49 protein-coding genes and 1 tRNA gene (2 of these 50 cut by a window edge) are annotated in these 57,671 nt (G+C 45.4%); 27 read left to right on the forward strand and 23 right to left on the reverse strand.

Going from position 1 to position 57,671, the window contains the following annotated elements:
- The 7 genes in view from QK890_RS14330 to folK are tightly spaced (at most 47 nt apart) and all read left to right on the forward strand, a layout consistent with a single transcriptional unit that may run on beyond the window.
- Nucleotides 1-76: the 3' portion of a class I SAM-dependent methyltransferase gene (locus QK890_RS14330; RefSeq protein WP_367627431.1), read on the forward strand. 824 nt of this gene lie to the left of the window's left edge; the window shows 76 of its 900 coding nt (coding positions 825-900); its start codon lies beyond the left edge, outside the window; it ends in the stop codon at nt 74-76.
- Nucleotides 76-957 carry an ABC transporter permease gene (locus QK890_RS14335; protein ID WP_005812419.1) on the forward strand — a complete coding sequence of 294 codons (882 nt, stop codon included), beginning with the start codon at nt 76-78 and terminating at the stop codon, nt 955-957. The genes QK890_RS14330 and QK890_RS14335 overlap by 1 nt, the downstream gene beginning before the upstream one ends.
- A 41-nt stretch (nt 958-998) precedes the next feature.
- Nucleotides 999-1,232 carry a DUF3098 domain-containing protein gene (locus QK890_RS14340; RefSeq protein ID WP_005812418.1) on the forward strand — a complete coding sequence of 78 codons (234 nt, stop codon included), beginning with the start codon at nt 999-1,001 and terminating at the stop codon, nt 1,230-1,232.
- 6 nt (nt 1,233-1,238) lie between these two features.
- Nucleotides 1,239-2,039, forward strand: a complete 801-nt coding sequence (locus QK890_RS14345; protein WP_367627432.1) for an undecaprenyl-diphosphate phosphatase — start codon at nt 1,239-1,241, stop codon at nt 2,037-2,039.
- A gap of 7 nt (nt 2,040-2,046) precedes the next feature.
- Nucleotides 2,047-2,748 carry a tRNA pseudouridine(55) synthase TruB gene (gene truB, locus QK890_RS14350; protein ID WP_005812404.1) on the forward strand — a complete coding sequence of 234 codons (702 nt, stop codon included), beginning with the start codon at nt 2,047-2,049 and terminating at the stop codon, nt 2,746-2,748.
- A gap of 47 nt (nt 2,749-2,795) precedes the next feature.
- Nucleotides 2,796-3,854: a tRNA preQ1(34) S-adenosylmethionine ribosyltransferase-isomerase QueA gene (queA, locus tag QK890_RS14355; RefSeq protein WP_005779710.1), complete on the forward strand. Its 1,059-nt coding sequence runs from the start codon at nt 2,796-2,798 to the stop codon at nt 3,852-3,854.
- Nucleotides 3,854-4,315 carry a 2-amino-4-hydroxy-6-hydroxymethyldihydropteridine diphosphokinase gene (gene folK, locus QK890_RS14360; protein ID WP_022012688.1) on the forward strand — a complete coding sequence of 154 codons (462 nt, stop codon included), beginning with the start codon at nt 3,854-3,856 and terminating at the stop codon, nt 4,313-4,315. Before queA ends, folK begins: the two co-directional genes overlap by 1 nt.
- Here folK and QK890_RS14365 read toward each other — a convergent pair.
- Nucleotides 4,295-4,489, reverse strand: a complete 195-nt coding sequence (locus tag QK890_RS14365; RefSeq protein ID WP_005812400.1) for a hypothetical protein — start codon at nt 4,487-4,489, stop codon at nt 4,295-4,297. The two genes, folK and QK890_RS14365, sit on opposite strands and share 21 nt — an antisense overlap.
- A gap of 206 nt (nt 4,490-4,695) precedes the next feature.
- Here QK890_RS14365 and metK point away from each other — a divergent pair, with 206 nt between their 5' ends.
- From metK to tyrS, 8 genes are all read left to right on the forward strand, one after another.
- Nucleotides 4,696-5,988: a methionine adenosyltransferase gene (gene metK / locus QK890_RS14370; RefSeq protein WP_022012690.1), complete on the forward strand. Its 1,293-nt coding sequence runs from the start codon at nt 4,696-4,698 to the stop codon at nt 5,986-5,988.
- Between the two features lie 139 nt (nt 5,989-6,127).
- Nucleotides 6,128-6,715, forward strand: a complete 588-nt coding sequence (locus QK890_RS14375; protein ID WP_032541101.1) for a TIGR00730 family Rossman fold protein — start codon at nt 6,128-6,130, stop codon at nt 6,713-6,715.
- Nucleotides 6,712-7,539 (forward strand): DUF4271 domain-containing protein, encoded by an 828-nt coding sequence (locus QK890_RS14380; RefSeq protein WP_032541083.1) that lies wholly within the window; start codon nt 6,712-6,714, stop codon nt 7,537-7,539. Before QK890_RS14375 ends, QK890_RS14380 begins: the two co-directional genes overlap by 4 nt.
- 4 nt (nt 7,540-7,543) lie before the next feature.
- A complete protein-coding gene (locus QK890_RS14385) occupies nt 7,544-8,296 on the forward strand; it encodes a uroporphyrinogen-III synthase (protein WP_005779700.1) in 753 nt (250 codons plus the stop codon).
- Nucleotides 8,297-8,387: 91 nt separating this feature from the next.
- Nucleotides 8,388-8,768, forward strand: coding sequence for a ribonuclease P protein component (gene rnpA / locus QK890_RS14390; protein WP_005779698.1), 381 nt, complete (start codon nt 8,388-8,390; stop codon nt 8,766-8,768).
- Nucleotides 8,765-8,986 carry a membrane protein insertion efficiency factor YidD gene (yidD, locus tag QK890_RS14395; protein WP_005779696.1) on the forward strand — a complete coding sequence of 74 codons (222 nt, stop codon included), beginning with the start codon at nt 8,765-8,767 and terminating at the stop codon, nt 8,984-8,986. The genes rnpA and yidD overlap by 4 nt, the downstream gene beginning before the upstream one ends.
- A gap of 6 nt (nt 8,987-8,992) precedes the next feature.
- Nucleotides 8,993-9,628, forward strand: a complete 636-nt coding sequence (locus tag QK890_RS14400; protein ID WP_005779689.1) for a TatD family hydrolase — start codon at nt 8,993-8,995, stop codon at nt 9,626-9,628.
- A gap of 67 nt (nt 9,629-9,695) precedes the next feature.
- Entirely contained in the window at nt 9,696-10,988 is a 1,293-nt protein-coding gene (gene tyrS, locus QK890_RS14405) for a tyrosine--tRNA ligase (RefSeq protein WP_005779687.1), read from the forward strand.
- 140 nt (nt 10,989-11,128) lie between these two features.
- Here tyrS and QK890_RS14410 read toward each other — a convergent pair whose 3' ends face one another.
- Complete coding sequence (locus QK890_RS14410) at nt 11,129-14,401, reverse strand: S41 family peptidase (RefSeq protein WP_220576243.1); 3,273 nt, start codon at nt 14,399-14,401, stop codon at nt 11,129-11,131.
- A gap of 163 nt (nt 14,402-14,564) precedes the next feature.
- Between QK890_RS14410 and QK890_RS14415 the strand changes: the two genes are divergently transcribed.
- From QK890_RS14415 to QK890_RS14435, 5 genes are all read left to right on the forward strand, one after another.
- Nucleotides 14,565-14,635, forward strand: a tRNA-Gln gene (locus tag QK890_RS14415).
- Between the two features lie 592 nt (nt 14,636-15,227).
- Complete coding sequence (locus QK890_RS14420; protein WP_005822549.1) at nt 15,228-16,808, forward strand: arylsulfatase; 1,581 nt, start codon at nt 15,228-15,230, stop codon at nt 16,806-16,808.
- Nucleotides 16,809-16,939: 131 nt separating this feature from the next.
- On the forward strand, nt 16,940-17,782 hold the full coding sequence (gene kduI / locus QK890_RS14425; protein ID WP_005779680.1) for a 5-dehydro-4-deoxy-D-glucuronate isomerase: 843 nt from the start codon (nt 16,940-16,942) through the stop codon (nt 17,780-17,782).
- A gap of 68 nt (nt 17,783-17,850) precedes the next feature.
- Complete coding sequence (locus QK890_RS14430; RefSeq protein WP_005779678.1) at nt 17,851-18,645, forward strand: gluconate 5-dehydrogenase; 795 nt, start codon at nt 17,851-17,853, stop codon at nt 18,643-18,645.
- Between the two features lie 23 nt (nt 18,646-18,668).
- Nucleotides 18,669-19,913: a DUF4861 domain-containing protein gene (locus tag QK890_RS14435; RefSeq protein ID WP_122297060.1), complete on the forward strand. Its 1,245-nt coding sequence runs from the start codon at nt 18,669-18,671 to the stop codon at nt 19,911-19,913.
- Between the two features lie 188 nt (nt 19,914-20,101).
- Here the strand turns inward: QK890_RS14435 and queG are convergent, their stop codons facing one another.
- The 3 genes from queG to QK890_RS14450 are packed head-to-tail and all read right to left on the reverse strand — an operon-like array spanning nt 20,102 to nt 25,024.
- A complete protein-coding gene (gene queG / locus QK890_RS14440) occupies nt 20,102-21,031 on the reverse strand; it encodes a tRNA epoxyqueuosine(34) reductase QueG (RefSeq protein WP_065739800.1) in 930 nt (309 codons plus the stop codon).
- Nucleotides 21,031-21,645 (reverse strand): polysaccharide deacetylase family protein, encoded by a 615-nt coding sequence (locus QK890_RS14445; RefSeq protein WP_005779672.1) that lies wholly within the window; start codon nt 21,643-21,645, stop codon nt 21,031-21,033. Before QK890_RS14445 ends, queG begins: the two co-directional genes overlap by 1 nt.
- A 16-nt stretch (nt 21,646-21,661) precedes the next feature.
- Nucleotides 21,662-25,024, reverse strand: a complete 3,363-nt coding sequence (locus QK890_RS14450) for a DUF2723 domain-containing protein (protein WP_005812378.1) — start codon at nt 25,022-25,024, stop codon at nt 21,662-21,664.
- Between the two features lie 500 nt (nt 25,025-25,524).
- Between QK890_RS14450 and QK890_RS14455 the strand changes: the two genes are divergently transcribed.
- The 3 genes from QK890_RS14455 (at nt 25,525) to QK890_RS14465 (ending at nt 30,153) form a co-directional block, all read left to right on the forward strand.
- Nucleotides 25,525-27,132 carry a fimbrillin family protein gene (locus tag QK890_RS14455; RefSeq protein WP_203463137.1) on the forward strand — a complete coding sequence of 536 codons (1,608 nt, stop codon included), beginning with the start codon at nt 25,525-25,527 and terminating at the stop codon, nt 27,130-27,132.
- Nucleotides 27,133-27,766: 634 nt separating this feature from the next.
- Nucleotides 27,767-29,362: an FISUMP domain-containing protein gene (locus tag QK890_RS14460; RefSeq protein ID WP_250716787.1), complete on the forward strand. Its 1,596-nt coding sequence runs from the start codon at nt 27,767-27,769 to the stop codon at nt 29,360-29,362.
- A 32-nt stretch (nt 29,363-29,394) separates the two neighbouring features.
- Nucleotides 29,395-30,153, forward strand: coding sequence for a DNA-binding domain-containing protein (locus tag QK890_RS14465; RefSeq protein ID WP_032541136.1), 759 nt, complete (start codon nt 29,395-29,397; stop codon nt 30,151-30,153).
- 172 nt (nt 30,154-30,325) lie between these two features.
- On the opposite strand, the gene QK890_RS14470 is transcribed toward QK890_RS14465, so the two are convergent.
- The 9 genes from QK890_RS14470 to QK890_RS14510 all read right to left on the reverse strand — a co-directional run bounded on the left by QK890_RS14470 (nt 30,326) and on the right by QK890_RS14510 (nt 40,428).
- Complete coding sequence (locus QK890_RS14470; protein WP_032541126.1) at nt 30,326-31,135, reverse strand: metal ABC transporter ATP-binding protein; 810 nt, start codon at nt 31,133-31,135, stop codon at nt 30,326-30,328.
- Between the two features lie 134 nt (nt 31,136-31,269).
- On the reverse strand, nt 31,270-32,205 hold the full coding sequence (locus QK890_RS14475; protein WP_032542688.1) for a metal ABC transporter solute-binding protein, Zn/Mn family: 936 nt from the start codon (nt 32,203-32,205) through the stop codon (nt 31,270-31,272).
- Between the two features lie 72 nt (nt 32,206-32,277).
- Complete coding sequence (gene mnmD / locus QK890_RS14480) at nt 32,278-33,042, reverse strand: tRNA (5-methylaminomethyl-2-thiouridine)(34)-methyltransferase MnmD (protein ID WP_250704499.1); 765 nt, start codon at nt 33,040-33,042, stop codon at nt 32,278-32,280.
- Between the two features lie 11 nt (nt 33,043-33,053).
- Nucleotides 33,054-33,530, reverse strand: coding sequence for a YqaA family protein (locus tag QK890_RS14485; protein ID WP_005779653.1), 477 nt, complete (start codon nt 33,528-33,530; stop codon nt 33,054-33,056).
- Nucleotides 33,515-34,507 carry a hypothetical protein gene (locus tag QK890_RS14490; RefSeq protein ID WP_234072754.1) on the reverse strand — a complete coding sequence of 331 codons (993 nt, stop codon included), beginning with the start codon at nt 34,505-34,507 and terminating at the stop codon, nt 33,515-33,517. The genes QK890_RS14485 and QK890_RS14490 overlap by 16 nt, the downstream gene beginning before the upstream one ends.
- Nucleotides 34,507-35,781: a phosphoribosylamine--glycine ligase gene (purD, locus tag QK890_RS14495; RefSeq protein WP_367627433.1), complete on the reverse strand. Its 1,275-nt coding sequence runs from the start codon at nt 35,779-35,781 to the stop codon at nt 34,507-34,509. Before purD ends, QK890_RS14490 begins: the two co-directional genes overlap by 1 nt.
- A gap of 22 nt (nt 35,782-35,803) precedes the next feature.
- Nucleotides 35,804-37,948 (reverse strand): S9 family peptidase, encoded by a 2,145-nt coding sequence (locus tag QK890_RS14500; protein WP_032541135.1) that lies wholly within the window; start codon nt 37,946-37,948, stop codon nt 35,804-35,806.
- Nucleotides 37,949-38,111: 163 nt separating this feature from the next.
- On the reverse strand, nt 38,112-39,452 hold the full coding sequence (locus tag QK890_RS14505; protein ID WP_005779647.1) for a class I SAM-dependent RNA methyltransferase: 1,341 nt from the start codon (nt 39,450-39,452) through the stop codon (nt 38,112-38,114).
- A 76-nt stretch (nt 39,453-39,528) separates the two neighbouring features.
- Nucleotides 39,529-40,428, reverse strand: a complete 900-nt coding sequence (locus QK890_RS14510; protein ID WP_005779645.1) for a serine O-acetyltransferase — start codon at nt 40,426-40,428, stop codon at nt 39,529-39,531.
- Between the two features lie 126 nt (nt 40,429-40,554).
- On the opposite strand from QK890_RS14510, the gene QK890_RS14515 reads away from it, so the two are divergent.
- Nucleotides 40,555-42,585 (forward strand): histidine kinase, encoded by a 2,031-nt coding sequence (locus QK890_RS14515; protein WP_349509222.1) that lies wholly within the window; start codon nt 40,555-40,557, stop codon nt 42,583-42,585.
- Nucleotides 42,586-42,596: 11 nt separating this feature from the next.
- The gene (locus QK890_RS14520; protein ID WP_005779643.1) at nt 42,597-43,352 is read left to right on the forward strand and encodes a LytTR family DNA-binding domain-containing protein; all 756 of its coding nucleotides are present in this window, start codon (nt 42,597-42,599) and stop codon (nt 43,350-43,352) included.
- Between the two features lie 364 nt (nt 43,353-43,716).
- Here the strand turns inward: QK890_RS14520 and QK890_RS14525 are convergent, their stop codons facing one another.
- Together QK890_RS14525 and polA are read right to left on the reverse strand one after the other, a co-directional pair.
- On the reverse strand, nt 43,717-44,112 hold the full coding sequence (locus tag QK890_RS14525) for a DUF3836 domain-containing protein (RefSeq protein WP_005779642.1): 396 nt from the start codon (nt 44,110-44,112) through the stop codon (nt 43,717-43,719).
- 270 nt (nt 44,113-44,382) lie between these two features.
- Nucleotides 44,383-47,190: a DNA polymerase I gene (gene polA, locus QK890_RS14530; protein ID WP_349509223.1), complete on the reverse strand. Its 2,808-nt coding sequence runs from the start codon at nt 47,188-47,190 to the stop codon at nt 44,383-44,385.
- A gap of 85 nt (nt 47,191-47,275) precedes the next feature.
- Here polA and QK890_RS14535 point away from each other — a divergent pair, with 85 nt between their 5' ends.
- Entirely contained in the window at nt 47,276-48,250 is a 975-nt protein-coding gene (locus QK890_RS14535) for a polyprenyl synthetase family protein (RefSeq protein WP_022011643.1), read from the forward strand.
- Nucleotides 48,251-48,255: 5 nt separating this feature from the next.
- Here QK890_RS14535 and QK890_RS14540 read toward each other — a convergent pair whose 3' ends face one another.
- The 7 genes from QK890_RS14540 to mnmG all read right to left on the reverse strand — a co-directional run bounded on the left by QK890_RS14540 (nt 48,256) and on the right by mnmG (nt 55,432).
- Nucleotides 48,256-48,963: a DUF1266 domain-containing protein gene (locus QK890_RS14540; RefSeq protein WP_367627434.1), complete on the reverse strand. Its 708-nt coding sequence runs from the start codon at nt 48,961-48,963 to the stop codon at nt 48,256-48,258.
- A gap of 400 nt (nt 48,964-49,363) precedes the next feature.
- Entirely contained in the window at nt 49,364-50,266 is a 903-nt protein-coding gene (deoC, locus tag QK890_RS14545) for a deoxyribose-phosphate aldolase (protein WP_005812349.1), read from the reverse strand.
- Nucleotides 50,253-50,591, reverse strand: coding sequence for a nucleotide pyrophosphohydrolase (locus QK890_RS14550; RefSeq protein ID WP_005779634.1), 339 nt, complete (start codon nt 50,589-50,591; stop codon nt 50,253-50,255). Before QK890_RS14550 ends, deoC begins: the two co-directional genes overlap by 14 nt.
- The gene (dtd, locus tag QK890_RS14555) at nt 50,591-51,043 is read right to left on the reverse strand and encodes a D-aminoacyl-tRNA deacylase (RefSeq protein WP_005779633.1); all 453 of its coding nucleotides are present in this window, start codon (nt 51,041-51,043) and stop codon (nt 50,591-50,593) included. The genes QK890_RS14550 and dtd overlap by 1 nt, the downstream gene beginning before the upstream one ends.
- A gap of 45 nt (nt 51,044-51,088) precedes the next feature.
- Nucleotides 51,089-52,915 carry an excinuclease ABC subunit UvrC gene (gene uvrC, locus QK890_RS14560; RefSeq protein ID WP_032536493.1) on the reverse strand — a complete coding sequence of 609 codons (1,827 nt, stop codon included), beginning with the start codon at nt 52,913-52,915 and terminating at the stop codon, nt 51,089-51,091.
- A gap of 51 nt (nt 52,916-52,966) precedes the next feature.
- A complete protein-coding gene (locus tag QK890_RS14565) occupies nt 52,967-53,503 on the reverse strand; it encodes an adenine phosphoribosyltransferase (RefSeq protein WP_022011645.1) in 537 nt (178 codons plus the stop codon).
- 51 nt (nt 53,504-53,554) lie between these two features.
- Nucleotides 53,555-55,432, reverse strand: a complete 1,878-nt coding sequence (gene mnmG, locus QK890_RS14570; protein WP_005812343.1) for a tRNA uridine-5-carboxymethylaminomethyl(34) synthesis enzyme MnmG — start codon at nt 55,430-55,432, stop codon at nt 53,555-53,557.
- A gap of 736 nt (nt 55,433-56,168) precedes the next feature.
- Here mnmG and QK890_RS14575 point away from each other — a divergent pair.
- Nucleotides 56,169-57,671 carry the 5' portion of a hypothetical protein gene (locus tag QK890_RS14575; protein WP_005812341.1) on the forward strand. It continues 189 nt past the right edge of the window, so 1,503 of the gene's 1,692 nt are visible here — the first part of the coding sequence; the start codon lies at nt 56,169-56,171; the stop codon falls past the right edge of the window.

Consider the following 57,671-nt stretch of genomic DNA (forward strand, 5'->3'; position numbering starts at 1 on the left):
GGCGGCTTGGTTGAGTGCTCAGGCCAAAAAGGAACGAAGCAGTTCAATGATTTATGTATTCAGAAAGAAACGCTGATGAAGAGTAAAAGCAGAAATAACGCTGTGTCATATTTTGATATGCAGTTCATAACTTCCAGCATCAGTACCACGTTGGTATTGCTGTTACTGGGGCTTGTGGTGTTCTTTGTGTTGGCAGCCAATAACTTGTCTGTTTATGTACGCGAAAATATAAATTTCTCTGTATTGATCAGCGATGATATGAAAGAAACGGATATTCTGAAGCTTCAGAAACGGCTGAATAATGAACCTTTCGTGAAAGAGACGGAATATATTTCAAAGAAACAAGCATTGAAAGAGCAGACCGAGGCTATGGGCACCGATCCGCAAGAGTTTTTAGGGTATAATCCGTTTACGGCCTCAATAGAGATTAAATTGCATTCTGATTATGCGAACTCTGACAGTATCGCGAAGATTGAGAAATTGATTAAAAGGAATACCAACATACAAGATGTGTTATATCAGAAAGATCTGATTGACGCGGTCAATGAAAACATACGTAACATCAGCTTGGTGCTGCTGGGATTGGCCATTATGCTGACATTTATCTCTTTCGCGCTGATTAATAATACGATCCGGCTGGCTATTTATTCAAAACGCTTCCTGATTCATACTATGAAACTGGTGGGAGCAAGCTGGGGATTTATCCGTCGGCCATTTTTGAAAAGAAATATATGGAGTGGGGTTTTAGCTGCTTTTATTGCAGATACAATCCTGATGGGAGCCGCTTATTGGCTTGTGTCGTACGAGCCGGAATTAATTCGGGTGATTACACCTGAAGTCATGTTGTTGGTATCGGGTGCAGTACTGGTATTCGGAGTGGTCATCACTTTCTTATGTGCTTATCTTTCTATTAATAAATATCTGAGAATGAAAGCAAGCACGCTGTACTACGTGTAGTTCCGGATTTATAGATGTAAATAAATTAATTGTAAATAACAATGGGTGATAAACAGAAATTTGCCTTCGATAAAACGAACTTCATTTTGCTTGCCATCGGCATGGCAGTGGTTATCTTGGGTTTTATCCTGATGACAGGACCTTCATCGTCGGAAGCGGTGTTTCAGGCGGATATTTTCAGTGTGAGAAGAATTAAAGTGGCTCCGGTGGTTTGCTTCCTGGGTTTTATCTTTATGATATATGGCGTAATGCGCAAACCTAAAACAAAAGAATAAAACAGGATGGAATGGTTTGAAGCACTGATCCTTGGATTGATTCAGGGACTGACTGAATATTTACCGGTGAGCAGTAGCGGGCATTTGGCTATTGGCTCGGCTTTGTTTCGTATAGAGGGAGAAGAGAATCTGGCATTTACCATTGTAGTACATGTTGCAACCGTGTTCAGTACATTGGTCATTCTCTGGAAAGAAATAGATTGGATATTCCGTGGCCTGTTTAAGTTTAAGATGAACAGCGAAACACGTTATGTGATCAATATTTTAATTTCGATGATTCCTATTGGTATCGTCGGTGTGTTTTTCAAGGATGAAGTTGAGGCTGTTTTCGGTTCGGGATTGCTGATTGTTGGCTGCATGCTGTTGCTTACGGCTGCTTTGCTGTCGTTCTCTTATTATGCAAAACCACGTCAGAAAGAGAACATCTCGATGAAAGACGCGTTTATCATTGGGCTGGCGCAGGCTTGTGCCGTATTGCCGGGACTGTCTCGTTCGGGCAGTACAATTGCTACAGGTTTATTATTAGGTGATAATAAAGCAAAACTGGCGCAATTCTCCTTCCTGATGGTGATACCGCCTATATTGGGAGAAGCTTTGCTGGATGCTATGAAGATGATAAAAGGTGAGGCTATTGCGGGAGATATTCCGGCTTTGTCACTGATAGTGGGTTTTATTGCCGCTTTTGTCTCAGGGTGCCTGGCTTGCAAGTGGATGATTAATATCGTCAAAAAAGGAAAACTGATTTATTTCGCTATTTATTGTGCAATAGCAGGAGTGGTCACCATCGTTGTTTCACAATTGCAATAAGTAACGGATGAATTTTAAAGAAGGAGAAGTACTTTATTTTGATAAACCGTTGGGGTGGACGTCTTTTAAGGTCGTAGGGCATGCCCGGTACCATATTTGCCGACGGATGAAAGTGAAGAAATTGAAGGTGGGGCATGCAGGTACACTCGATCCGCTGGCAACAGGGGTAATGATTGTTTGTACAGGTAAAGCTACCAAGAGAATAGAGGAATTTCAGTATCATACAAAGGAATATATTGCTACCATTCAGTTGGGTGCCACTACTCCATCGTACGATCTGGAACATGAGATTGATGCTACCTATCCTACGGAGCATATCACCCGGGAGTTGGTGGAAGAGACGTTGAAAACATTTGTTGGTGAAATACAGCAAGTGCCTCCGGCATTCTCGGCTTGCAAAGTAGATGGTGCGCGTGCTTATGATTTGGCCCGTAAAGGTCAGGAAGTGGAGTTGAAGCCCAAATTGCTGGTGATTGACGAGATAGAACTGCTGGAATGTAACTTACCGGAAATTAAGATCAGGGTGGTATGCAGCAAGGGAACTTATATCCGTGCATTGGCACGCGACATCGGGGAAGCCTTGCAAAGCGGTGCACATCTGACCGGATTGATACGTACCCGTGTGGGGGAGATAAAGTTGGAGCAATGCCTGGATCCTGCAAAATTTGCAGAATGGATAGATCAGCAGGAAGTTGAGATATCTGATTGAAATAGAAAAGTAAGAAATAAAATAATTAATAAACGCACATTATTATCATGAAACTGTCGCAATTTAAATTTAAGTTACCCGAAGAAAAGATTGCTTTGCACCCTACAAAGTATAGGGATGAATCGCGCTTGATGGTACTCCACAAGCGTACGGGAGAGATTGAGCACAAGATGTTTAAGGACATCCTGAACTATTTTGATGATAAAGACGTGTTTGTATTCAACGATACCAAGGTATTCCCTGCCCGTTTGTACGGAAATAAGGAAAAAACCGGTGCACGTATCGAAGTGTTCTTACTGCGTGAGCTGAATGAAGAGCTGCGTTTGTGGGACGTATTGGTGGATCCGGCACGTAAAATCCGTATAGGCAATAAGCTTTATTTCGGTGATGACGATTCAATGGTGGCTGAGGTAATTGATAATACTACTTCACGCGGACGTACGCTCCGTTTTCTATATGACGGTCCTCATGACGAATTTAAAAAAGCATTGTATGCGTTAGGTGAAACTCCGCTGCCGCATACGATTCTTAACCGTCCGGTGGAAGAAGAAGATGCAGAACGTTTCCAGTCTATTTTCGCTAAAAACGAAGGAGCCGTGACAGCACCTACTGCGAGTCTGCACTTCAGCCGCGAATTGATGAAGCGTATGGAAATAAAAGGCATAGACTTTGCGTATATCACATTGCATGCAGGGCTCGGTAACTTCCGTGACATCGACGTAGAGGATCTGACAAAGCATAAGATGGACTCTGAGCAGATGTTCGTAACCGGAGAAGCTGTTAAGATTGTGAACCGTGCCAAGGATCTTGGTAGGAATGTATGTGCTGTGGGAACAACTGTGATGCGCGCCATTGAAAGCACGGTGAGCACAGACGGGCATTTGAAAGAATATGAAGGATGGACGAATAAGTTTATTTTCCCGCCGTATGATTTTACAGTGGCTAATGCTATGGTATCCAACTTCCACATGCCACTTTCTACTCTGTTGATGATTGTGGCTGCCTTTGGTGGTTACGAGCAGGTAATGGATGCATATCACATAGCATTGAAAGAAGGCTACCGTTTTGGTACTTATGGAGATGCGATGCTGATTTTGGATAAGTGATGAGAATATATCTGGGATTAGGTACTAATTTGGGTGATAAGGAGTTGAATCTTCGTGTCGCTGTACAGAAAATAGAAGAGCGGATAGGGAAAGTGATTTCCCTGTCCGCTTTTTATGCTACTGCCCCCTGGGGATTTCAATCTGATAATAACTTTCTGAATGCTGCGGCGGGAGTGGAGACGTCTCTGTCTCCTTTCGATATACTTGAAAGGACCCAACAGATAGAGCAGGAAATAGGGCGTTTACATAAATCACATGATGGGGTATATAGCGACCGTCTGATTGATATTGACCTCTTGCTTTATGGTGATAAGATATTACAGGACGAAAGGCTTTCATTGCCTCATCCATTGATGGACGAACGAAAATTTGTTTTAGAGCCGCTTGCCGAAATCGCACCGGACGTTGTCCATCCGGTACTTCATAAAACAATTAGAGAGCTATTTCTGGTTCTTTCGTAATTTACGGATCATCAAATGCCGTGGAAGGTAAGCCACACAGCCGATCAATACGGCATACAATATGCGCAGGTCGTCAAACGGTTGATGGTTCAGATAACAAATAAAGGCATAAATACCCACTGTGACAGCAATATACACCAATAGTATAATAGCGGTTTTTAGTTTATTTTTCATAAGATAGTCTGTTAATACGAAGCAAAAGTAGCAATAAATCCAAAATATTATCTACCTTTGCCAATGAAATGAAGTGTGGAAAGATTTGAGTAGCTTGCAACCACAGAAAAAAATGCTAAAACAACATTCCCTTCTGTATGCGTTTTCTACTCTTTTTGATTTCTGTCCGCATTCATAATTTATAATTCATAATTCATAATTTTATTATGGGATATTTATTCACATCCGAATCGGTGTCTGAAGGACACCCCGATAAAGTGGCCGATCAAATATCGGACGCTGTGCTTGACAAACTGTTGGCTTACGATCCCAGTTCGAAAGTAGCTTGCGAAACCTTAGTGACTACCGGACAGGTGGTACTTGCGGGAGAAGTGAAAACAGGTGCTTATGTTGATTTACAACTGATAGCACGTGAAGTGATCCAAAAGATTGGTTACACGAAAGGCGAATACATGTTCGAAAGTAATTCGTGCGGTGTATTTTCTGCCATTCATGAACAGAGTGCCGACATCAACCGTGGTGTAGAACGTGAGGACCCTATGAATCAGGGGGCAGGCGACCAGGGAATGATGTTTGGTTATGCAACCAACGAAACTGAGAACTATATGCCGTTGTCGCTTGACCTGGCACATAGAATACTTCTTGTATTGGCCGATATCCGCCGGGAAGGTAAAGAAATGACTTATCTCCGTCCGGATGCAAAGAGCCAGGTAACTATTGAATATGACGATAACGGTACTCCCGTGCGTATTGATACAATTGTTGTTTCAACACAGCATGATGAATTTATATTGCCGGCTGATGGTTCTGCTGCTGCCCAACTGAAGGCGGATGAAGAGATGCTGGCGGTAATCCGGAAAGATGTGATTGAGGTATTGATGCCTCGTGTCATTGCGTCTATCAATCACCCGAAGGTTCTTGCCTTGTTCAATGATAATATTGTTTATCACGTAAATCCGACCGGTAAATTCGTTATTGGCGGTCCGCACGGAGATACAGGGTTAACCGGACGTAAGATTATTGTTGATACCTATGGTGGTAAAGGGGCTCACGGTGGTGGTGCTTTTTCTGGTAAAGATCCCAGTAAAGTAGACCGCAGTGCTGCTTATGCTGCTCGTCATATTGCTAAAAACCTTGTAGCTGCCGGTGTTGCCGACGAAATGTTGGTACAGGTTTCTTACGCTATCGGGGTGGCGCGTCCGATTAATATTTATGTAAATACATACGGCCGCAGTAATGTGAAAATGAGTGATGGTGAAATCGCCGAAAAGATTGATGAGTTGTTTGACCTCCGGCCAAAGGCTATTGAAGATCGCTTGAAACTCCGTTATCCGATTTACAGTGAAACGGCCGCTTACGGACACATGGGGCGTGAACCTCAGGTAGTGACTAAGCATTTCCACTCTCGTTATGAAGGTGACCGGACTATGGAGGTAGAGTTGTTTACATGGGAAAAACTTGACTATGTGGACAAAGTAAAAGAAGCTTTCGGTTTGTAATCAGCGTAGCTTTACAGCTATTTATTATAGGGGGCCGTACTTGTTTTTATCCCATATGGGGAGAAAACAAGGCGGCCTTCTTCTTTTCTCCTTGAAATTTGGTACTTTTGCATCGTGTTTAACCAAACCCATGCAAGAAATGAACCAAATAGCTTCCGTATGTGTATATTGTGCTTCAAGTACGAAAATAGATCAGATTTATTTTGATGCAGCTGTGCGATTAGGACAGTTGTTGGCAACCCGGCATATCCGTTTGATAAATGGAGCGGGAAATATAGGGTTGATGCGGTCGGTGGCTGATGCCGTATTACAGAACGGAGGCGAAGTGACCGGAGTGATCCCTCACTTTATGGTAGAGCAAGGATGGCATCATACCGGCTTGACGGAGCTTATCGAGGTGGACAGTATGCACGAACGTAAACGACTGATGGCTGAAAAGAGTGATGCTGTGATTGCATTGCCCGGAGGATGCGGGACCCTGGAAGAGTTACTTGAAATTATCACCTGGAAACAGTTGGGGCTTTATCTTCAACCGATCGTGATATTGAATACCAATGGCTTTTTCGATCCTTTGTTGACAATGCTCGACAAAGCCATAGACGGTAATTTCATGAGGAAACAGCATGGAGATATCTGGCATGTAGCCCATACTCCGGAAGAGGCTGTGGATCTGGTTTATTCAATACCCGTATGGGACAGTTCCATCCGTAAGTTTGCTGCTATATGATTTCTCCTCAGGACTCTGTCGGTGTGCAGGTGGCAGATACTTTGCCGCAGACCTTCCATGAAGCTTGTGTTCCGAAAGATACATTGGCGGCGGTTGATTTACAGGCGGTGAGCGAGACGGTTACGGGAGTGGATGGCATATCGATCCCTTACTCTCCAAGGACGGATGACGGGTTGGCAATGATACTGCTGGGATGTTTCTTTATTTCTTCGTATGTATTGGCGCGCAGTAAGAAATTCCTGTTGCAACAAGTTAAAGATTTTATGTTGCATCGTGAAAGAACAAGTATTTTTGCTTCCTCTACAGCAGCTGATATGCGTTATCTGTTATTGTTGACTGTGCAGACTTGTGTTCTTGGAGGTGTATGTATCTTTAACTATTTTAATGATGTCCGGCCCTCACTGATGGAGCGCGTTTCGCCTCATGTGCTCTTGGGAGTTTATGTTGCTGTGTGCATATTCTATTTTTTATTCAAGTGGATTATATATTCGTTTTTGGGATGGGTGTTTTTTGACAAAAGTAAAACAGATATATGGCTGGAGTCTTATTCTACGCTGATTTACTACCTTGGATTTGCTTTATTTCCGTTTGTTTTGTTTCTGGTTTATTTTGATCTGAATGTTACCTTTTTAGTTTCAATTGGTTGCATTTTGGTAATTTTTACTAAAATATTGATGTTTTACAAGTGGCTAAAGCTTTTTTCCTGTAATATTTATGGGGTTTTCCTTTTAATTTTATACTTTTGTGCCCTTGAAATCATACCTTGTTTAATAGTCTATCAGGGTCTGATTCAGCTAAATAATGTTTTGATAATAAATTTTTAGGACGTTGAAAATTAAGAAAGTATTAGTGTCGCAGCCTAAGCCTGCTTCAGAGAAATCTCCTTATTACGACATTGCTGAAAAGTATGGTGTAAAAATAGATTTCCGCCCCTTCATCAAGGTTGAGAGCGTCTCTGCGAAAGAATTCAGACAACAGAAAGTATCGATTCTTGATCATACGGCTGTTATATTTACCTCACGCCATGCGATTGATCATTTCTTCCATTTATGTACGGAGTTACGTGTGACGATCCCTGAGACGATGAAGTATTTTTGTGTAACAGAAGCTGTTGCTCTTTACATTCAGAAATATGTGCAGTATCGTAAGCGTAAGATTTTCTTCGGAGCTACGGGTAAGATTGAAGATTTGATTCCTTCGATTGTGAAGCATAAAACAGAGAAATATCTCGTTCCGATGTCGGATGTACATAACGATGACGTGAAGAATCTGTTGGATAAGAATAATATTCAGCATACCGAATGCGTAATGTATCGTACTGTTAGTAACGACTTTATGGAAGGAGAGGAGTTTGATTATGACATGCTGGTATTCTTTAGCCCTGCGGGAGTTTCTTCATTAAAAAAGAACTTCCCTGATTTCGATCAGAAGGATATCAAGATCGGAACATTTGGATCGACAACAGCACAGGCTGTTCGTGATGCAGGACTTCGTCTGGATTTGGAAGCACCTAATGTGAAGTCTCCTTCAATGACGGCTGCTCTCGATTTGTTTATTAAGGAAAACAATAAAGGAAAATAAATGAAACGGTGAACAGCAAACGGTAAACAATGAACAGGCATATTTATCTGTAGCATTGTTTACTGTTTGTTGTTTGCCGTTTATAATTATTATGGCAAATACCCTGTGCAAGGCCGAAAGGCTGAATAGTAAGATTCTGATTGAGAAGATGTTTGCAGGCGGCTCTAAGTCGTTTTCCATCTTTCCGTTGCGTGTGGTGTATATGCCTGTGGAAAATCAGGATGCTCAGGCATCTGTTTTATTGAGCGTTTCGAAGAAACGATTTAAACGCGCGGTAAAGCGGAACAGGGTGAAACGCCAATTGCGTGAGGCGTACCGGTTGCATAAGCATCTACTATTGCAGACTTTAACCGATAAACAGCAACAGTTGGCTATTGCTTTCATCTATCTTTCGGACGAATTAACGTCCTCGGCCGAAATAGAGGAGAAAATGAAGACTCTGCTGGCCCGTATCAGCGAGAGATTGGTATGAAACGTCTGCTTTCATATATATTATTGCTTCCCATATACTTTTACAGGGCTTGTATTTCGCCCATGACCCCTCCTTCATGTCGTTTTACGCCTACTTGTTCGCAGTACGCTATTGAAGCGATTAAGAAACATGGTCCTTTTAAGGGGCTTTATCTTGCCGTCAGGCGGATACTTCGTTGTCATCCGTGGGGTGGATCTGGGTATGATCCCGTTCCTTAGTGATTTATGAATATTCTGGATATACATACACATCGGCTGCCTGCAGAACCGGGGCAGGCAATACAAAATTGTCAGCCGGCAGAATTTATTCCGCTGGCCGGTGCTTACTATTCTGTGGGGATTCATCCCTGGTACCTGACCCGTGAGAGTTTCGTCCGCCAGTGGGAACTGTTGTTGTCAGCTATCCATTCTCCTCAGGTTCTTGCAATTGGCGAAGCAGGTCTCGACAAGTTGGCACAGACGGACTATGTGTTGCAGCAAGAAGCATTTGAGAAGCAGGCTATACTTGCACACGAAATGGGATATCCGTTAGTAATTCATGCAGTGCGGTCAGCAGATGAAATTATCCGCTTTAAAAGGAAAATGCAGCCTTCTAACCCCTGGATTATACATGGTTTCCGCGGGAAAAAAGAATTGGCTCTGCAATATATCCGGGAGGGAATTTATCTTTCACTGGGAGAGAAGTATCAGGAGGAAGCGCTTCGACAGATACCTTCGGAATACTTGTTTCTGGAGACAGATGAAAGTCTGATAGATATCCATAGCCTTTATGAGCGAGCTGCTTTACTTCTGGAGATGCCTGTTTGCAAACTCATGCAACAAGTACAGCAAAACATTAATAACGTCTTTTTTAGGCAATAAGAGTTGCTTGTTCCGATAAAGAGTCGTACTTTTGCCCTAATTAAACTTTAAAACTTATTATCATTCGATGAATTTTGTAGAAGAACTAAGATGGCGTGGAATGGTGCATGACATGATGCCCGGCACAGAAGAGTTATTGGCGAAAGAACAGGTTACTGCTTATTTGGGTATTGATCCGACAGCCGATTCGTTGCATATCGGACACTTATGCGGTGTGATGATCTTGCGACACTTCCAGCGTTGCGGCCATAAACCATTGGCTTTGATTGGTGGTGCAACAGGTATGATTGGCGATCCTTCGGGTAAGTCGGCAGAACGTAATCTGCTCGATGAAGAGACTTTACGCCACAATCAGGCTTGTATCAAGAAGCAGCTGGCTAAGTTTTTGGACTTCGAATCTGATGTTCCTAATAGAGCCGAATTAGTGAACAACTATGATTGGATGAAGGAGTTCAGTTTCTTGGATTTTGTTCGTGAAGTGGGTAAACACATCACTGTAAACTACATGATGGCTAAGGAATCAGTAAAGAAGCGCCTGAACGGTGAAGCCCGTGACGGATTGTCGTTTACAGAGTTTACTTATCAGTTGTTGCAGGGTTATGACTTCCTTCACCTCTATGAAACCAAAGGATGTAAATTGCAGATGGGTGGTTCCGATCAGTGGGGAAATATCACTACCGGTACTGAGTTGATTCGCCGTACCAATGGTGGTGAGGCTTATGCACTGACATGTCCGTTGATTACCAAAGCTGACGGTGGAAAGTTTGGTAAGACAGAATCCGGTAATATCTGGTTGGATCCTCGTTATACATCTCCTTATAAATTCTATCAGTTCTGGCTCAATGTGAGTGACTCTGACGCAGAACGTTATATCAAGATATTTACTTCGCTTGATAAGGCAGAAATCGACGGGTTGGTTGCTGAACATAATGAAGCTCCGCATTTGAGAGCACTTCAGAAACGTTTGGCAAAGGAAGTAACTGTAATGGTTCATTCTGAAGAGGATTACAATGCTGCGGTAGATGCATCTAATATCTTGTTTGGCAATGCTACATCCGATGCGTTGAGAAAGCTGGACGAAGACACACTTCTGGCTGTGTTCGAAGGTGTTCCTCAATTTGAGATTTCACGTGATGCATTGACAGAGGGAGTGAAAGCAGTTGACCTGTTCGTTGACAATGCTGCTGTATTTGCTTCAAAAGGTGAAATGCGTAAACTGGTTCAGGGTGGCGGTGTTTCTTTGAATAAAGAGAAGTTGGCTGCTTTTGATCAGGTGATTACTACTGCTGATCTGCTTGATGAAAAGTATCTGTTGGTTCAGCGTGGTAAGAAAAACTATTATTTGATTATCGCTAAATAAGGAGTTTTCTTTTCCGCCTTTCATTCAGGGGGCGGGTTGAGTGAAACTTTAATATAAAAAAGAGGATGTCTCAAAAGGGGGTGCCATGTAATAGGCAAATTGACCCTGTGAGACATCCTTTTTCTTTGTGGAGTGGCAGATTAATGCTTTCCTGCTTTATCTGCCGGGAGTTCTTTCAGTAATTCCTCTACTGCCGTCTTCAATTGCGTATCTTCACCTTTGACGATTGTTTCCGGTGAGTTGGCAACTTTAATGTCCGGTTCCAGCTGTGTGTTTTCCAGATAGCTTCCATCCGGGAGTCGATAGCCTATGACAGGAATACCGAATACCAGAGATGGGTCTTGCAGGCGTTCCCATGAAACACTGGTCATAGTTCCCGGTACGGGCATACCTACCAATTTACCCAATTTCTGGTGGCTGTATACCCATGGTGTACCGTGCGCATTCGAGTAATTGGCTTCACATGTCAGCATGATAGATGGTTTGTTCCATCGGCGGCTGGGCATATCGCATGTTTCGCGTCCGCGAACAACCTGAGTGAAATACTTCTTGCCGCTGAACAATACTTCGATATCTTCGTGAAGGCGGCCACCACCATTGAAACGGGTGTCTATAACGATACCTTCGCGGTTATTGTATTTTCCTAAAATATCCGAGTAGACGGAACGGAAACTGCCATCACCCATCGATTGTATGTGTACATATCCCAGACGTCCGTTGGACCATTTGTCTACATCGGCCGCCCGTTGTTTCACCCAGCGTTTGTAAAGCAGATTGTTGAGGGTTCCGTTGCCGACCGGGATTACTACTTCTTCCCACCGTTCACCGTTTTGCGGATTGTATAGCGAAACAAGCGTCTTCTTATTGGCTTTGTCATTCAGTAACGTCAGATAATCTGTTTCGGGAGTTATTGCCTGCCCGTTGATCTTTTCAATGACAGTTCCGGCTTTCACCTTCGAGCGGGCGTGATCGAACGGCCCTTTTTCAATCACTTCCATGATCAATGCACCTTTTCCTTTGTGATTCCAGTCTGTAAGCACTCCCAAACTGGCTGTGGCATCTCCCGGAATGGATGGAGAGAAGCGGCCGCCGGTATGCGATACATTCAGTTCACCCAGCCATTCGCTCAGCAATTCGGCAAAGTCGTAGTTGTTATTGATGTGCGGCAGGAATTTGCGGTAAGCAGCAGACATGGCATCCCAGTCTACTCCGTGCATGTTGGTGTTGTAGAAACGTTTCTGCTGCTGCTTATATACATGGTCGAACATATATTCTCGTTCTGCGGCTAAATCCATTTTCATCTCTGCTTTATAGCTGATCGGCTTCAGAGTCTCTCCGCTGAGGTCCATTTTCTGCATGGTGTTGCCTCCCAGGACAAACAGGGTTTTTCCTTCTTTGTCCATATTCATAGAAGCCCATCCGGCATTCATTTTATGAAGCAGCTTGGTTTCTTTTTTGCGGAGATCCATTTTCCATAGGTCAAATCCACCTTCGAATGCTGACAGATAGTAGAGGGTTTCACCGTCTTTTGAGATGATGGTACTGCCCAGATTCGAAGAATTGGGAGTGAGGCGGATGATACGGTCTTCGAGCCCATTCAGCTCCACTACGATGTTTTTTACCTCGTCTTTCTTTTCAGTCTCTGCTTTGGGATCTTTCTTTTTGCCTTTTTTCAGGTTAGCAGAAGCTTTTTCTTTATCCTTCTGTTGCTCCTTTTCCAGTTCTTTCTGCAATTCATAATCCTCTTTACTCAGACGGAACTTATCGAAAGCATCCTGATTGAGGAATACCAGCATGGCATCGTTTTGTGAACCCCAGGAAGCATGTGCACGCATCCCATATCGTTCGGTCGTGAACAAGATGGCATTGCCGTCCAGTGCCCAACGGGGAGATCCGCTCATGTAACCACTGTTAGTCAGGTTGATGATCGGGCTGCCACCCTGTGCACTCACTAATCCTATGTCTGAATATGGATCATGCCGGTTACCGATAAACTCGAGTGTGAACCATTTTCCGTCAGGTGACCATTGGTAGTCGAAATTTCCGTCGGTGCTGAACCAAGTGGAGCCATCGGTGATCTGGCGAACCTTTTTCGTGTCTAAATTAACTACCATCAAGCGGTTGCGGTCCTCTATAAACGCCAGTTCTTTACCGTCCGGTGAGAATTGCGGATAAGCCCGTTCCACGGTTGTGGAGGGCAGTAACACTTTTTCTTCGATGATAGTGGCATTCGGGAAGTTGGCCTCCTCTTTACGGGCTATTTTAGCCAGGAAAAGTTGCCAGTTGCCGTTACGTTCGCTTGCGTAGGCCAAGGTACGGTTGTCCGGGGCGAAAGTGAGTCCGGCTTCACGTGCAGGTGTTTGGGTGATTTGCTTTGTGGTGGCATAATCTGTCGAGGTCACAAATACTTCTCCCCGTACGATAAACGCAATCTGTTTTCCATCCGGCGATACGGTTCCCGATGTCGCTCCGTTTGTAAAAGTCAGGTCTGCTATTTTATCCTGATCATCGCGGACAATGTCTATGTCCGTTTTTTGTGGAGTGGCATTACCTTTTTGAGTATATATTTCCCCGTCATACGCATAGCATAATGTTCCGTCATGACTCATTGACAAGAAACGCACAGGATGTGTTTTGAAAGATGTCACCGTTTTAAGAGACTGTGTGTTGTCCAATGGGAAGTTGTAGACATTGAACGAGCCTTCGCGTTCACTTAATATATATACACTTTTTCCGTCCGGTGAAAGGATGGGGTTGCGGTCTTCTCCGGCGTGATTGGTCAGGTTGGTATGTTTTCCTGTTTGAGTGTTGTACATCCAGATGTCACGGGTGATGGACGAAGTGTGATGTTTCCGCCATTCATCTTCAAAACCTTTACGGTCCTGATAAAGGAAGAATTCCCCCGATGTTGCATAACAAACTGCTTCGGCCGGGGTGCCCAGCACCTGTTCCGTACGTCCTCCGTTTGCAGGGACCTTGTAGAGCTCTGTCATGGCTGTTGTCGGGAACATGGCGCTTTGTGCGGGATCTTGGATGGATGCTGAAAATAGAATATATTTTCCGTCCGGTGTAAAAGTTGAAGGGAGTTCGGATGCAGAATTGGTAGTCAGTCTTTGTGCCGTACCTCCTGTCGCCGGCATTATAAAAATGTCAAAATTGCCATTACGGTCGCTGGCAAAAGCGATTTGCTTACTGTCCGGCGACCAAATCGGTGTGCATTCATACGATGGTTGTGTTGTAAGCTGGGTGGCTACCCCTCCTCCGGCAGGTACCTTGTAAATATCTCCTTTGTAACAGAATGCTATTTCTGTTCCGTCCGGCGAAATCTGTACGTCGCGCATCCATAGCGGTGATGCGGCATTGCCGGTAAGCGTGGTGAGACCCAATGCAATGCATACAAAAAGTTTTCTCATACTTACTGAATTTATTCGTTTACTTTATTGATTTCTGTAAGTACAAAGGTAGCAATTAGCCGCGGCTAACGAGACTTATTATACAAAAAAGTCTAAAAAGATTTGGAAAATAACTTGCATGGCATTATCTTTGCATCGCTTTTTAACAGAAAGCGCATGAGCTTGTCCTATGGTGTAATGGTAGCACAACAGTTTTTGGTTCTGTTTGTCTAAGTTCGAATCTTGGTAGGACAACCCCCAAATGCCTTGAAAGTAAATTACTTCCAAGGCATTTTTCTTTTTGTATGACCGAATTTCTTTTAGGTCAGCTTGTATTATCCATCATCTCCTATTCATGTTATGCTATTTACCTTAATAATTAATTGAGATGGTACGTTCTTTATCTCGTCCTGTGTACGCAGGCTTATTAGCCCGTGTACCTGTGCCCATTAGCCTTGGTATGCGTGCCCATTGGCACGGGTATGCGGGACGAGATAGAGCCTTGACCATTTATATAAAAGATAGTAAGGAAAATGAAATACTTTTCAAGGTATAAATAGATAAGGAATTAACTTTATATGTCTATATAACAGTAGTTTACTATATACTTTCTGCCAAAAATGGAGGGTGGAAGATGGAAGATAAGGGTGGAAGATTGATAGCCTAAAAAGACGATCTTCCACCATGATAAATTGCGGAATATCAGATGGTAAACTACAAAAAGGTGGAAGATGGAAGATGGAAATACTTTTTACGTATGAGTGGGTAAATTGGGGAAAAAATTTTCTTCTTTCTCTTTCTTTTTGCCTATTTTTGCCTATTCGTTAATACTAAAATCTAATAATCAATGAAACGTCGCGATTTTCTGAAGTGTTCACTTGCTGTAGGAGCAGGCTTGGCAACCTCTCCGTTGACTTATGCATTTAATGGTGAAAACCAAGAGTCAAACAATGATTCGTCCGGCTCCTCTAAGGCTCCTGCCACAAAAGGAGGGAAACCACATATCATTTTTATTATGAGTGACCAGCATCGTGGAGATGCTTTACATTGCATGGGGAATAAAGCCGTCATTTCTCCTAACATAGATAAGTTGGCTCAGGAAGGCAGCTTGTTTGTATGTGGTTATAGTTCTGCCCCCAGTAGTACGCCCGCGCGTGCCGGCTTGCTTACGGGGATGTCTCCATGGCACCATGGGATGTTGGGGTATGGAAAGGTCGCTTCCAAATATAAATATGAAATGCCCCGGATGTTGCGCGATTTGGGCTACTATACTTTTGGAATAGGGAAGATGCACTGGTTTCCACAGAAAGCCTTGCATGGCTTTCATGCTACATTGGTAGACGAGAGCGGGCGTAGTGAAACCCGTGATTTTATTAGTGACTATCGGGAATGGTTTCAGTTGCAGGCGCCCGGGAAGAACCCGGATTTAACGGGAATCGGGTGGAACAATCATAATGCCGGAACTTATAAACTTGAGGAAAGATTACATCCTACGGCCTGGACGGGGCAAACAGCCTGTGAATTAATACGGAATTATGAAAGTGATCAGCCTCTGTTCCTGAAAGTCTCTTTTGCCCGCCCTCATAGTCCGTATGATCCTCCGAAGCGATATTTGGATATGTATGAAAAGGCAGATATCCCTGTACCGTTTGTTGGGGATTGGTGTGGAAAGTATGCTGAACGTAAAGATCCGGAAAAGGTTGCGAAAGACGCCCCTTTCGCGAATTTAGGAGAAGAATACGCTGTCAATTCCCGACGCCATTATTATGCGAATGTGACGTTTATTGATGATCAGATTGGGCAGATTATTCAGGCCCTGAAAGAGAAAGGAATGTACGAGAACGCAATCATTTGTTATACGGCCGACCACGGTGATATGTTGGGTGACCATTATCATTGGCGGAAAACCTATGCCTATGAAGGTTCGGCGAAGATTCCTTATATTATAAAATGGCCTTCTGCCATGACTACACAGGCTATTAAAGGAAAACGAATAGAACAGCCGGTAGAGTTACGTGATTTTTTGCCTACCTTCATCGAACTTGCAGGGGGAACGGTACCGGATGATATGGACGGCAAGTCTTTGGTTGCACTGGTTTCAGGAAATAATGATGGCTGGCGGAAATATATTGATCTGGAACATGCCACCTGCTATAGTGCCGATAATTATTGGTGTGCGCTTACTGACGGTAAAATGAAGTATATCTGGTTTATTCATACGGGCGAAGAGCAATTGTTCGATTTAAGTGCAGATCCCGGAGAACGGAGAAATCTTTTTGGAGACAGTCGTTATGCAGACCGGTTGGCTGAGATGCGTAAAGCAATGGTTTGTCACTTGCAAGAGAGGGGAACAGATTTTGTAAAAGATGGAAAGCTGGTAGTAAGAGATCAGACCTTACTTTATAGCCCTAATTATCCAAAAGATTGATGTTATTTATCTGTGCAGGATAATTGGGCGCAATTTATTCTCAAATCCCGTTTTCTTTTCTTATTTTTGTGTCGTGTACGCAAACGATGTTTGTCTGAGCGGCACCTAATGTAAACTTATAAATAAGAAATATGAAAACAAACTATGAGATTCGCTATGCTGCCCATCCGGAAGACGCAAGAAGCTATGACACCAAGAGAATCCGGAGAGATTTCCTGATAGAGAAGGTTTTTTCGGCCGACGAAGTAAATATGGTATACTCCATGTATGATCGTATGGTAGTGGGTGGAGCCATGCCGGTAAATGAAGTGTTGAAGTTGGAAGCTATCGATCCTTTGAAAGCTCCTTATTTCCTGACCCGTCGTGAAATGGGTATTTTCAATGTCGGAGGTCCCGGCGTTGTGAGAGCGGGGAATGCGATATTTCAGTTAGCTTATAAAGAAGCGCTTTATTTGGGTTCGGGCGATCGGGAAGTAACTTTTGAGAGTGTAGATGCCGCACATCCTGCTAAATTTTATTTTAATTCGCTGACCGCTCACCGCAATTATCCTGATAAGAAAGTAACGAAAGCCGATGCGGTGGTTGCTGAAATGGGTACGTTGGAAGGCTCGAATCATCGCAATATTAATAAGATGCTTGTAAACCAGGTGCTACCTACCTGCCAGTTGCAGATGGGAATGACCGAACTGGCTCCGGGGAGTGTGTGGAATACGATGCCCGCACATGTTCACAGCCGCCGTATGGAGGCTTATTTCTATTTTGAGGTACCGGAGGAGCATGCCGTATGCCATTTCATGGGTGAGGTTGACGAAACCCGTCATGTATGGATGAAGGGCGATCAGGCAGTATTGTCACCGGAATGGTCCATTCATTCGGCAGCGGCAACTCACAGTTACACTTTTATCTGGGGCATGGGGGGTGAGAACCTTGATTATGGTGACCAGGATTTTTCGTTAATCACGGACTTGAAATAAGGTGTTTGATATGAATATTTCTTTTTAGAGAATGGAAGTGAGATGAGTTTTTTTAAAACATTATAAGTATGGTAAACTTTTCATTAAAGGGCAAAGTGGCATGGGTCACGGGTGCATCTTACGGTATCGGTTTTGCGTTGGCTACTGCTTTCTCAGAGGCAGGCGCGAAGATCGTTTTTAATGACATCAGTCAGGAGCTGGTCGACAAGGGGCTGGCTGCATATAAGGAACTGGGGATTGAGGCCAGTGGATATGTGTGCGACGTCACGAGTGAGGAGCAGGTAAATGCTTTGGTTGCACGGATCGAGAAAGAGGTCGGAGTGGTTGATATTCTGGTAAATAATGCCGGTATCATTAAGCGCATCCCGATGTGTGAGATGACAGCGGAGCAGTTCCGGCAGGTGATTGACGTGGACCTGAATGCCCCGTTTATTGTGTCGAAAGCCGTGATTCCTTCAATGATTAAGAAGGGGCATGGAAAAATCATCAATATCTGTTCGATGATGAGTGAGCTGGGGCGTGAGACAGTATCTGCTTATGCCGCTGCCAAGGGCGGGCTGAAGATGCTCACCCGCAACATTGCGTCCGAGTATGGTGAGTTCAATATCCAGTGCAATGGCATTGGCCCGGGGTATATCGCCACACCTCAGACGGCGCCTTTGCGTGAAGTGCAGCCGGACGGTTCGCGCCATCCGTTCGACTCATTCATTATAGCCAAGACTCCTGCTGCCCGTTGGGGAACACCGGAAGACCTGATGGGACCGGCCGTATTCCTGGCTTCGGATGCTTCGAATTTCGTGAACGGTCATGTGCTTTATGTAGATGGCGGTATTTTGGCTTATATCGGTAAACAACCTAAATGAATCTGATCAATACAATTGAATCAATGAAGAAGGTTTTTCTTTTTGCCGCACTCGCTTTGTTGTGTCTGGCTTGTAATGAAGCGGGTAAGTCGGTTTCTGTTACGGTATCCAATGCCACTTCGCTGGAACGTGACGGTGAGATGGTAGAAGTATCCATGAGCGAGGTTTCCTCTAAATTGCAGTTATCCGATACCGCGCAGATAGTCGTGGTGGATGCCGAAGGGCAGCAAGTACCCTATCAGATAACTTCTGACGAGAAAGTGATATTTCCGGTCAGTGTACAGGCGAATGGTTCGACTGTTTACACGATAAAGGCGGGCATTCCCCAGGAGTGTCCGGTGAAGGCTTGCGGAAGATATTATCCCGAACGGGTGGATGACGTGGCCTGGGAGAACGATTTGGTGGCTTTCCGTACTTACGGACCTGCTTTACAGGAAACCGGAGAGCGTGCTTTCGGATATGATATCTGGACGAAGTACAACACCACTGAGCCGGTGGTGGAAGCTCGTTATGAAGGCGAATTGAACCCGGATACAAAAGCTAAAATAGCAGAACTCGGGAAGACGGATCCTAAAGCCGCGCAGGAGCTTTACCGGTCGGTTTCTTATCATGTGGACCATGGCAACGGACTGGACTGTTATAAGGTCGGTCCTACTTTGGGAGGGGGCACGGCTGCGTTAATGGCAGGTGATACAATTATTTATCCGTATTGTTACGCTACCCAGGAGATACTGGATAATGGTCCGCTGCGTTTCACTGTGAGACTGGTGTATCATCCGTTGGTGGTAAGGGGAGACTCCGGCGTGATCGAAACACGTGTGATTACGTTGGATGCGGGTTCGCATCTGAACAAAACGATTGTTTCTTATACCAATCTGAAAGAGACAATGCCTCTGGCCGTCGGCATTGTATTGCATGAACCCGATGGAGCTGTGCTGGCGAATGCGGCAGAGGGATACATCACTTATGTGGACCCGACGGATAATGCGGGTAATGACAACGGTAAAATCTTTGTGGGTGCTGCGTTCCCTACTTTGGTGAAGGAGGCGAAACCTGTTCTGTTCCCGGAGAAAGAGAAGAAAGAGCTGCGCGGAGGTGCCGACGGGCATGTGCTGGCTATCAGCGAGTATGAACCGGGAGCTGACTTTACTTATTACTGGGGAGCTGCCTGGGATAAAGCCGATATAAAAGACGCTGCTGCCTGGAATGCCTATATGGCCGATTTTGCCCGGAAGATACGTAATCCGCTGACGGTAACGGTGAAATAAAAGAGTTACCTGACAAATAATCGATCATTTTGCTGGCGTCAGCAAAATGATCGCTATGTCGGGAAGGGGTTGCAGGTAGATGATATAGCGAGAACATGCGGATAATAATTGGGCTACGTGAAGGAGGCGTAAAGAAGACTGACCAGTGAAGAGCGAAAGGCTTTGAAGAACCGGTCATAGCCCGACTTTTAGTCTTCCATCTGCTTTATATTCCTTATTAGTCCGCTATACTTAGCCCTCTTCACGGCACTGCCTTTGAAGAGGGTTCTGTATTTCTCCTCGCTTAGTTGTTGCCAGTCTTCTTTCTTCATATTCATAAACTCCGGCGAGGGTTGCAGCTCCGGTGTCCGGCAAGGAGTGGCAAACCGGTTCCAGGGACAAGCTTTCTGGCATTCGTCACATCCATAAACACGGTTTCCCATCAGAGGGGAAATAGAGGCCGGAATTTCGCCTTTATTCTCTATAGTGAGGTATGAAAGGCAACGGCGTGCATCCAGGCCGTACGGGGCTTCTAAAGCCTGCGTGGGGCAGGCTTGCAGGCAGCGGTTACACGTCCCGCAGCGATTCGGCCGGGGGCGGTCGTATGTGTCGGCTTCCGTGTTCAGGAAGAGTTCTCCCAAGAAGAAGGCAGATCCGGCATGGGGGATGATCAGCTGGGTATTCTTCCCGATCCATCCGAGGCCGGCACGCCAGGCCCAATAGCGTTCGGGTACGGGGGCGGTGTCACAGAACACACGTCCGTCCAGTTCCGGTACGTCTGATTCCTGTATGAAGCGGAACAGGGTGGTCAGCTTCTCACGCATGAGGTCGTGATAATCCATCCCATAGGCATACCATGCGAATTGGTACTCGTCCTCGGGTAACCGGGTAGCGGGGTAGTAGTTCAGGGCTACGGAGACTACGCAACGGGTGCCTTCGACCAGCAGAGCCGGATCGCAGCGCTTGTCGAAATGGTTGGCCATATAAGCCATTTCGGCGTGCCTGCCCGAGCCCAGCCATTCCTTCAGAAAGTCCCGGTGTACGGGATCGACCGGCCCGGCCGGTGCTATGCCGCAAGCAGAAAAGCCGAGGCGCAAGGCTTCGGCTTTCAGGGCTTTACTGTTTATCTTCGTTTCCATTATAGGATCTTAAATTCGTATCCTTCCTCTTTCAGGAAGTCGATGGCACGGGGAAGTGCGTATTGCAGGTTTCCGTTGTTCCAGGACTTCAGCGAATCGTGGAAGGTAATGATGGACCCGTTGCGGGCATATCTCATCACATTGGCCAGCACTTGCGGCGGGCGGAGCTTCTTACTGTAGTCTCGTGTGACGAGGTCCCACATGACGATCTTATAGTGGCGCTTCAGCGTCATGTACTGCATCCAGCGCATGTGCCCGTGAGGCGGACGGAACAGGTCCGTTTTCATCAGCTCGTTGGCCTTGTCTGTATTGGCCAGATAATTTACCGACAGATATTCGAAGCCGCGGATGTGGTTGAACGTATGGTTGCCGATGCGGTGTCCGCGTTCCACTACCATACGGAACACATCCGGATGCTTGCGGATGTTGTCGCCTACCATGAAAAAAGTAGCCTTGATGTTGTGTTTGTCCAGCAACTCCAGTACCCAGGGCGTCACTTCCGGAATGGGGCCGTCGTCGAAGGTCAGGTAAACTGCCTTCTCGTCAGGGTCCATCCGGAAGATAGCGTCGGGATAGATTGCACGGAAAAACCAAGGCGGTTGCTCTATAAACATCTTCTTCGGTTACAGATTACTGATGGACTTTCATGCGTCCTACGTAAATGTTATATAGTTCGTTCACTTTCGGAGTATAGTTGCCGGCCAGTTTCGACTTGTATTTCTCCATCATTTTGGCTTCCATATCCAGTGCGCTGAGGTGCATGATGAATTCACGCTGCGACATCAACAGATGATTGTCGTCCAGGCTGAGATACCAGGTGAGGTATTCCACAGACTTGTTCGCCAGTTCGTCGATGATCTGATCGGCTTTCGCGGTATCTCCCAACTGGTAGTAGGCTTCTGCCATCTCGAGTGCCCCGTTCTGGAAGTCGTAGGGTACGTTGAAGGCGGGAATCATCTTTTCGGCATATTCCAATGCGGCCAGCGCCTTGTCTTTCTTGCCTTCTTTCATCAGCTGTGTGATGAGTTGGGCGAAGATGCGGCGATGGGTGTAGCACATGCGCATTGTGTTCTCGTCGATGTAGATGCCCGGCTTGTCGATGCCTCCGAACTTGAATTTGTTCATCAGGTTGTCGTACATCTTCTCGCTGTCGATGGTTGCTTCGAGTGCTTCCGTATCGAACGGGGTGAAGCGGTACGTGAGACCTTCCTGGATGAAATGCCCGCGCATATTCAGTTGGTTGTCCGTGCCTACGGTGATGGCCATGTAGATGGGGCGTTCCCAGTTGGCGTTGGCCAGCATCTCGAGCATCATCAGCTCGCTCTTGTAGAGGGCGCGTTTGGGGTTGCCCTTTTCGTCTTTGAGCGAGATGTGCATATAGTCGGGGATGGAGTCGCCCAACGCTGCCGGGATCATCATACCCGAACGGCGTACGGCTTCTTTGTCGATCTTGACAACGATGCTGTCGGTCGGTATCACCGCTTGTCCGTCTTTGGTGCGTACCCAGTATTTCAGGATATTCTTCAGTTCGTAAGGATTGTCTCCGAATTGTGCCCGGATGTTGTTCAGGGCTTCCGGGTTCTTGCCGTTCAGGACTTCTTCTTCGGCGGCTTTGTAGGCTTTGTCTATCTGCTTCTTGAAGTCCGGGCGGATGGGTACGTATTCGTTCTGTCCCTCCACGTATTCGGTTCTGTCCCAGGTGATGGGCAGTGCGGGGGAGTCATAAGCCGGGCGTTTCATCTGGTCGATGTACCAGTCGGTCTGCAGGTAGCTCAGGTTACAGGTGCGTGCGTCGGTGCGGAAACCTTCTGTCTCTTGGTTGTACCACAGCGGGAAGGTGTCGTTGTCGCCGTTGGTATAGATGATGGGGTTGCCGCTTTCCTGAAGTGACATCAGGTAGTTCTGTCCGAAGTCGCGTGCCACGTAGCGTCCGCTGCGGTCGTGGTCGTCCCATGTCTGGCTGGCCATCTGTATGGGTACGAGCAGGCAGACTGCCGACGTAAGGGCTGCTGCGGGAACTTCTTTCATGTATCTGCGCAGGAGGTGGACGATGCCCGCTACACCCATGCCGATCCAGATGGCGAAGGCGTAGAAGGAGCCTGCGTAAGCGTAGTCACGTTCGCGGGGTTGTCCCGGTGTCTGGTTGAGGTAGAGCACGATGGCTATACCGGTCATGAAGAACAGGAAGAATACCACCCAGAATTGCTGGATGCCTTTCTGTCCGCGCCATGCCTGCCAGAAGAGTCCGATGACTCCCAGCAGAAGCGGGAGGCAGTAGAAGACGTTGTGTCCCTTGTTGTCCTTCAGTTCCTGTGGCAGAAGGCTTTGGTCGCCGTACATGAGGTTGTCGATGAACGGGATGCCGGTGATCCAGTTGCCGTGCTCTATTTCGCCGCTGCTCTGGATGTCGTTTTGTCTTCCGGCAAAGTTCCACATGAAGTAGCGCCAGTACATGAAGTTGAGCTGGTAGGAGAAGAAGAACCTGATGTTGTCCCACTGTGTGGGCATGTTTACCATCAGCATCTCTCCGCATTGGTCGTAGGGGACGTCATATCCGGTGATGTTTTGCCAGGATTTATAATAAGCGGCGTGTGCCGAACTGTACATGCGGGGGAAGAGCATGTTCTGCGCGTATTCATATTCCACGCGTCCCGGAAGTTCGACGTACGAGTCTTTCTCGTCCGGTGAGGTTTTCTCTTTGCGGACGTATTTGGTGTCCGCACTTTTCTGGCGGGGAACACAATAGCCGTCTTCCACGTCGAGTGCTACTTTCGAGGAGTAGGCCGGGCCGTAGAACAACGGGCGTGTGCCGTATTGCTCGCGTCCTAAGTATTCGCCCAGCGTGAAGATGTCTTCCGGTGAGTTCTGGTCCATCGGCGTGTTGGCTACCGAGCGGATCACGATGAGGGCATACGAGGAGTATCCCACCATGATCATCATGGTGCAGAGCAGCGCCGTGTTCATGGTGCGGGCGGACATGCGTATCTTGGCGTTGAGCTTCGATGCGTAGAAGAGGTAGAGGGCCAGTGCGCCCAGTACGAGGATGCCGATGATGACGGCGCCTGCTCCGTGTCCGTAGAACGGGATGCCGAGCATGGCGATGGTCAGCAGGAAGGAGAGGTTCATGCGGGTGCGGCTCTTCTCGTTGTAGCTTTCGTAGATGCCCCAGATGATGGCGGCTGCCAGCAGGGCGATGTAGACGATCACGCCGGTGTTGAACGGCATTCCGAGGGAGTTGACGAACAGCAGTTCGAACCAGCCGCCCACTTTTACGACGCCGGGTACGATGCCGTAGAGCACCGCTGCCACCAGTACCATCGATCCGGCGAGTGCCAGCAGGGAGCCTTTAGCGTTGGCGCCCGGCACTTTCTTGTAGTAGTATACCAGTACGATGGCCGGCAGGCAGAGCAGGTTGAGCAGGTGCACGCCGATGCTGAGGCCTGTGAGATAGGCGATGAGGATGATCCAGCGGTCGCTGTGCGGTTGGTCGGCAACGTCTTCCCACTTCAGTATCAGCCAGAATACGATGGCGGTGAACATCGAGGAGTAGGCGTATACTTCTCCTTCGACGGCCGAGAACCAGAATGTGTCGCTGAATGTATAGGCCAGTGCGCCTACCAGTCCGGAACCCATGACGGTGATCAGTTGTCCGCGTGTGATGGCGTTCTCGTCCGTGATGACGAGTTTGCGGACCAGGTGCGTGATGCTCCAGAAGAGGAACAGGATGCAGGCGCCGCTCATCAGCGCGCTCATGTAGTTGACCATTTTGGCTACCAGTGCCGGGTCGTTGACGAATTGCGTGAAAAGGTTGGCCGTGAGCATGAAGAAGGGTGCTCCGGGGGGGTGTCCTACTTCCAGTTTATAGGCGGTAGTGATAAATTCCGGGCAGTCCCAGAAACTGGCTGTGGGCTCTATCGTCATGCAATAGACGGTAGCGGCGATCAGGAAGGTGATCCAACCCACGAGGTTGTTTACGGTTTTGTACTGTTTCATTCAGACTATAGTTAGTTATTTGTTAACATGATAGACGGGCGCAAAGATAATGATTTACGTGAAGATAGCCGTAGAAAGTGTAGAGTTTTAGGAGTTTGGAGGGGAGAATTAAGAAACGGTAACGGTTGTTCTTAAATTTAAGAATAAGAATAATTGAAGATGAAGAATTATCATATGGGAGAATCAAAACAGGAGTTTCAAAAGACGTTCGTCTGATGCAACAAAGATAAGCCGCTTTTTTCATCTGTGCAAATCTTTTTACATCATTTTAATTATCAGCCATTTATCTCTTCTTTTTGTATTCAGCGCACAGAGCAAAGACCGTGTTTCAAAAAACGAACGTCTTTTGAAACACAAGAGCCGTTCTATCTATCTAACTTACACAAACTTACCGCAAAATAAAAGCTGTATTCACAACCTGCTATAGCCGGCCTGTCCATTCTTAATGGGAAGGCCATGCTGAGCATGATCTATTTTATTCACTTTTAAACATTTGAATTATGAATACAAAGGCAAAACTTCTGTATGTAGGCTTTCGTGCGTTAAGCACATGCTGTGTGTGCGCGGCTTTTTTAATGATAACATCGTGTGGAGACAATGTTGTAAACCCTGACAGCCCCGAACCGGACGGAGGGGATGTGATCCCTATTACGGTCAGCCGGGTTGAGGATGGCAGCTATATGGAAAGTCATGTTGATACTCCCGCCACAACCGGGGGAAGAACGCTTGTAGACGAATGGGTACCGGTTAAGGAATCACCCGCCAGCAGGGCCATACCTGCTGCCGTACCTTACGAGGGTCCTTCAGTGGTCCGGATGACACTCCGCGAAGAGCCGCAAGTCACTACCCGTGCCGCTACATTGGGCAACGGCATTTATTTCCGGTTGATCGCTTTCCGTAAGGTGGGCAGCAATTACGTGTTCCAGTCGGCAGCGGATTTTACGACGAACGGGGCTTCCGCTCCCACACTCAGGCAAGGAAAGTTACTCACCAGAGCGGGAACTGTCCGTGTGATCGGATACTCGTTCAATAGTACGACAGCGATGGGAACGATTCCTTCAGCCTATGCTTATAACGGTACTTCCGTCACTATCCCGAATATGAGTAATGACTTTATGGTTTATGATTCGGGGGATATGGCAAATGTGAGTACAATCAACCACAACCTGTCGGTTAGTTTCACGCAAAAACTCTGCAAGCTGACGGTTAAGCTCTCCTTGTCGCAGTTTGGAAGCAACACGTTTACCAACTGTACGGGCGTATATGTTTCTCAGGGCGGTAATGCGTCCGCCTGGACGATAGGTCCCTCTACAAATAATGTAAGTGCCAATACCGGAAATACACCTACATTCAATATTGGCAATAATTCTACTGCCACTGTACGGTTAGTCCCTTTTTCGGGTTCCCGGGCAATCACGGTACATATCGGTACGTTGAAACTTAGTAATTACTTTAACGCGGATAACCGGAATATCACCTCGAGCCAGAATGTACAGTTGCTACCAGGAAAGAGTTATACCATTACGCTAAAGTTTGAATTGGGAGTACAATTGGCGGCAAGTAACATTAACCTGACACAAAACGGATGTACCACAAATGATAAGAATGATTTGGCAAAGCTGAGATGGGGCACGGGAAATTTAAAAAGTATGGGAAACGCCAATTACGTGTGGGCACCTTCGCAGACAGAAACCGGATATTACTATGCCTTCAATAAACTTTATGATGGCAGTACCGGAGATCCGTGTTCTAAATTGAATACTGCATATTATGGCACAAGCTGGCGAACACCAACTAAAAATGAACTGGAAAAACTGGCACGATGTACAGATAAAGTTTATACTAATGGAGGTATGTGGTTTACACATCAAAGTCTGGGGTTATTTTTAAAAGCTGGAGGAATGCGACAGGAAAGTGGAGCGGGTACAGGTGGAGCGGGATATACAGATCATGGGTGTTACGTGACTTCAACACTAGGGAGCAGTGGAAGTAATTGTTATGTTATGGAATTTACAACAATAACTGTAGTGGTCAGTAATACTGGTGCTTGGTGGTCTCTCCTAACTAATGGTTATTTTGTCCGTTGTGTAAAAGGCACCAAACAATAATATTCACTTTTGAACTAACCTATTAAACAAACTTGATTCAAAGGTTAGCATGAGGACAATGTTGTGTCACATGCAATTATAAAAGGCATGATAACGAGATTATAAAAGTGCTGATAACTTGGCACCTCCATACATGTTGAACGAAATGAGAAACAAGATTCTTTGCTATGGACAGAAAGCGTTTTGTCTATAGCAAAGAATCTGACATTGAATGAATATTTGACTAGTGCCAGTTTGTTTCGTGCTATAGATAAGTTCTGTAATGTAGTGGAGATAAACTGGAAATTAGACTTATAAAATACAGATTTAGTTTTTCAAATGGTGTTTCAAAAGACGTACGTCTGATGCAACAAAGATAGGTTGCTTTTTTCATCTGTGCAAATCTTTCTACATCGTTTTAATTATCAGTCATTTATCTATCCTCCTTGCATTTAGTGCGGAGAGTAACAATGGTGTTTCAAAAAACGTACGTTTTTTGAAACACCATTGTGTGTCCAAGACCGTTATATCTGATTGTAATACACAAACTTACGCATAATAAAAGTGGTATCAAACAGCCTTTCCGGACCTATACGAGAATGTATAAGTCCGCAATGTGTCTTTGATACGATTATTCACTTTAATATCTTAGTATATGAATAGAACTTTTATTATGCGAGAGTGTCTCGGTAAAGCCTTATGGCTGTGTTTTTGCCTTTCGATAGCAGGATGTGCGGAAGATGACAGAATGACTCCCCTGTCTGCTGACAGCGGGGATACTGCCGATGAATTAATCCCCATCCATATCAGCCTGACGGGTGACAACAACTATCATTCATCTTCTTTTAATGACGCTTCGCCCCGTAACCACTCTCCCCTGATCGCCGAATGGGTGGGGGTAAAAGCTTTCTCCCCTACACGCACGGGAGAGCAACCGGACTATGAAGGTCCCCGGATAGCCTCGATGGAACTGACGGAAGATACTCTACCCTGTGCAAATACCCGTGCAACAGTGCCTGCGGGAGTTTATTTCCGGCTGATTGTTTTCCGGAAGTCCGGAAATAACTATGTCTTCCAGTCGGCGGCCGATTACACCTCAAATGGTACGGGCACTCCTGTACTCAAACAAGGGAAATTGCTGACACGCTCGGGAACGATACGCGTGGTGGGCTACTCCTTTAATACCACTGCCGCTGCCGACTTGGGAACTATGCCTTCCACGTATGCCTACAACAGCAGTACAGTGTCTATCCCTAACATGAGCAAGGACTTCATGACCTTCGATTCCGGAGATATAACGAGTGTAAACAGCCTCAGCCACAATCTTCTTCCGGTGAGCTTCGGCCAGAAGCTATGTAAATTGACGATTACCATCAGTCCTACCGGGTTTCCAAGCAATACGATCAGCAATTGCACGGGTGTATACGTAAAGCAAGGGGGAAATTCCACATCGTGGAAGATCGGTCCTTCGACCAATGTGGTAGCCGCCAACACGAATAATACGGCGGCATTCAGTCCGAACACGACCCTGAGTACAACCATACGCATGGTTCCGTTTGCAGGGGCCAGGACCATTACAGTGCATTTCAATACGCTGACAATAAGCGGACGGACCGTGCCCAACAATACGGAAATCACCTCCACCCAAAGCGTGCAACTGAAAGAGGGAAAAAGCTATACGATGAAAATACAATTTAAGAAAGCCATCGGAATTAATGTACCTTCCGGAAGTATCAATTTAACTGCAAATGGTTGTTCTGCAACTGATAAAACAAATTTAGCCAAACTGACCTGGGCAGATGGGAATCTGAAAAGCACAGGATCTGCTAATTATGTGTGGGGAACTTATTCAGAATACGGATATTATTATCCATGGTATAAAGATTATAGTGGAAATAATATAGACCCATGTACAAGACTTAAAAGTGATTACGGAACGGGCTGGCGTACTCCATCAAGGAATGAATGCTTATCGCTATCCAGATGTACGGATAAAGCTGCTGTAACTAGCGGAGGTAATAAGGGAATGTGGTTTATGAATAATTCCAAAGGTTTATTTTTACCCTTGGCAGGTGCGCGAACTTGGAGTGGGGGAAGTGGCACTACCGCTACAGAAAGTGGATACGCACGTTATTGGACCAGTACTAACAATAGTAGTAGTATTGCATATTCACTTAATTTTGAGAATAATAAAGCGGAAGTTAATTCAAGTACTAAAGGAGACGGATTTAGTGTCCGCTGTGTAAAATAATAGATTTATAAATTATTAAAATCGTAATGATCATGAAAACCGAACTCAAAGGCTGGCTTGCGGACAATACCGTGACCACCGACAACAAAGAAGACAAAATCCTTATATTGGAAAGCGCCGGAAACCTGACACTAACCGATGTACTGGATGAAATGAAGAAAGAAGATACCGGCTTGCGGGCAGAGACTTTAAAGCATGCCGTCGATCTTTTTCAGCGCACAGTATCAGAATTGGTACTGAACGGATACTCTGTCAATACGGGGCTTTTTCGTGCCGTCCCACAGTTTCGCGGCGTGATAGACAGTGGGATATGGAATCCCGAGAGAAATTCTATCTATGTTTCCTTCAATCAGGATAAGGATTTACGTGAAGCTATCGCACGGACCAATGTGAAAATTCTGGGAGCCAAAGGTGACCCGGCCTACTTCATCGGTGGTGAAGACGCTGCCACCCGTGCCACAGATGGCAGTGCAACTGCCGGACGTAACTATCGCCTGCAGGGCAAGAATATCAAAGTAGCAGGCACAGACTCTGCCGTAGGTATCGTATTGATTGACGAAAAAGGCACAGAAACGAAGTTACCGATGGATATGATCGCCATAAACAACCCCTCGGAAGTATTGGTGCTACTTCCTGCCGACTTGAAAGACGGAACCTATGAACTGAGATTGACTACACAGTTTTCAACCGGTAATAAGCTACTGAAAGTGCCTCGTACGGTGATCCGTAATCTGGTTATCGGTCTTCCTTCAGGAGGAGATGGTGGTATCGTAGATGATCCTACAGCCTGATTTCGGGGAAAGAGGATTTCCCAGTTCAAGGAAGGCTTTCTTCCAAATGTAGGGAGGGCGCCGTTCTTCGGCTGGGGAAGGAGGATTGTGTAAGGGCTCCGTTCTGCATTACTTCAGATTTTATGTGAGGTAGTGCAGAGCGGAGTTTTTGTATAGGGTGCGGCGGCGTTCATCACTCCTCGCCGCTCTCGTGGCAATGGCAATGCGGGCCCAGCACCCGGTGAGGCAGTGTGCCGTGTCCTAACAGCTCGATGGGGCAGTTGAAATTCCGTTCCAGCCATTCGGTGTTGACGCTTGCGGCCGGATGATAGTCCAGTGTTTCGTTCACACAGGCGATGTTCTTCACCTGTTGCAGCACCGTCCCGATGTCGTGGCTGACAAGGATGATGGCGCAGTCGCGGTTGATTTCGGCCAGCAACTGGTAGAGGCGGGCTTCGAAGCGCTTGTCGATATAGGTGCTCGGTTCGTCGAGAATGAGCAGTTGCGGGTCGCTGATGATGGCGCGTCCCAGCAGGGCGCGTTGCAGTTGTCCGCCGCTCAGCTGCCCGATAGCACGGTGTTCCAGTCCCTCGAGTCCCATGCGGAGGATGACTTGGCGGGCTTTCTCACGTTGAGGGTCGTTGAAGCGGCTGATCAGCGATTTCTTTGAGCTCAGTCCCGACAGGATCACTTCCAGAACCGAGATGGGGAAGGAGCGGTCGATCGAGTTATACTGCGGCAGATAGCCCGTCGTGAGCGGTTCGTGATGCTTGACGATCTCTCCTCCCGTGGGGCGGAGCAGTCCCAGGATGCACTTGATGAGGGTGGTCTTCCCCCCTCCGTTGGGACCGATGATGCCGAGAAAGTCACGCTCGTAGACTTCCAGGTTGACATCGTGGAGCACAGTGCGTCCGTCGTAGGCGGCCGAAAGGCCCCGGATGGAGAGGAGGGAGGCAGAGGCTGTTCCTTCCGTATGCTTGTGGCTGTTTCTTTCTTTATCCATAGGTTGGTTGGGGTTAGTTATTATTGTCTGGGTTCACCACAGAGGACGCAGAGGACACAGAGAATATTTTCTCTTTCATATCTTAGAAGCAAGAGATTAAAACTCTGTGCCCTCTGTGTCCTCTGTGGTGAATCCTATTCTGCGCTGAGGCTTTTCGCTACGTTCAGCATCTCCTCCTCCCAGTCGTACGAAAGCGGATTGATGGGTACCACCCGTGTTCCGGTCTGCCGGGCAATGATTTCAGCGTTGCGGCGGTCGAATTCCGGCTGCACGAAGATGATCCGTACCCCTTCTTTGCGGCAGAGATCCATCAGCCCTTTCAAGTGGGCGGGTGAGGGTTCCTTACCCCCTTCCTCGATGCTGATCTGGTGTAACCCGTAGTCGCGTGCAAAGTAAGAGAGGGCCGGGTGGTAGATGATGAAGGCACGGTCGGCTCCGGGTGCCGACAACGTCCGGCGGATCAGGCTGTCCGTCTGCTCGATGCGTTGGCAGAGCGAGTCGTAGCGGGCTTTGTAGTATGCCTCGTTCTCCTTGTCGAGCACGGTGAGCGCCTTGAACGTGTTTCCGGCTATGATCAGTGCGTTCGCTGCCGAGTTCCAGATGTGCGGCTCCACGCCTCCCTCGTGGCGGTGGTCGCCGTGATCGAAGGCGGATTCAAAGATCAGGTCTACCCCTTTCGAAGTGTCGAACACCTGGATGTGGGGCGTATTGTTCATCAGCCGGTCCATCCACGAACGTTCGAAGCCGATGTATCCGATGCGCAGGTACGCCTCGCTCTCGCCCAGCGACACCAGTTGCTGCGGGGTGGGGTCGTATGTTTCGGGGCTGCTGCCTTTGGGCACCATGCTGCGTACGGTAAACTTGTCTCCGGCGATGGCTTCGGTGAAATACCGTTGCGGCTCCATGGTGACGGTGATGATCCGTTTGCCGGTACTGTCCTTTCCACGCCCGGAACAGGCGGAAAGGAGGAGCAGAAAAAGAAAAGCGAAGACGGCCGCACCTCCGGTTCCTCTCCCTGGGAAGGGGAAGGCGGGGGCGACTGTCGGCTGTTGTATTCGGTTGGTTTTCATAATGGTTATCCTTGTTATCGTTTTAGTTCACCACAGAGGACGCAGAGGGCACAGAGTTTTAATCTCTTGCTTTTAAGATATGAAAGAGAAAATGCTCTCTGTGTCCTCCGTGGTGAGAGGTATCTTCTTCGCCCTCAATATTTCCCTTTTGCCACCCGGAGGGCCCGGAAGCCGTTCCACGGTGAATCCGGCCGCCTGCAGCATCCTTCGTACCACTCCTTTGGCGCAATACGTAGTCAGTATTCCGTCCTTTTCCATCATAACGTACAGGCGGTCGAATAGTTCTTGCGTCCACATCTCCGGCTGCTTCTCCGGCGCGAAAGCGTCGAAGTAGATAAGGGAGAATAGCGGTGAATGATCAGCGATGGACGGTGAATGATCAGCGATCGGCGACGGACACTCCATGCTTGTGAAGTCTCCCTGTATCTTCCTCAGGGTGAAATGTGGAGTGATCCGCACATCTTCTCCCCAGGGCGATGTATGGAGAGCCTTCATCCATTGCGCAGCCTGTTCGTCGCCGGTCGCCCGCCGTTCCTCGTTAGTATACCCGAGCTTCTCCACCGTTTCCCACGGCAGGGGATAGAGCTCGATACCTGTATAGTGTACCTGCCTGCCCGACTTTTCCGCTTCGATCAGTGTGAGCAGTGCGTTCAGCCCCGTTCCGAACCCTATCTCGAGGATGCGGGGCGAGGGGGCGGCGGAAGTCTTCAGCCCCATGTCGATGAAGATATGCGAGGACTCCGTCAGGGCCCCTTTGACGGAATGATAGTGCTCGTCCAGTTCGGGAACGAAGAGAGTGGCACTTCCGTCGGCAGTATATTCAATGATTCTTTCCATCTTTCAGTTCTTTACATAACCAGGTTCAGGGCTTCCTGCATCGCTTTCAGCAGGATGATGTAACGTATCAGTTTCCCGGCAAACATCGAAGCGGTGGTCAGCCACACGTTGCTCCGCATGAATCCTAAGGCCATCGATATCACCTCGCCGATGGCCGGCAGGAAGGCAAAGAAAGCCATCAGGGCGCCTTTCCCCCGGAGGAAACGCTGCATCTTGTCTATCTTCTCCTTCTTGACCTTGAAGTATTTCTCAATCCAGTCTACTCTGCCCAGGCGCCCCATGTAATAGCACGTCATCCCTCCGGCTGTGTTCCCTAACGAAGCGGAAATGAGGCAGAGAGCAGGGTCGAGCCCTAATTTCACCAGCCCTAACAGTACGATCTCCGAACTGAATGGGACGATGCTTCCGGCCAGCAGCGCCGAAATGAACAGGCCGGGATAACCCCAGTCAATGAGTATCTGTGAAACGGTTTCTATAAAAGCGTCCATATGTTAAAGCAGAATAAGGCGATGAGGGCAACCATCGAACCGATGAAAAAGAGGTTGGACGTCCGGCTGTTGGTCAGTACGAACAGGTGTCCCACCAGGATACTGACGCCGATCAGCAGCAGCGAAAGCAGATTCATGCTCAGGGTGGGTTGCAGCACGATGAACAGGAAGATGCAGAAGTTGAGGAAAATAAGGAAATGCAGATAAGCGCGCGTCCGTATCTTATCCTCGTATCCTGCCACGATGCAATGCACCGAGCTGACCACATACAGGATGAACAGATAGCCTAACGTGACGACTTCCCACAAACGGAAATCGTGCCCGAAGTCGATGTGCCGGAAACTGATCAGGTTGACGAACGGCTGATAGAAAAGCGCCATTTCGTTGTGGAAGAACGCATGTCCCAGTAAGAACCAGTAAGGGACGCTCCAGCCTGTCATTGCCCCACAGAAGCTGCGGAACGTGAGCGCCTGGAAGTTGGATGCCCCCAACAGCCAGATGGGGATGAAGTACGTCAGTTGCGGAAACACGATGCTGCCCGCGCTCAGAAAGGCGAACGAGTGGAACAGGTATCCGGCGGGCCGGGGGTCCTGATAGCTCTTGAACAGGAAATAAAGCGAGATGAGAAAGGCTACGGCGGCAATGTCGCCCGCATAGAGCAGGTGCATGCCGGGACAGGCCGTGATGAGCAGAAAGTAAAGCGATGTCTGCACGGATGCCCTCATGCGGATGATGGCAAACGTATTATTCAGCTCTATCAGGAAATAACCGATGGCGGCAAAGAGCAGGAAGCTGACAATGCGGTTGGCCCATGCGGGTATGTTTACGATATCCCATAGAGAGTAGGCCGACTCTTTCGTCTCCAGTCCGGGCAGTAGAAAGGAGGTCAGCACCCAACAGGCGATACACGTAAAGATAACGACAGGCAGTGTGAATCTGCCCGCCGTTATCCGGCCTTGTAGTCTTTGGTTTCTCATTATAAATCGAAGCCGATGTCGCGGCGATAGTTCTTGTCCTTAAAGTTAATCATGTCGGCCACCTTGTAACATTGTGCCAGTGCCCCGGCCTTGTCGTTGCCGTAAGAGCAGATGGCGAGCACGCGTCCGCCACTGGTCACCACCTGGCCGTCCTTCATGGCTGTTCCGGCGTGGAACAGGATGCTGTCCGTTGCCCGGGCTGCTTCCAGTCCGCTGATGGCGTACCCTTTCCGGTAGGATTCGGGGTATCCTCCGCTGACCATCATCACGCAAGTGGCCGTGCGCGGGTCGATGACGAGTGACCGGGTGTCGAGGTTGCCTTCGGCCACGCCTTCCAGCAATTCTACCAGGTCGCTTTGTATGCGCAGCATCACGCTTTCCGTTTCGGGATCACCCATGCGGACGTTGTATTCGATCACCATCGGTTCGCCTTTTACGTTGATCAGTCCCAGGAAGATGAAGCCTTTGTAGACGATGCCTTCGGCTTTCAGTCCGTTGACGGTCGGTTCGATGATGCGGGTGCGCACCTTCTCCATAAACACCTCGTCGGCAAACGGGACGGGAGTCACGCTGCCCATGCCGCCGGTATTAAGCCCTTTGTCTCCTTCACCGATGCGTTTGTAGTCTTTGGCCACAGGCAACACCTTATAATGGTCGCCGTCCGTCAGCACAAATACGGAGCACTCGATGCCGCTCAGGAACTCTTCGATGACCACCGTTGCCGAGGCATTGCCGAACATACCGCCGAGCATCTCTTTCAGCTCTTTTTGAGCCTCTTCCAAGGTAGGCAGGATCAGTACACCTTTACCGGCGCAAAGTCCGTCTGCTTTCAGCACGTAGGGGGCTTCGAGCGTTTCGAGGAATGCCAGTCCCTCGTCCAGTGTATCGGCCGTTACGCTCCGGTAGCGGGCTGTCGGTATGTGGTGGCGCTGCATGAATTCCTTGGCGAACTCTTTGCTGCCTTCCAGCTTGGCTCCTTCCTTCGACGGGCCGATGACGGCAATCTCTTTCAGGCAGGGATTGTTCTGGAAACGGTCGTAGATACCTTCTACCAATGGGTCTTCCGGCCCTACTACAATCATGTCGATGTTCTCTTCAAGAGCGAATGCTCCTAAAGAGTCGAAATCGGTTGCTTTGATGTTTACGTTCTCGCCTACTTCAGCGGTTCCGGCATTGCCGGGCGCGATGAACAGCTTTTCTACTTTCGGGCTTTGGGCGATCTTCCATGCCAGGGCGTGTTCACGGCCGCCCGAACCTAACAGTAATATCTTCATGTCTTTTTGAGGATTTATATCTTTATAAATAGTCTTCGAAATAACGGGTTATCTTTTCATGCAGATGCACACGGTCGCGTCCCGACACATTGTGCTTGTGGCACGGATAGATGAAGAGGTCCGGATACGTGCGGGCGTCGATGCAGGCTTTCATGAACGAAAGGGTGTGTTGCGGCACGCAAGTATCGTCGTGGTCGTCATGGATAATCATCAGATGTCCCTTCAGGTTACCCGCCAGGTTTTTCAGGTTGCACTCCTTGTACCCTTTCGGGTTGCTTTGCGGAGTGTCCATGTAGCGTTCGCCGTACATCACTTCGTAATATCCCCAGTCGATGACCGGACCGCCGGCTACACCTACTTTAAAGATCTCGGGATAGCGGAGGAGGAGGGCAGTGGTCATGTGTCCGCCAAAACTCCAGCCGTGTACTCCGATGCGGTTTCCGTCGACGTAAGGGAGGCTTTTCAGGAATTCGGCTCCTTTCACCTGGTCTCTTCCCTCTTCAATGCCCAGCTGGCGGAAAGTGACGTTCTCAAAATCGAGTCCGCGGTTGTCGCTTCCGCGTCCGTCCACGGTAAACAGGATGTAACCTTTGTTCGCCATGTAAATGTCCCAGCCGCGTGCCCCATTCTGCCAACCGTTGGTGACCATTTGTGCATGGGGGCCGCCGTATACATAGATGATGGCGGGATATTTCTTGTTCAGATCGAAGTCTGCCGGCTTGACCAGGCGGTAATACAGGTCTGTTTTGCCGTCTGCCGCTTTGATGGTACCGGTTTCGATGCTTGGCATCTTATAGCCTGCAAAGGGATCGGCTGCCGTGAGCAGGTTGACACTTTTACCGCTCTGTACGTCAAGGATATTAATGCTGCGCGGAACGCTTGGAGAACTGTACTGGTCAATCAGGTAGCGTCCCGAAGGGCTTAGTTTGCCGCTGTGCACGCCTTCGCCACTGCCCAGAGGAGTACGTGTCCCGGTTTTGATATCCACGCGGAACAGGTTGCTCTGCAAGGGCGAGAACTCCGTACTTGCTATGATAATCTCCTTCTTCTTGGCATCGAAGCCCAGCACCTCTTTAACCAGCCATTCGCCTTCGGTCAACTGGCGGAGTTGCTTGCCGCTTGTGTCGTATAGGTAGAGGTGGCTGAAGCCGTCTTTCTGGCTCTGGTAGATAAACTTGCTGCTGTCCCAAGGCAGGAAAATAATCGGTTCCTGAGGTTCTACATACTTGTCGTTTTCCTCTTCAAAAAGAGTAGCCATCAGGTCGCCTGTCTCGGCGTTATACTGGCAGAGCTTGGCATGATTCTGGTCGCGGTTCAGTTCTATCAGGTAGAGGCTCTTTTCATCCGGCGCCCAGCTGATATTGGTAAAATAGCGGTCGGTCGGGTCTCCGGCATTGAGATAGATGCTTTTTCCGGTAGCAGGGTTATAGATGCCCACTTTCACCTGGTGGCTGGTCATTCCCGCCATCGGGTAACGGATGTTGTTGACTTCGGCAATGGGAGCGGTGATGTCAACCAAAGGATATTGGGCCACCATGCTTTCGTCCATGCGGTAGAAAGCGAGCAGGTTGCCCGAAGGACTCCAGAAGGTCCCTTTTTTGATTCCGAATTCTCTGCGGTGGACAGCCTGGCCGCATACGATGCCTTGCGGTTCGTTGGTTACGGCTTTGTCGTCTACATAAAGATTATTGCCGATGGTATAGGCCACATGCCCCGTTTCGGGCTGATAATCTCTGTTGACGCCTTCTTTGGGAACTGGGCGCGTACTGATAATCTCGCGGTAGTCGAAATCGTAAACGATGTATTTGTCCGGCAGGCTGATCAGCATCAGGCTTTTCTTCGGCCATGGGAAGCTGACATTGTGGAAGTGTTGCAATTTACCGTGGTTGCCGGCTTCTAACGCCTTGTTTACTATATTACGGGTGGTCAGTGGTGTTTCCTTCCCGTTTTTGGGATTTATCATGAACACTACCTCTATTTCCGGTTTGATACACTCATCGCCCCACCATTGCAGGCCGAACAGATTCTCAGCAGAACGGTAGGTGGCTCCGCCCGGGATCAGGTCTTCCAAGGTCGGCGTTTTGGGTTCTTGTGCCATAACGTTTGGTATTAGTAAAGATAAGAGCATTACTAATAAAGCATTCTTTTGTTTACTGTTGGTTTTCATGATTTGCTTTATCATTATTTTAGATCCTTTGATTTGTACTCTGCCCAAGTTCGTCGTTCTTGACTGGATGACAGCGCTTATCCGGGCAAGGACGATGTACTCAGGCACGAAGAGCCGGATGGCAGCCGATTCATCCATTTACAAGCTTCTGTCGGGAAATAGCTTAGTCTTCCTGAGGTTTCTCGATTCTTGGCTCACGATTCCCTTTGAATTCTCTCGGTTTTCTGTCTCCGTATCCCGAACTACGTTCTTCACGCGGTCTTCTTTCCCCTCTGAATCCGCCTTCTTCCCGGCGTGGCTTGAATTCTCTTCTTTCTCTTGGAGCACGTTCGCTGTTTTCATCACTGCCTTCCTGACCCTTGAATTCCTTATATTTACCGTCGAAGATCTGGTATTTGCGGAACTCACACTCCAGGGGACCATTGAATAACGGGGTTTTTATACTCGGTTTCAGTCCGATCTGGTCGAAGCATTCTTCACGGTAAGACAGTATCCATGCATCGTTTCCGACAAAAGCATGTTTGAGGCGTTCGCCGATCATATTATACAGTCCCAGAAGGTCGTTGGTCGAGATACGTTCTCCGTAAGGGGGATTGGTTATGATAATCGACTTTTCAGCCGGTTGTTCAAATTGCTGGAATGGTTGCAATTTCAGGATAATGTCTTTCGATACTCCCGCTGCCTTTACATTATGGGTTGCTATCTCATTGGCTTTCGGGTTATTGTCGTAACCATATATCTTATGGGTGAACTCACGTTCCTGGCTGTCATCGTTGTATATCCGGTCGAACAGGTCCTGATTGAAGTCTCCCCATTTTTCAAAAGCAAATTCTTTTCGGAACACTCCCGGGGCAATATTACGCGCAATTAAAGCCGCTTCGATGGGAATAGTACCCGAACCACACATTGGGTCAATCAGGTCGCACTCGCCTTTCCATCCCGTCATTAAAACCATCCCGGCTGCCAGAACCTCATTCAATGGAGCTTCTACAGCTTCCTGGCGATAACCTCTCCGGTGAAGTGATTCACCCGAAGAGTCGAGTGAGAGGGTACAGGTGGTCTGTGCAATGTGGATGTTCAGTAGTACATCCGGCTTGCTGATGCGTACAGAAGGACGCTTTCCGTTCAATTCGCGGAAATAGTCGACAATGGCATCTTTTACTTTGTAAGAGACGAACTTGGAATGACGGAATTCATCGCTGAATACTACTGCGTCAACGGCAAAAGTCTTGTCTACATCCAAGATCTCTTCCCAGCGAATGGCTTTGATCTGTTCGTAAACAGCGTCAGCATCTTTTGCGGTGAAGTGCTTGATGGGTTTTAGAATACGGATTGCAGTACGCAGGCAGAAATTTGCTTTGTACATCATCTCTTTGTCACCGGTAAAAGAAACCATACGGCGTCCTATTTGTACGTCGTTTGCTCCAAGTGTTGTCAATTCCCCTGCCAGTATCTCTTCCAGTCCCTGAAAGGTTTTGGCAATCATTTCAAATTGTTCGCTCATAAAATGGATAACATGCCAGTGTGTTAATGCTCCGGTTATGGACCGTGCGACCGGCGTTTTAATGTTGTTAATTATATTATTTTTTTGCTTTTGTCTGTACGATTCTGGCTCCTGCCGGTATGTTTTCGGTTACCCAAATATTACCGCCTACGGTGGCGTCACGTCCGATGGTAATCCGTCCCAGAATGGTAGCGTTGGAGTAGACGATCACATTGTCTTCCAGAATGGGGTGGCGTGGAATACCTTTAATCGGTTTGCCGTCAGCATCCAGGGGGAAGCTTCTTGCACCCAGTGTCACTCCCTGATAGAGTTTCACGTTATTGCCAATGATACTTGTGGCTCCGATCACCACACCGGTACCGTGGTCAATGGTGAAATGTGTGCCGATTCTTGCACCCGGATGTATATCGATTCCGGTTTCACTGTGTGCCATTTCGGTAATGATACGCGGAATTAGCGGTACTCCTAATTCCAGGAGTTCGTGTGCGATGCGATAGTTGCTGATCGCTTTAATGGCGGGATAGCAGAAGATCACTTCACCGAAACTTTGTGCGGCAGGGTCACCATTGTAGGCTGCTTCCACATCTGTGGCCAAAACACGACGCAGATGGGGGAGTTTACTGATGAACTTAGCCGCCAGACGAGCCGCTTCTTCACGTTTCGACTCGGTGCATTCATTGCATTGGTCACCATTGCCAAAACACAATCCGGCAAGAATTTGCTCTGTGAGCAGATTGAACAGTTTTTCTACATTGACACCGATATGGTAGTTGATAGTGCGGCTGTTGACTGTTGAGTTTCCGTAATATCCCGGGAAGAGAATGGAGCGCGCTAATTCGATAACATCGCACAATACCCGTGGCGAGGGCAATGGCTCACCGTCTTTATGTTGGTGAAACAGTCCTTTGTATGATTCGCTTTCCGATAGCTCATCGACTGTTTGTGTCAGGATGTGAGTGAAGTTCAGTGGACTCATTATGAGGCTATTCTAATTATATTGGCTACAAAGATATGAATAATTGCGCATAAAAAGTAGTTCGTTTGTTATCGAATTTAAAAAAAGGATGTATTTTTGTTGGGTATTACACGTGAAATCAAAACAATGAGGCATAAAACAAACCGGGCAATTGTATTTTTTTGTTTGTTATTACTGTTAACGGGCTGTAAACAAAACACAAGCCATTCTGATTTAGCTTTTCCGGGCATGAGTCCGGACTCTGTGGAACGGTGCGCCCAGGATTCATTGTTTACCAATACTCAATATTCACGTCATCTGTTGCGACAAGCCTTGTCGGGCACCTCTGACAGCCTATCCTATTACCGGCTTTTATCATTCTATTCCAAATCTTATTTTGTTACGGCGGATTTTGATTCAATCCTGTATTATAATCAGTTTATTAAGCGTTTTTGCGACAGGGTTACACCTTCACCGGAGGTACATGATTTGCTTTCTACCGTTTATAATATAGAGGGTAACGTTCTGATGCAGCGTACTCAGCCCGACTCTGCAATCATCTCCTATGAAAAAGCATACAAAGAAAGGTTACAGGGAAAGGAGCCGGACTATCTGCCGGACTTATGCATAAATCTGGCTGATGCCAATGTTCATAAAGGAGATTATACGTATGCTGCGTATTACTATCGCCGGGCCTTGTTTCTTTGCGATTCCCTCGGATTACCGGATCGTAATAAGTTTCCGGTTTACTATGGTCTCGGACAGACATACATGGAATTGCGCGACTTTGAACTTTCCAATCATTATTATGAGTTGGCCGGGGCTTTTTTTGACCGTATGAGCGTTTCTGAGAAATGGACTTATCTGAATAACCGGGGAAATCATTTTTATTATAAGAAAGATTACCCCCAGGCTGTCTGTTACATCAGTCGTGCATTGGATGTGGTAGAGTCTTATCCGCAAATGGTTTTTGAGCAGAATCTTTGTAAGGCAAATCTCGGTGAGCTTTATGTGATAACCAATAAACTGGACTCAGCGCAACTATATCTGGACGAAAGTTATAGGTTCTTCTCCGAAATCGGGAATCAATCGGCACTCTATTACATAGAGACACAAATGATTGAGCTTGCACTTAAAAAGGGGAATGTGGCTCTTGCCGGACAAATTATCAAACGCTCGGCCAATTATGGACATATAGATGCCAATATGATAAACATACGTAATCACTACCTTCAGCATTATTACGAACGGGTAGGGGATTATAAAAAGGCTTATGAATATCAGAAATACGATCTTCAACTTAATGATTCTATTCGCAATGAACGGGTTCGTACTCGCGTTGCAGAATTGGATATGCGTTATCGGCAGGATACGATTGTGATGCGTAGAGAGTTGGTGATTGAGAAACAAAGAGGGGAGATGAAGGAACTGAAACTGACAGCATATATATGGGCTTTGGTTTGTATTGTATCTGTTGTCGTGGCAGGATGTATTTATTGGTATATGAAGAAGAAGCGTATGTTTCTTCAGGAACGGCATATCAATCAGATCGGGCGTCTTCGCATGGAGAATATTCGGAACCGGATTTCACCCCATTTTACATTTAATGTGCTGAATCGTGAGATTAGTCAGTTTAAGGGTGACGGGGCTTTGTGTGATGATCTTACGGAGCTGGTCAGGCTGCTTCGTAAGAGTTTGGAGTTTACGGAGAAACTTAGCGTTTCTCTTTATGATGAACTGGAATTTGTGAAAACCTATATTCGTCTGGAGCAGGGACGTCTCGGAGATGATTTTTCAATGGATATAAAGATCGAAGGGGGCTTGGATATTCAACAAGTGATCATCCCCTCAATGATTGTACAGATACCGGTAGAGAATGCGTTAAAACATGGGCTGGCCGGAATCGAAGGTTTAAAGTCGCTCCGCATATCAGTCTGCCGGAGAGGCAATGGTATATTGGTTGATATTTGTGATAATGGGCGTGGATATTCACCACAAACTATGTCATCTGCGCGTGGGACAGGAACAGGGTTGAAGGTACTTTATCAGACCATTCAGCTATTGAATGATAAAAATCGAGAGAAGATATGTTTCGAGATAAAAAATCTGGCGAATAATGGGCAGGCCGGAACACAGGTTTTAGTCTATATACCATTTGGCTATTCTTACAATTTATAAAGATAGGAAATATGTATAAGGTGATTATTATAGATGATGAGAAGGCTGCTATTGAGGCTTTGCGTCGGGATCTGGAAATGCAGGCTGATCTGGAGATAAAAGGGACAGCCGGCAATGGGGCAAAAGGGAAGAAGCTTATCATGGATATACATCCTGACCTTTTGTTCCTGGATATAGAATTGCCTGATATTCAAGGAATCCGTTTGCTTAGTGAGATTCGTGAGCAGGTCTTGTGGGACATGAAAGTCGTTTTCTATACTGCTTATGATAAATATTTGCTGCAGGCTCTGCGTGAGTCAGCCTTCGATTATTTGCTGAAACCTTATGATACTGAAGAACTGAACTTGATTATTGAGCGTTACCGTAAAACAATGGCTGCTGCCCAACCCATTCCCTCTTTCTCTTCTGCTGTCGGCACTTTAATTCCCGGTAGGGATCTATTTATGATCAGTACAGTGACAGGTTTCAGATTTCTCCGTCTTGAAGAAATAGGATATTTTGAATATTTGAAAGATAAGCGCTTGTGGCAAGTGGAGCTTTTTAATCAAACAAAGCTTTGTTTGAAGAAAAATACAACGGCTGGAGATATAACCGGTTACTCCGATGCATTCGTACAGATCAGCCAGTCGGCTATAATCAACATCAATTATTTGGCAATGATTAAAAGTAAGCAGTGCCTGCTTTATCCTCCTTTTAGTGATAAAGAGGACTTAGTTATTTCACGGGGATTTTTGAAGGAGCTGCAAGAACGCTTCTGTATAATTTAAGGTTTTTCTGTCAGATAAGCTTTTATTTTGCCATTTATACCTTGTCTGCAACCATATATCCTATTTTTAGATAAAGAGGAGTTGTTGTACTCTCTCTTTGCTTGTATCTTTGTGAGGTACGATTACTCTTAAAAAATACTGAGATGAACAGTATTAAACAATTCTCTTGATAGTTAACTGGTTGGGTAAAGCCGGAGCTTTTTGTGAAAAAACTCCGGCTATTTTATAGGGGTACTTTTAAAGGTCATTTCTTTGATTTACTCTTTTATGTTTCACGTGACACAAAAAAAGACCGAAGCTACTGCAACGGTCTTTTCAGAGTATGTATTGTGTTAGATCTTTAAGAGAGTAAAGTATTGGAGAACTATAGATTAGGGTTATCCATTGTAACAGTCATTTCCGGAGCCAGTATAAATTCTTGTTTCCGGTTATTCCATTTATAATAGTTTGTAGTAACAGTTTTGCCTTCGTATGTATAGCGAACGAGCAGATCATTTTCCCAGTTATTTTTATAGCTGTTCCATTTCATGGTCTGACTTTCGATCATACGTTTATTGGTATCGTATTTATAGTTGTATTTCATGTAATTGGCCAAAGAAGAACCTTCCATTTTGTAAACGGTTTGTCCTACAAGCATGCCGTTTTCTTCTTCAGAGTTATAAATAAGATTGTTATCATAGTTCCGTGCACAAACTGTAATGCTGCTTACTAAAAGAACTGCTGATAATACTGCTGTTTTTAAAAATCCTGTTGTTTTCATGATATCTGTTTTTAAGTCTTTGAATTGTCAAATTTCCAATGTTAGTTGGTTTTAACGGCGACAAAGTTACATATAAAATGGATATAAATGCATAAAGCCCGAAGTTTTTTTATCATATTGTCAATTGTTGGCTTCCGGTTGAGATTACTTTTTGATCCATTTAATAGAAAAAAGATATCCGGCAGGTAGCTTGCCGGATATTTATATAAACAGTAAGTATTTTTAGATGCTTTTTAAGCAGCTTTTTGAATGAATGGTTAATGATTGTTATCAATGTGCTTGCAGCCAGTTTGTACCCCATCCGCAATCTGCTTTTAAAGGGACATGCATACGATAGGCTTTCTCCATTTCTTCAATAACCACTTGCTCTACTATCTCTTTTTCTTTTACCGGTACACTGAAGTTCAGTTCATCGTGTACTTGCAAAATCATTTTAGCTTTCAAGCCTTCAGCTTTAAAACGTTCATAAATACGGGCCATAGCAACTTTGATTATGTCCGCTGCACTTCCCTGTATCGGAGCATTGATTGCATTGCGTTCTGCATATCCCCGCACTACCGCATTGCGTGAGTTGATATCCGGCAGGAAGCGTTTGCGATGGAAAATGGTTTCAACATAGCCGTGTTCACGCGCCACTTGAATACTTTTGTCCATGTAGGCTTTTACTTGCGGATAAGTTTCAAAATAACCGTCTATCAGTTCTTTGGCTTCTTTGCGGTCTACATTCATACGTTCGGCCAAACCGAAAACGGAAATACCATAAATGATGCCGAAGTTGGCAGTCTTGGCTTTACGCCGCATGTCTGCAGTTACCTCCTTTATATCTACTTTATAGATCTTAGCCGCTGTAGCAGCATGAATATCATAGCCGCTGAGAAAAGCATCAATCATGTTTTTATCTTCGCTCAAGTGCGCCATTATACGTAATTCAATCTGTGAATAGTCGGCGGAAAAGAAGCTGCAACCGTCATCGGGAATAAAGGCTTTACGGATTTCTTTGCCATCTTCGTCCCGGATCGGAATGTTTTGCAGATTAGGGTTACTGGAACTGAGTCTTCCTGTTGCAGTAACAGTTTGATTGAATGAGGTATGTATGCGGCCTGTTCTTGGATTGATCAGTTGTGGAAGAGCATCGATGTAAGTGCTTAATAGTTTCTTTAGCCCTCTGTATTCCAATATTTTACCGATAACATCATGTTTGTTGCGTAAGCTTTCTAAGACCTCTTCTGAGGTGACGTACTGTCCGGTCTTTGTTTTTTTAGCTTTTTCTACTATTTTCAATTTATCGAACAGTATTTCTCCTACCTGTTTGGGGGATGCAATGTTGAATTCTTCTCCGGCGAGGTTATAGATCTCTTTTTCGATACTCTGTAATCTTGTGGTGAAGTGCTCTGACGATTGTTTCAATGCTTCCGTATCTAAACGGACTCCGTTGCTTTCGATATTGACAAGAACGGGAACAAGAGGCATTTCTATTTCATAAAATAATTTCTCAGCATCATTCTTCTTTAATTCCTGTTCCAGGATATTTTTTAGTTTAAGCGTGACATCTGCATCTTCACAGGCATACAGATAAACATCTTTGGGAGAGAGGTCGCGCATGTTTTTTTGTCCTTTTCCTCTCGGTCCAATTAACTCTTCAATATGGATCGTCTGATAATGCAGGTAGATTTCTGCCAGATAGTCCATGTTATGCCGAAGCTCCGGTTGGAGTACATAATGTGCCACCATGGTATCAAAGAGTCTGCCTCGGATTTCAATGCCATAGTTCTGAAGAACGAGCATGTCATACTTTATGTTTTGTCCAACCTTGAGTGACTTTTCGTTTTTGAAAACAGATTCAAATTCCCGAACGATTTTAGTCGCTTCTTCTCGTCCCGCCGGTACCGGAATATAAAATGCCTGATTTTCGGCGATACTAAAGCTCATTCCGACCAACTCTGCATCCATCGGATCTGTTCCGGTTGTTTCCGTATCTAACGCAAGAATTTCTGATGTCAGCAATTTTTTAATTATTTCCTGTCTTTTTGATTCAGTATCAATGAGTTGATAGTCGTAGGTTAATGAATTTAAGCTTTCCAGATTTGATTTTTTCTCTTCAGTTGGAGTGTCGGGCGTAAATTCTTCGAAGAGATTACCTTGAATGGGACTATTTTCTTGACTAAACAGTGGTCCGGCAGGAGAGGGGGACGGTGATGATTCTTTTTTGAATATCCGTTCCATCAATGTACGAAATTCCAGCTCCTCAAAGATTTTGCGGAGTGCTTCTTCGTCTGCTTGTTCGCGGACAAGTGAATTCATGTCGAGTTGGATCGGTACATCTATTTTAATTGTTGCCAGGAACTTTGAGAAAATGATCATTTCCCGGTTCGTTTCAACTTTTGTCTTCAATGCTCCCTTCAACTGATCGGTATGTTCAAGGAGATTTTCAATGCTGCCAAACTCAGCAATTAATTTCTGAGCTGTTTTTTCTCCTACTCCCGGGCATCCCGGAATATTATCGGAGGAGTCACCCATCAGTCCGAGCATATCGATAACCTGTGCCGGAGATTGGATATCGAATTTAGCTTTTACTTGTTCTATCCCCATTACCTCAAATTCCTTATCTCCATATTTGGGGCGATACATGAATACATGATCTGTTACCAGTTGACCATAATCTTTGTCGGGAGTCATCATGTAAGTGGTGATACCCTGTTTCCCGGCTTCTGTTGCCAAAGTCCCGATTACGTCATCTGCTTCGTATCCCGACACTTCGAGGATGGGAATTCGGTAAGCTCTGATGATATCTTTTATAATAGGTACGGAAAGGCGGATTGCTTCCGGAGTTTCTTCGCGTTGGGCTTTGTATTGCTCAAAAGCTTCGTGGCGGAACGTGGGGCCTGATGGGTCGAATGCAACTCCGATGTGAGTGGGGTTCTCTTTCTTCAATACTTCTTCCAGAGTGTTAACGAATCCCAGTATGGCCGATGTATTAAATCCCTTGGAATTAATGCGGGGATTTTTTATGAACGCATAGTACGCCCGATATATAAGAGCATAAGCATCTAAGAGGAACAGTTTGCTGTTTTGATTCATATTTTTCAGTTTTTTCATGGTAAAAGTACAAAAAAATACCGTATTAACCGTTTTATTATTACTTTTGTGCTCAAATAGTGTGTGCATGGATAGCTTATCTTTAATAAAGTCCCCGATTACTACGGAGCTGGAAGATTTCAAAAATCTGTTTGATAGTTCTCTGTCCAGTTCAAATCTTTTGCTTAATAATGTGATTGCTCACATCCGGCAGAGGAATGGTAAGATGATGCGCCCTATTCTTGTGTTGCTTGTAGCAAAGCTTTATGGAGAAATAAAGCCTGCTACTTTACATGCAGCTGTATCCCTTGAACTTCTTCATACGGCAAGTCTGGTGCATGATGATGTAGTGGACGAAAGCACGGAACGTCGTGGTCAACTGTCAGTAAATGCCATTTTTAATAATAAAGTAGCGGTATTGGTGGGGGATTTTCTTTTGGCAACGAGTCTGGTACATGCCGAGCGCACTCGCAACCATGATATTATCGGTGTGGTAGCATGTTTAGGACAAGATCTGGCAGAAGGAGAAATACTGCAACTTTCCAATGTCAGTAACCGGGAATATTCCGAAACGATTTATTTTGATGTTATCCGCAAGAAGACAGCTGCTCTTTTTGCAGCATGTACCAAGGCTGCAGCGCTTTCGGTAGAAATAACCGATGAAAAGGCTGAATTTGCGCGTCTTTTTGGCGAAAATATTGGAATCTGCTTCCAGATAAAAGATGATATTTTCGATTATTTTGAGAGTAAAGAGATTGGTAAACCTACCGGAAACGATATGCTGGAGGGTAAGTTGACTTTACCAGCATTGTATGTACTTAATACTACTAATGATGCATGGGCGCAGGAAATGGCTCTCAAAGTGAAGGATGGTACGGCTACAGTAGACGAAATAGCCCGTTTGATTGAGTTTATCAAACAAAACGGAGGGATAGAGTATGCCATAAAAGTAATGTACGAATATAAAGAACGCGCTCTTGATTTATTGCGTATACTCCCGGATTCGGCAGTAAAGACTGCCCTGATTACATATGTGGATTATGTCGTTGATCGAGATAAATAACTTTTTTATTTCAGTGTTCTTTTTTTCCATGGGCTTTCTTCATCTTCTGTCGCTTTTCGGTAGAGGCTAATATTTCTTTCCTGTTTTTCTTTTTCAGAAGCCTCCATTGCTTGTCCCAAAAGGAAACTTTTTCCTACTTCAGTCCAATTGCTAAAAGCTTGCATACATTGTTGGCCCGCCGAACAAATATAATTCCACGCAAGGTCTTCATTAAAATATCCGGTATCGTAGGCTATCCGTACCAGGCATACCATTCTTCCCATATCCCATGCTAATACCCCTTTTTTTAAGTCTTCTTCTTTGATTTCAACAGCCTGACCAGCTTTTGTACAAGTGATAAAATTGTGTAGGTTGTTGCATTTTCGTATGAAAAGTTCAATGCCGAAAAAACGCTCCCGTAGTTTTTCCTCCAGTTCTTTGGGAGCATATTCTGACAGTAGAAAGGGTAGGAGAATACTGAATGAAGTACGGTCGCCTTCATCATGCAGGAAGTGAATCATTTCAATAACAGCCGTTTCGTTTTTGATTCTTGGACTTCTCTGAAGAAGTTTAGAGAGGGTTTCTTGGTTTGCTCCTGTTGTCAGACTATCTACATAGAAATGCTCTTGCAGACTTGGAATCAGACTGATAAATAATCCGGTTTCCTTTGCCTTGTCTAAACTCTCCCTTTGTTGGTTCCGGTTGAATTGTTGAAATAATGCCTGTTCTGTCATACTCTTGTTTATTTTAATTCTTTGTTAACCGAAAAGCGTGAGAACTGTTGCTCTGTATCTTTCCTGGGGCTTCGGCAAGCCGTTATGATGATACAAGCAACAGTCTCACGCTCCGTTCGATATATAACAAGAGTATATACGTGAAGGTGCGTGAGACCCGTTTGCTTATTACCTTTCATAACATGAATTTTGCCGAATTCCAGGAAAAAGATAATAATTGAAACGTTCTCTAATACAATGATTTAGCCTATTCTCTGTGGGCTAATATCAACGCAAAGATAGAAAAATCTTCTGACTTCTCTATAGGTAACTTTAGTTTTTCTTAAATAAAAATACCGTGTCACCCCACATTAATAAAGGGGACGACACGGCATGACATATTTGATTGCTAATGTAGCCTTTAGAAGAATTTTAGTTCTTCGCCTTTGATTTCAGACAGGAGCAGATTTGCCAAACGACTGGTTCCCAAACGGAACAGTTTGTTACTAAGCCATTCTTCACCTAATATCTCTTTTACAATGGTATAATAAATCAAGGCATCATTTACGCTGTTAATGCCGCCGGCCGGCTTAAAACCTATTTTATTTCCGGTTTGTTCGTGGTATTCTTTGATGGCCTGGCACATTACATAAGCTGCTTCCGGAGTTGCTGCCGGTTGCTGTTTTCCGGTGGATGTTTTGATGAAATCGGCTCCGGAATACATCGATAGGATAGAAGCTTTTTTAATGTTAGAGGCAGTCTTTAGAGCACCTGTTTCAAGGATTACTTTCAGATGATGTTCTTTGCAAGTTTCCTTTAGCTCCATAATTTCTTCACACATCGTTTCGTAGTCACCGTTTAGAAATGCCCCTACAGGAATCACGATATCTATTTCGTCGGCTCCGTCAGCTACTGCCATTGCGGTTTCTGCTATCTTTATTTCAGTAAATGTTTGCGAAGAGGGGAATCCTCCTGATACGCAAGCGATATTTACACCTTCCACCTCGAGTGTATCTTTTACCACCTGTGCAAAATTAGGATATACACAGATTGCCGCAACGTTCTTCAGATCAGGAAATTCATTATCGAACTGATTCACTTTTTCAGTGAATCTCATGACACTTTCATCGCTGTCTGTCGTATTGAGTGTGGTCAGATCAATACAGTTGAAAAGGAATTTTTTTACCTCCTCCGTATTGTTCTCCGGTACTTTTTTATCAATTAATGCTGCAACTTGAGCCTGTACGTCAGCATCGTTCAGTTGCGTGTTGTACTTAGCCAAAGCGGTCAGGTACTTGTCTTGAGGAGTATCATTCATTTCCATGTTCTCTCAGTTTTGGATTGTTGATATGTCTTTTATTATCTCTTTGAGTTTTCTTTTCCAGATTTCGTGCAAATGCCTCTGTGAGGTTTACGCCGGTTTGGTTCGCGATACACAGGAGCACCCAGAGTACGTCTGTTATTTCATCACTGATGTTGTCTTTTTCGCCTTCCTTAAAAGATTGATCGCCATATTTGCGAGCCATAATGCGGGCCAATTCGCCTACTTCTTCCGTGAGAACAGCCATATTGGTCAGTTCGCTGAAATAACGTACACCGTATTCGTGTATCCACGAATCGACGGCTTTCTGTGCTTCTTCTAATGTCATTATTCCTTGTTTTTGGTATCAATACAAATAGTTACAGGCCCATCGTTCAATAATTCTACTTTCATATCGGCTCCGAATTCTCCTGTTCCCACTTCCTTCCCTAATGCACAACTCAAATCTTTGCAGAATTGTTCATAAAGCGGGATTGATATTTCCGGTTTGGCGGCCTTAATATAGGATGGACGATTTCCTTTTTTTGTAGATGCGTGTAGTGTAAACTGACTGATTACCAATATATCACCTCCTGCATCTAAGATTGATTTATTCATAACTCCGTTTTCGTCATCAAAGATGCGGAGATTTACGATTTTCTTGCACAGCCAGTCAATATCCTCCTGTCCGTCCGTATCTTCAATACCTGTCAGAATCATCATTCCTTCCCGAATTGCGGATTTACAGTGTCCGTCAATTGTGACTGAAGCGTGGCTGACGCGTTGTATAACTACTCTCATTCAAATTATATTGCTTAATCTTTACTATTGCAAAGATAGCTATTTTTAGCGATTATTGAGACCCTCTTTTACGATTTTTGCCTTCGATTCACCTATTACCGTGGCCACTTCTTCCATAGAAGCTTCTTTGATACGTTTTACGCTTTTGAACTCTTTCAGCAGGAGGGTTTTCGTTTTCTCCCCGATTCCCTTGATGCTGTCCAGAGCGGATGATACCTGTCGTTTGCTACGTTTGTCTCTATGGAAAGTAATGGCGAAGCGGTGTACTTCATCCTGGATCTGTTCCAATAGCCGGAATAAAGGGCTATGCTGTTTGATGCCGATTGTTTGAGGTGGGAAACCGAAAAGCACTTCAGAAGTTCGGTGTTTGCGGTCTTTGGCAAGCCCGGCAATAGGGATGTCCAGTTGCAACTCTTCCATTACTTGTCTGACTACCTCCATTTGCCCCTTTCCACCGTCAGTGATAATCAGGTCGGGCAGGGGAGATTCTTCCTCTAAGACGCGTTGGTATCGTCTTCTGACAACCTCTTTCATTGAGGCATAATCATCGGCACCTACAACTGTTTTGATATTGTATTTTCTGTAATCGTTCTTTGATGGCTTTGCTTTTTTAAAGACTACGCAGGCTGCCACTGCATCTGTCCCCTGGATATTTGAGTTATCAAAACATTCTATTTGCATCGGCAATCTGTCCAGATGTAGCTCCTGCTGAATCTCCTTCATCAGACGCATACTGCGTTGTTCGGGATTCAGTTTTTCAGCTTGCTTCATCCTGTCAGCCTTATATTGTTTTACGTTGAGTAGAGATAGTTCCAGCAGCTTCTTTTTATCGCCTCGCTGAGGTATGGTGAATGTGACGTTGTTCAACTCCATTTCTATATCGAAAGGAACGATAATCTCACGCGAAGCGCTTTTGTAACGTTCTCTCATTTCGATAATGCCCAATGTGAGCAGTTCTTCTTTTGTTTCATTCAGTTTCTTCTTGTACTCAAAAGTGAAAGCCTGATTGATAGCTCCGTTGGTGATATGGAGATAGTTGATGAAAGCTGATTTCTCACCGTCTTCTTCGATCGAGAATACATCTATGTTATGCAGTACCGAACTGACAACCTCGGATTTCGAACGGTAATTTTCTATTAATGCGTATTTTTCTTTCACCTTTTGTGCTTCCTCGAATTTCATTTCAGCGGCTAATTCCTGCATCTGTTGGTACAGCATTTTGCTTATTTCCTGAGTATTCCCTTTAAGGATCTCTTTTATTTCAGAGATGTTTTTCAGGTATTCTTCTTGTGATTGCAGTCCGATGCATGGTCCGGCACAGTTCTTGATGTGATATTCAAGGCATACATTGAACTTCCCTGCGCGAATATTCTCAGGTGAAAGGTTTAGGTTACATGTGCGTAAAGGGTATAAATGCTTTATCAAATCGAGTACGGCATGCATGGACGGAGCGTGACTATATGGGCCGTAATAGGATGAACCGTTTCGGATGATACGCCTGGTTTTGAATACTCTTGGAAAGTATTCGTTCTGTACACAGATGGACGGATATGTTTTATCGTCTTTCAGCAGGACATTGTAACGCGGCTTATACTTCTTGATCAGGTTATTTTCAAGCAGTAACGCGTCTTCCTCTGAATTTACCACGATGTAGCGTATGTCTGCGATCTTGCTTACTAATACACGGGTTTTTCCGGGTTGATGTTCTTTGCTGAAATAGGAATTAACTCTTCGTTTCAGGTTTTTTGCTTTTCCTACATAGATAATGGTGCCTTCGGCATTCAGATATTGATAAATGCCGGGCTTTTCAGGAAGGTTTGAAACAATCCCTTTTAAGTATTCGCTGGTTTTAAGTTCTTGATCTGTATCCATAAAAAAGGGCATAGTGATTATCACTATGCCCTGCAAATATATTCATTTTATTTATAACGACAATACGGATTGTACCTCTACGTCTTTGTCGTTTTCGAATACTTTTTCCCCATTCAACTCTTTTAATTCAATAATGAAGTTGATATATACTTTCTTCGGATGGAGTTTCTTCACGAGATTACAGGCAGCTTTCATTGTACCTCCGGTTGCCAGCAGGTCATCGTGCAATAATACTACATCATTTTCGTTCAAGGCGTCTTTATGTATCTGCACTGTATCTTTGCCGTATTCTTTGTCATAGCTTTCTTCCATTGTCTCGGCAGGGAGTTTCCCGGGTTTACGGATGGGTATGAATCCTGCTCCAAGGCGGGTTGCGAGAATCGGGCCCATAATAAAGCCCCGTGATTCGATACCTACTACCTTGGTGATCCCTTTATCTTTGTACATTTCGTACATAATATCCGAGAGTTCCTGGAGGCGCTCCGGGTCTTTGAACAGTGTAGTGACATCATAGAATAAAATTCCGGGTATTGGGAAATCCGGTATTTCCCGGATGCTTTTTTTAAGCTTCTCTTTGCTCATAATCATTGTTTTATATCGTTTCTTTAAATGTTTTGTTTCACGTGAAACGCAAGTGCCCTATCGTCCGGAAAGGACCAGTAATACGTTGATGTCGCTTGGCGAAACACCGGGAATCCGGCTTGCTTGCGCTATTGTTTCGGGATCGATTTTCTTAAGCTTCTGCCGGGCTTCAGTCGAAAGTGATTGAAGATTGTCATAATCGAACTTGCCTTTTATCTTAATACTTTCAAGTCTCGCCAACTTGTCAGCGATGATGCGTTCCCGTCCAATGTAGCCTTCATATTTGATTAGAATTTCTGCAGCTTCCAGAATTTCGTCTTTCCTTTCATCTGTGATTTTTTCTAATTCGCGTTTAAATGCCGGTATGTGTTCGGAGATGTTCTCTATTGTAATCTGCGGACGATTAATCAAATCAATCAACTTGCATCCGTGGCGTAGGGGAGTAGTCCCTAATTTTTCAAGTGCATCGTTTATTAATGCAGCTTTAATTGAATAGTTACGGGCAAAGTTTACGATGCTTTCTATTGCTTCACGCTTGCTCTTTAATAAAGCATAGCGGTCCTCTTTTACTAACCCCAATTTGTATGCTCTTTCTGTGAGTCGCATATCTGCATCGTCCATGCGAAGAAGAATGCGATATTCGGCTCGTGAAGTAAACATGCGATAAGGTTCGTCAACTCCTTTAGTCACGAGGTCATCGATTAATACGCCAATATATGCTTCATCTCTTGCTAAGGTGAAAGGCTCCCCGCCATGGCAATTGATGTGTGCATTAATACCTGCAATGATACCTTGTCCGCCGGCTTCTTCATATCCGGTAGTACCATTTACTTGTCCGGCGAAGAAGAGATTTCTGATTTTCTTCGATTCCAACGTGTGTTTTAGTTGTGTCGGATCGAAGTAGTCGTATTCGATTGCGTACCCCGGTCGATAAATAACGAGGTCTTTGAAAGCGGGAACCTTCTTCAGTGCTTTTATCTGTATATCCATCGGCAAAGATGAAGAGAATCCATTCAGATATAATTCCTGCGTAGTTTCTCCTTCCGGTTCAAGGAATAACTGGTGCTGTTCTTTATCGGGAAAGGTTACGATCTTTGTTTCGATACTCGGGCAATAGCGTGGTCCGATACTTTGTATTTGCCCGTTGAAAAGGGGAGAATCGGATAGGCCGTTGCGCAGAATGTCATGTACTTCTTCATTTGTAAAGCATGTCCAGCATTGCAATTGCTTAAGATGTCGCACACTGGTATTCATGAATGAGAATTTGTGGAAGTCGCATTCGCCATCCTGAGTGTCCATCAGTTCGTAATGTACGCTTCTTCCGTCAATACGTACAGGAGTGCCGGTCTTCATTCGTCCGTATTCAACGCCATGTTTCGCGATGGATTCGGTTAATTCGTAAGAGGCCGGTTCTGCCATACGTCCACCCGGAAGTTTTGTTTTTCCGACATGCATCAGTCCGTTCAGGAAAGTTCCTGCGGTCAATACGATACATTTGGCGTGAAACGTCACATCCCAGAAAGTCTTCAGTCCCACAACCTCTCCGTTTTCAACGATAATTTCCTTTACGGTATCCTGCCAGATATGTAAATTAGGTATATTTTCTAATATTTCACGCCAGGCCCAGATAAATTTATTCCGGTCGCACTGTGCACGCGGGCTCCACATAGCCGGTCCTTTCGAACGATTTAGTATACGGAACTGGATAGCTGTCTGATCTGTTACCAATCCCATGTAGCCACCCAAAGCATCTATCTCACGTACAATCTGTCCTTTAGCAATCCCCCCTACAGCAGGGTTACAGCTCATTTGCGCCACCTTGTTCATATCCATAGTGATAAGACAGGTTTTTGAGCCTAAATTTGCTGCCGCTGCAGCAGCCTCACAGCCTGCATGTCCAGCACCAATTACAATAACGTCGTACTTAAAATCCATTGAATCAATGTTTATTTCTTAACCGCGCAAAGTTACGAAAAAGTTGCCAGTTGCGGGTTTTATGCAATAAGTTTTAAGTGTTTATAGGTATCACAAACCAATGATTTAATTTATCGATAAGATCTTAATTTTGCCTTTTTACTGTCAAAACGTTTGTGATTTGAACGTTTTAAAAAACGCTATTTGGGACGAAATACTCTTGATAGCTAAAAATATGAGCAATTGGGGTTCTTTTGGAGCGCAGGCGGTCAAATGAAGTTAACTTCATACCTTCGGGAAGTTAACTTTTTGTTGATAAGATACTAATTCTTTCCAAGTACGAAGTTAACATCGTATTAACATGAAGTTAGGTTTTTGTTAAAAGAGGATGAACTTTACACTCAATAAGCTATTTAATAGTGTAAAAAACACCTTTTCTTTTTCTGAAATTCATCAGAAGTGTTTATGCTATTAAATGTCTTTTTGTTGAATCCATCTATTTTTTGCTTTCTAATATCCATGTTCTGGTTTCCTGTTTGGTCTTTTTGCTTGGGAAGGGTATAAATTCTTATCTTATTGAATTTATCTAATTCAAAATGCCAGCGTTTTTTTGAGTATTGTTTCCGGTTGGACGGAAATATGGGGATGTAGGGGAGTCTGAAAATACAGAATGATAGATTATCAATTGTCTTCTTTTGAAAAATTAGGAAGTTACAGAAAAGAGTCGTAAGTTTGTTGGATAGAAAGTATTATAATTATGAATAAGGCATTTCCTACTCTCATTCTTCTATTGTCTTTAGTAGGGGTATTGATCTCTTGTCAACATTCTTCTTCTGCGTATCCCTCTTCTTTAAGGTATGCCGATTCTCTAATGGAAATTTCTCCTGATCATATTTTGAATTATCTCGGTGAGCTTAATGTATCTGCATATTCAAAAGATGATCGGATCTATTTTGGTTTACTTTTGACACAGGCTACTGATAAAAACTTTTTGCCACTTCTTCCCTGTGATTCACTGATTGATGCGGCACTGGATTATTATGTGAAAAAGGATGGTATTCATTGGGCTCGTGCTTGGTTTTATAAGGGGAGGATTCAACGACAAATGAAAATGACGGAAGAGGCCCTGAAGAGTTGTTTTACCGCTTTGCAAGGGGTAGAAGGGAATACGAAAGAGGAATTGAAGTTGAAAGGAATGATTTATGAAGATATGGGAGGGATCTATTTGGATCAGCTCCTTTATCAGAAAGCGTTTGAAGAGTTCTATCATTCTTATCAGTGCGATTCTTTGCTGAATGATGAAAGGATCTTAATGTATTCTCTGTCGAATATGGGCTGGGTGCGTGTAGTTGAAAAAAAAGAAGAAGAAGCCTCTTTTTATTTGGATCAAGCTTTACGGTTGGCTTCGGCTTTGAATGATTCCATTTTTATAAGTGATCTATATGAACGCATGAGTTTAAATTGTGAGAATGTGGACTCTGCTTTTATATATGCCTGTTTGGCAGAAAACTATTTGACTAAGAAGAACGACTCCATTAGTTTGTGGCTAACATTTGGTGAGTTATATTTGGATAAACAGAAGCTGGATTCCGCAGAATATTATTTAAAACGTATTCTAAATACTTCTGATTTCGAACGGAAGATATTAGCTTCATATTCTTTGGCAGAGGTTGAACAGATCAGAGGAAATTATCAACGTGCTTTTGAATATCAGTCTTATTATGGCGATAATATAGACTCTATTTTCTCTTTAAATCATGCATCTGATATCGAGCGGTTGGCCTATAAATATGATTCGGAAGCGAAGATTACAAAAGAGAAGGAAAGCCGGAAGGTTTTAATTCACCGAATCTGTTATGGAGTAATTTTGTTCGTGCTGATCATTGCTATCGTTTTTCAACGAATCCATCGATGTCGAAAAATAGCTCAAGTGTTGTATGAGCAGCGCGTTGCTTATTTAAAAGAGCGCGTTGCTTCGTCACAGTTCCACATAGAACGTTTGGAAGCTGAAATCAGTTCTTTAAAACAAATAGGTGTGGAACGCGAGCAAGAAATTGTATTGAAGCAATCAGAGTTGCGTCGTATTGTTGACGAGAAAGCGCATTTACGTAATAGTCTATTTAAGGAGACATCTATTTTTAAGCGTATTCAAGAACTAAGCAAACAAGTGAAGCGAGAGTGTGATGAAACGATAAAGAATCCCAAAGTACTTCTTGCGAAAGAACAAGTGCAATTGAAAGAAGTGTTGTTTGAACTTTAC

The organism is Bacteroides sp. NGMCC 1.200775 (assembly GCF_040798045.1).
Taxonomy (GTDB): domain Bacteria; phylum Bacteroidota; class Bacteroidia; order Bacteroidales; family Bacteroidaceae; genus Bacteroides; species Bacteroides hominis.

Bases quoted from the DNA above. Each gene is read 5' to 3' on its own strand.
- QK890_RS14565 (WP_022011645.1), bottom strand. From the start codon at position 53,503: ATGATTATGAGCAAAGAGAAGCTTAAAAAAAGCATCCGGGAAATACCG.
- QK890_RS14500 (WP_032541135.1), bottom strand. From the start codon at position 37,948: ATGAAAACCAACAGTAAACAAAAGAATGCTTTATTAGTAATGCTCTTA.
- QK890_RS14375 (WP_032541101.1), top strand. From the start codon at position 6,128: ATGAACCAAATAGCTTCCGTATGTGTATATTGTGCTTCAAGTACGAAA.
- QK890_RS14420 (WP_005822549.1), top strand. From the start codon at position 15,228: ATGAAACGTCGCGATTTTCTGAAGTGTTCACTTGCTGTAGGAGCAGGC.
- QK890_RS14465 (WP_032541136.1), top strand. From the start codon at position 29,395: ATGAAAACCGAACTCAAAGGCTGGCTTGCGGACAATACCGTGACCACC.
- QK890_RS14470 (WP_032541126.1), bottom strand. From the start codon at position 31,135: ATGGATAAAGAAAGAAACAGCCACAAGCATACGGAAGGAACAGCCTCT.
- QK890_RS14380 (WP_032541083.1), top strand. From the start codon at position 6,712: ATGATTTCTCCTCAGGACTCTGTCGGTGTGCAGGTGGCAGATACTTTG.
- rnpA (WP_005779698.1), top strand. From the start codon at position 8,388: ATGGCAAATACCCTGTGCAAGGCCGAAAGGCTGAATAGTAAGATTCTG.
- QK890_RS14400 (WP_005779689.1), top strand. From the start codon at position 8,993: ATGAATATTCTGGATATACATACACATCGGCTGCCTGCAGAACCGGGG.
- yidD (WP_005779696.1), top strand. From the start codon at position 8,765: ATGAAACGTCTGCTTTCATATATATTATTGCTTCCCATATACTTTTAC.
- deoC (WP_005812349.1), bottom strand. From the start codon at position 50,266: ATGGAAATGAATGATACTCCTCAAGACAAGTACCTGACCGCTTTGGCT.
- polA (WP_349509223.1), bottom strand. From the start codon at position 47,190: ATGAATCAAAACAGCAAACTGTTCCTCTTAGATGCTTATGCTCTTATA.
- QK890_RS14485 (WP_005779653.1), bottom strand. From the start codon at position 33,530: ATGGACGCTTTTATAGAAACCGTTTCACAGATACTCATTGACTGGGGT.
- dtd (WP_005779633.1), bottom strand. From the start codon at position 51,043: ATGAGAGTAGTTATACAACGCGTCAGCCACGCTTCAGTCACAATTGAC.
- QK890_RS14475 (WP_032542688.1), bottom strand. From the start codon at position 32,205: ATGAAAACCAACCGAATACAACAGCCGACAGTCGCCCCCGCCTTCCCC.
- QK890_RS14335 (WP_005812419.1), top strand. From the start codon at position 76: ATGAAGAGTAAAAGCAGAAATAACGCTGTGTCATATTTTGATATGCAG.
- metK (WP_022012690.1), top strand. From the start codon at position 4,696: ATGGGATATTTATTCACATCCGAATCGGTGTCTGAAGGACACCCCGAT.
- QK890_RS14505 (WP_005779647.1), bottom strand. From the start codon at position 39,452: ATGAGCGAACAATTTGAAATGATTGCCAAAACCTTTCAGGGACTGGAA.
- QK890_RS14445 (WP_005779672.1), bottom strand. From the start codon at position 21,645: ATGTTTATAGAGCAACCGCCTTGGTTTTTCCGTGCAATCTATCCCGAC.
- QK890_RS14550 (WP_005779634.1), bottom strand. From the start codon at position 50,591: ATGACATTAGAAGAAGCACAGAAAGCCGTCGATTCGTGGATACACGAA.
- QK890_RS14535 (WP_022011643.1), top strand. From the start codon at position 47,276: ATGGATAGCTTATCTTTAATAAAGTCCCCGATTACTACGGAGCTGGAA.
- queG (WP_065739800.1), bottom strand. From the start codon at position 21,031: ATGGAAACGAAGATAAACAGTAAAGCCCTGAAAGCCGAAGCCTTGCGC.
- kduI (WP_005779680.1), top strand. From the start codon at position 16,940: ATGAAAACAAACTATGAGATTCGCTATGCTGCCCATCCGGAAGACGCA.
- QK890_RS14410 (WP_220576243.1), bottom strand. From the start codon at position 14,401: ATGAGAAAACTTTTTGTATGCATTGCATTGGGTCTCACCACGCTTACC.
- QK890_RS14345 (WP_367627432.1), top strand. From the start codon at position 1,239: ATGGAATGGTTTGAAGCACTGATCCTTGGATTGATTCAGGGACTGACT.
- folK (WP_022012688.1), top strand. From the start codon at position 3,854: ATGAGAATATATCTGGGATTAGGTACTAATTTGGGTGATAAGGAGTTG.
- QK890_RS14435 (WP_122297060.1), top strand. From the start codon at position 18,669: ATGAAGAAGGTTTTTCTTTTTGCCGCACTCGCTTTGTTGTGTCTGGCT.
- QK890_RS14490 (WP_234072754.1), bottom strand. From the start codon at position 34,507: ATGAGAAACCAAAGACTACAAGGCCGGATAACGGCGGGCAGATTCACA.
- QK890_RS14525 (WP_005779642.1), bottom strand. From the start codon at position 44,112: ATGAAAACAACAGGATTTTTAAAAACAGCAGTATTATCAGCAGTTCTT.
- QK890_RS14460 (WP_250716787.1), top strand. From the start codon at position 27,767: ATGAATAGAACTTTTATTATGCGAGAGTGTCTCGGTAAAGCCTTATGG.
- uvrC (WP_032536493.1), bottom strand. From the start codon at position 52,915: ATGGATACAGATCAAGAACTTAAAACCAGCGAATACTTAAAAGGGATT.
- QK890_RS14520 (WP_005779643.1), top strand. From the start codon at position 42,597: ATGTATAAGGTGATTATTATAGATGATGAGAAGGCTGCTATTGAGGCT.
- truB (WP_005812404.1), top strand. From the start codon at position 2,047: ATGAATTTTAAAGAAGGAGAAGTACTTTATTTTGATAAACCGTTGGGG.
- queA (WP_005779710.1), top strand. From the start codon at position 2,796: ATGAAACTGTCGCAATTTAAATTTAAGTTACCCGAAGAAAAGATTGCT.
- tyrS (WP_005779687.1), top strand. From the start codon at position 9,696: ATGAATTTTGTAGAAGAACTAAGATGGCGTGGAATGGTGCATGACATG.
- QK890_RS14540 (WP_367627434.1), bottom strand. From the start codon at position 48,963: ATGACAGAACAGGCATTATTTCAACAATTCAACCGGAACCAACAAAGG.
- mnmD (WP_250704499.1), bottom strand. From the start codon at position 33,042: ATGGAAAGAATCATTGAATATACTGCCGACGGAAGTGCCACTCTCTTC.
- QK890_RS14450 (WP_005812378.1), bottom strand. From the start codon at position 25,024: ATGAAACAGTACAAAACCGTAAACAACCTCGTGGGTTGGATCACCTTC.
- mnmG (WP_005812343.1), bottom strand. From the start codon at position 55,432: ATGGATTTTAAGTACGACGTTATTGTAATTGGTGCTGGACATGCAGGC.
- QK890_RS14430 (WP_005779678.1), top strand. From the start codon at position 17,851: ATGGTAAACTTTTCATTAAAGGGCAAAGTGGCATGGGTCACGGGTGCA.
- QK890_RS14340 (WP_005812418.1), top strand. From the start codon at position 999: ATGGGTGATAAACAGAAATTTGCCTTCGATAAAACGAACTTCATTTTG.
- QK890_RS14365 (WP_005812400.1), bottom strand. From the start codon at position 4,489: ATGAAAAATAAACTAAAAACCGCTATTATACTATTGGTGTATATTGCT.
- purD (WP_367627433.1), bottom strand. From the start codon at position 35,781: ATGAAGATATTACTGTTAGGTTCGGGCGGCCGTGAACACGCCCTGGCA.
- QK890_RS14455 (WP_203463137.1), top strand. From the start codon at position 25,525: ATGAATACAAAGGCAAAACTTCTGTATGTAGGCTTTCGTGCGTTAAGC.
- QK890_RS14510 (WP_005779645.1), bottom strand. From the start codon at position 40,428: ATGAGTCCACTGAACTTCACTCACATCCTGACACAAACAGTCGATGAG.
- QK890_RS14515 (WP_349509222.1), top strand. From the start codon at position 40,555: ATGAGGCATAAAACAAACCGGGCAATTGTATTTTTTTGTTTGTTATTA.